Origin of the sequence: Pseudomonas sp. MWU12-2029 (assembly GCF_023242425.1) — a bacterium.
GTDB classification, from domain to species: Bacteria; Pseudomonadota; Gammaproteobacteria; order Pseudomonadales; family Pseudomonadaceae; genus Aquipseudomonas; species Aquipseudomonas kribbensis.
The window spans coordinates 288,358-343,757 of sequence record NZ_JALJDY010000001.1; the positions used below are offsets into that span (position 1 = coordinate 288,358).

Sequence of the window (55,400 nt, forward strand, 5' to 3'; positions counted from 1 at the left end):
GCCTGGCTGCTGACCCGCAGCATCACCGCGCCGATCAATCAGGCGCTGAGCGTGGCCCGGCGGATTGCCTCCGGTGATCTCAGCGGCCGCATCGACAGCGAGGGCCACGATGAAGCGGCGCAGTTGCTCACCGCGCTGGCCGAAATGCAGGGCAATCTGCGCTCGACCATTCGCGGTATCAGCGAGTCGGCCCAGCAACTGGCCTCCGCCGCCGAGGAGATGAGTTCGGTGATGGAACAGAGCACTCGCGGCCTGCAACAGCAGAATGACCAGATCGAACAGGCCGCCACGGCCGTCACCGAGATGAGCACGGCGGTGGATGAAGTCGCAGCCAACGCGGTGTCCAGCGCCGAAGCGTCCGAAGCCTCGAACGAGGACAGCAAGCACGGGCATGTGCAGGTCAGCGAGACCATCAGTTCGATTCAGGAACTGGTCAGCGCGGTGCTCGGTGCGTCCGAACAGGCCGAGGGCCTGGCGACCCAGGCCCAGGACATCAGCAAGGTGCTGGAAGTGATTCGCGGCATCGCCGGGCAGACCAACCTGCTGGCGCTCAATGCCGCCATTGAAGCGGCGCGGGCCGGTGAGGCAGGACGTGGCTTTGCAGTCGTTGCCGACGAAGTCCGTTCGCTGGCCCAGCGCACGCAGAATTCCACCGAAGAAATCGAGCTGATGATCAGCAGCATCCAGCAAGGCACCGGTGCCACCGTCGGCGCGTTGCAAAGCAGCGCCGAACAGGCCAGCCAGACCCTGCGCCGGGCCAACAGTGCCGGCCATGCGTTGGAGAAAATCACCGCGTCGATTTCGCAGATCAACCAGCGCAACCTGGTGATCGCCAGCGCTGCCGAGCAACAGGCACTGGTGGCCCGGGAAGTCGATGAAAACCTGGTGACCATCCGCGACCTGTCGACTCAGACCGCCGCTGGCGCGACCCAGACCTCTGCCGCCAGTCAGGAACTGTCGCGCCTGGCCGTCGACCTCAACGGGCTGGTGACGCGCTTCGTGCTCTGACGGGGAAATTAAATGCCCGATTAGCGGTTGCCATCGTCAGGGCGCTCGGCAACACTCTCGTCCCCATCAAGGAAGGAGTTACCCGTGAGCCCTGTCGATATTTTCCGCATGTTGTCGCTGGCTGCGATCTGGGGTGCGAGCTTCCTGTTCATGCGCATCATCGCCCCCGCGATAGGCACCGTTCCGACCGGATTTTTCCGGGTCTCGATCGCGGCGGTCGGTTTGCTGGTGATCCTTGGCCTGATGCGCATCAGCTGGGATTTCAAAGGCAAACTCAAGACCGTGATGATGCTGGGGGTGATCAACTCCGGCGTTCCGGCCACTCTGTATTCCGTCGCCGCCCAGGTGCTGCCGGCCGGGTACTCCGCAATCTTCAATGCCACCACGCCGCTGATGGGCGTATTGATCGGCGGGCTGTTCTTCAGTGAAAAACTCACGGTGGCCAAACTTGCCGGGGTTTTCCTTGGCCTGCTCGGCGTGGGCGTGCTGACCCGCGCCGGCCCGGTCGCGTTCGACCTGCCTCTGTTGATGGGTGCCGTCGCCTGCCTGCTTGCAACGACCTGCTACGGCTTCGCCGGTTTCCTCGCCCGGCGCTGGCTGGATCAGGCCGGCGGGCTCGACAGCCGTCTATCAGCGTTGGGCAGCATGCTCGGTGCGACACTGTTCCTGTTGCCGCTGTTCGGTTACAGCGTCATCACCCAGCCACCTGTGAGCTGGGGCGGCTGGAACGTCTGGCTGTCGCTGCTGGGCCTGGGTCTGGGCTGCACCGCGTTTGCCTACATCATCTACTTCCGCCTGCTAAGTTCCATCGGGCCGGTGAAGTCGATGACCGTGACGTTCATGATCCCGCCGTTTGGCGTGTTGTGGGGGGCACTGTTTCTGGATGAACCGCTGTCGATGGCCCACGTGTATGGCGGAGTGTTGATCGCAATTGCGCTGTGGCTGGTATTGAAGCCGGCGGCAGTGAAACCGGCAGAAGTCGTGACTCGCTGATCGACAGATGCACAAAGGCCCGGGAGTTTCCTCCCGGGCCTTTTTTATGTGCGGCTGTTACGCCGACTTACGGAACACGAATACCAGACCGACGATGATCAACAGCATCCCCAACACGCTCAACGCTGCCAGGCGGTTGCCGAAGATCAGGTAGTCCATCACCGCCGTCACGGCTGGCACCAGATAGAACAGACTGGTGACATTCACCAGATTGCCCCGGGCGATCAGTCGGTATAGCAGCAAGGTTGCCAGCACCGACACCACCAACCCCATCCAAAGCACCGGCACGATGAAACCTGCGCTGTGTTCGAAGTGGAACGGCTGGAACGGCACGAAGATCCCGCACAGCAACAGTCCCGCCAGATACTGCACCGGCAGCGTGCCGAGAGGATTGTCGGTGATGCGTTTCTGCATGATCGAGCCGAACGTCATGCTCGCCAATGCCAACAAACCGAACAGCATCCCCGCCAGCGACATCCCGGCCAGGCCGATGCCCTGGTAAACCACCATGATCAGACCAGCCAACCCCAGCGCCAGGCCGAAGATCCGGCTCGCCGAGCGCTGCCGCTCCATGATCACCACGGTGAGGATCGGTTGCACGCCCATGATGGTCGCCATCACTCCGGGCGTGACTTTCAGATCCAGCGCCAGCAGATAGAAGATCTGATAAGCCCCCAACAGCACCACACCAGTGGCCATCGCGTACAACATCGGCCGGCCGCCCTTGGGCAGTTTCAGCTTGAGCAACGGCACCAGCAGCACCAGCCCGCACAGGGCAATCACAAAACGGATCAGCAGAAAGGCAAATGGCGAAGCGTGGGCCAGCCCCCACTTGGAGAAGATCGCCCCGCTGCTCCACAGCAGAACGAACAGGCTCGTGGACGCCGCCGCGAGCGCGGACTTTTTCGAAAGGACAAACATGAATACCACCTGTAGTCAGGCAAATAGCCAACTCAGCCGAAGCTGAAATTCAGTAGGTTTTTTCAGGCGGGCACAGGGGTCAGCAAAAAACGCTGATCAGCCCGAAACGCCAACGCCCGGCGGTGATACGACTGCGCACACCGGCGTGCTACTGACAGGTGGGGGGTAATGGCTGATCTGCACAGGCTGCTGATTCCCGCACGGCACGACGCCAGCGTTGACCGCTGAATCGACTACCGCGTTGATGAGGGATGCAGGCATCTGGGCTGATCTTTTTCGAGGGGTTGAAAGGTGAGCCGTAGAACTCACGAGCGCCGACTATAACCAGCCTGCGACATGGATTGCAATGAGTTGGGCAAAGGGCCGCTAGCGACAGGCTGGATGCAGGCGCATAGGCTCATTAGCAATTGCAACGACCATCGATAGGGGACATGGAATGCGCGAGATCACATGCCAAGGGAACGGAATCATCTGCGGTATCAGTTGTACAAATCGCAAGCCAGGAAGCTTGCCAGCATTGTGAAAAACGCTCAAATATTGATCAACCAAGGTGGGAACATGCGCAAAGAAATAAAAAAATCCCCCAGAAAGAAAAAAGCGCACGCAATGAAGTGTGACTCTGATCCGACGGTACTGACAGCCAGTCAACGGCAGCTCTTACAGATCATTGCAACCGGTACCGCTATCGATGAACCAAGCTTGCTGGCTGGCCGCCCCTGATTCAAAAAGCAAAAAACCGCTCAAACGAGCGGTTTTTTATGCTTCTAAATCCAGCCTCAACCAAACAGCCAATACCCCAGCAACGTCAACACCACCACTGCCAGCACTGGCCGCATCACACGGTAGGCCTTTGGATTGCGGCGTTTCCACTGCTTGACCACACCGCTGAACCGGTCGCTGAAGTTCTTGGTCCAGGCGTAAGCCTGGTTGATCCCGCCAACGCGTTCGTCGTCAAGGTTCTGCGGCGCGGTAGCGCGGCCCAGCCAGGCACTGATGGAGCGGTTGATGCGGGTCATGAGGCGGTTGCTCAGCGGACGCTCGACGTCGCAGAACAGGATGACGCGGGTCTGTTCGGTTTCGTTCTTGACCCAATGCACATAGGTCTCGTCGAACATCACGTCTTCACCGTCGCGCCAGGCGTAGACCTGACCATCGACGAAGATCCGGCAATCGTCGGAGTTCGGCGTCGACAGGCCCAAGTGATAGCGCAGGGAACCGGCGAACGGATCACGGTGCGGGTTCAAGTGGCTGCCGCCCGGCAACAGCGCGAACATCGCGCCCTTGACGTTGGGGATGGCACTCACCAGTGCCACGGTTTTCGGGCACAGGGTTTCGGCCGATGGCAGCGGTTTGTCGTACCACTTGAGGTAGAAACGCTTCCAGCCCTTTTTGAAGAACGAGCCGAAACCGGCGTCGTTGTTCTTCTCGGCGGCGCGGATGTAGCCCTCGTCGAACAGGTGCATCGCTTCGTCGCGGATGGTTTCCCAGTTGTCGCGCAGCACGTCCAGTTCCGGGAACTTGCTGCGGTCCAGGTACGGTTTGGACGGCACACCGGAAAACAGGTACATCAAGGCGTTGTACGGAGCGAACAGCGCCGAATGGTTGACGAACTGGCGCAGCACCGGCAAACGCGCCTTGCCGCGCAAATGCACGTAGAGGATGCTGCTCACGAACAGCAGCAACACCAACACCTTGGCGGCCAACGAAAAGGTCATCAACGACTCCTTGAAAAAAGACAACGCCACGCAATGTCATTTACCCGACATGGCGGCCGGCCATGATAAACACTACCGGCTCCGGGAAAAACCCGCCCGACCCAAGATTCAGTGTTAAGAATTGCGCAACAAAGCACTAATTAACATAACGAGCCTGAACCTTGGCTGATCTGAATCAACGGGAGGCTTACTGCTGGTTCTCCTGATCGGTGAACAGATCGCTGAACAACATGCTCGACAGATAACGCTCACCGGAGTCCGGCAGTACCACCACGATGGTCTTGCCCTGCATTTCCGGGGTTTCCGCCAGGCGCACCGCGACAGACATCGCCGCACCGCAGGAGATCCCGCACAGAATCCCTTCTTCCTGCATCAGACGCAGCGCCATGACCTTGGATTCTTCGTCGGTCACGCGCTCGACCCGATCCACCATCGACAAATCCAGGTTCTTCGGTACAAAACCGGCGCCAATGCCCTGAATCTTGTGCGGGCTCGGCTTAATCTCCTCACCGGCCAGCGCCTGGGTGATCACCGGCGAAGATACGGGCTCCACCGCCACCGAGAGAATCGGTTTGCCCGCCGTATTCTTGATATACCGCGAGACACCGGTGATGGTTCCACCGGTACCGACGCCCGCCACCAGCACGTCGATGGCACCGTCGGTGTCGTTCCAGATTTCCGGGCCGGTGGTTTTTTCGTGGATGGCCGGGTTGGCCGGGTTATCGAACTGAGCCGGCATGAAATATTTGCCCGGGGCACCAGCAACGATCTCGGCAGCCTTTTCGATTGCGCCTTTCATGCCCTTGGCAGGCTCGGTCAGCACCAGTTCGGCACCCAGCGCCTTGAGCACCTTGCGCCGTTCGATGCTCATCGAGGCCGGCATGGTCAGCATCAGTTTGTAACCGCGAGCGGCCGCCACGAAGGCCAGGCCGATGCCGGTATTGCCCGAAGTCGGCTCGACGATGGTCATGCCCGGCTTGAGTTTGCCGCTGCTTTCGGCGTCCCAGATCATGTTCGCGCCGATCCGGCACTTCACCGAGTAACCCGGGTTGCGACCTTCGATCTTGGCCAGAATGGTCACGCCACGGGGCGCAATGCGATTGATCTGTACCAGCGGCGTATTGCCGATGGAATGGGCGTTGTCAGCAAAAATACGGCTCATGGCTGGGTCCTTGTGCAGCGTTGAATTCAGCTCTCCAAGGTAAGCCTGTTGCTCTTGCCAGTCCAGTCGGGTCGAACGTCTGCAACCGCCGGCAGTCAATCGCTTTACACCCGCTCGGGAATTGCCGCCATGAAGCGTCGCTACCGCTGGCCGTTGTGGATCCTCGCCACTGTCGTTGTACTGCTGATCGCCCTGCACATCGCCCTGCCTTACGTCGTGCGCGACTATCTGAATGACAAGCTGGCCAACATGGGCGACTACCGTGGCCAGGTCACCGATGTCGATCTGGCTCTGTGGCGCGGCGCGTACAAGATCAACGGCCTGAAGATCGTCAAGGTCGACGGCAAGGTCCCGGTGCCGTTCGTCAACGCTCCGTTGATCGACTTGTCCGTCAGTTGGCATTCACTGTGGTACGACCATGCTGTGGTGGCCCAGGTAAAGTTCTTCAAACCTGAAGTCAACTTCGTCGATGGCGGTGCCAACAAGCAGAACTCCCAGACCGGTAAGGGCACCGACTGGCGCGCGCAGTTGGGCAAGCTGCTGCCGATCACCCTCGATGAAGTGCAGATCCACGATGGTCGCATCAGCTTCCGCAACTTCAACTCCAAACCGCCCGTGAACATGAATGCCACCAACGTCGAGGCCAGTATTTACAACCTGACAAACGTGGTCGACACCAAGGGCAAACGCGATGCCCGATTCGAAGGCAAAGCCCTGCTGCTGGGCCAGGCACCGCTGGAAACCTCGGCCACATTCGACCCGCTAAGCAATTTCGAAGACTTCGAGTTCCGCTTGCGAGCCCGCGATCTCGAACTCAAGCGCATGAACGACTTCGCATCGGCATACGGCAAATTCGACTTCAACGCCGGCCACGGTGACGTGGTCATCGAAGCCCAGGCCAAAAAGGCCCAGCTCACCGGCTACATCAAGCCGTTGCTGCGCGACGTTGAAGTGTTCAACTGGCAACAGGATGTGGAAAACAAGAACAAAAGCATCTTCCGCTCAGTCTGGGAGGCACTGGTCGGCGGTACTGAAACCGTGCTGAAAAACCAGGCCAAAAACCAGTTCGCCACCAAGGTCGAACTCAGCGGCAGCGTCCATCAGCAAGATATCAGCGCATTCGAAGCGTTTTTGCAGATTTTGCGCAATGGATTCATCCAGGCTTTCAATGCCCGGTATGAGCGGCCGAAGCCGGATGCGGGCTAGGTATTTGCGCGAGCGCATCCAGATACAAGGTATCGGCGCCGAGCTGAATATCCGGATCCAGCCATTCCACGGTCCAACCCTCATCTCCGAGGTTTACTGCGCAGAACACCTCTGGATCAAGTAATGGCTTGAGGCCCGGATACCTTTGAAGATCCTGGCTCAAATCGACACGCAACTGCTGACCATCAACAAAGGTCAGCACCAGACAAAAATCCTCCAAAGGTTCTACAGACGATAAACGAGGGCGTTTCCTGGGTAGCATCGGTTCCGATCCTCTTTCAGAGATGTTCAGCAGGCTACTTCCAAACCGATGATCGCTGAATGCTGGCTTTGCGCCGAAACTGAGTCAACATGTGACGCCCCATTCAGAGACTGAATAAGCCGTCTGCGTTCACAGTCGACCGGGCCGCGCGTTATAGTCGGGCATCCGATTATTTCGCCCCCGCCCTGCCCGTTCAGGTCGGCGTTACCGTTCGAGGATTAGCAGATGAAGTTCGAAGGCACCCAGGCCTACGTCGCCACCGATGACCTGAAGCTGGCGGTCAACGCCGCCATCACCCTGGAGCGGCCGCTGCTGGTCAAGGGCGAACCGGGCACCGGCAAGACCATGCTCGCCGAGCAACTGGCCGAATCGTTCGGCGCCAAGCTGATCACCTGGCACATCAAGTCCACCACCAAGGCCCATCAGGGCCTGTACGAGTACGATGCGGTCAGCCGTCTGCGCGACTCGCAACTGGGCAATGAAAAAGTCCACGACGTGCGCAACTACCTGAAGAAGGGCAAGCTCTGGGAGGCGTTCGAGTCCGAAGAACGCGTCATCCTGCTGATCGACGAAATCGACAAGGCCGACATCGAGTTCCCCAACGACCTGCTGCAAGAACTCGACAAGATGGAGTTCTACGTTTACGAGATCGACGAGACGATCAAGGCCAAGAAGCGTCCGATCATCATCATTACCTCCAACAACGAGAAAGAGCTGCCGGACGCTTTCCTGCGTCGCTGCTTCTTCCACTACATCGCCTTCCCCGACCGCAGCACCCTGCAGAAAATCGTCGACGTGCACTACCCGGACATCAAGAAAGACCTGGTCAGCGAAGCGCTGGACGTGTTCTTCGACGTGCGCAAGGTGCCGGGCCTGAAGAAGAAGCCGTCGACCTCGGAACTGGTGGACTGGCTGAAACTGCTGATGGCCGACAACATCGGCGAAGCCGTGCTGCGCGAGCGCGATCCGACCAAGGCCATTCCGCCGCTGGCCGGGGCGCTGGTGAAGAACGAACAGGACGTGCAACTGCTGGAACGTCTGGCGTTCATGAGCCGTCGCGGCACCCGCTAAGAGGCTGACGCCATGTTGCTCAACCTGTTCAATGAAATGCGTGCAGCCAAGGTGCCGGTCTCGGTGCGCGAGCTGCTCGACCTGATCAACGCGCTGAAACAGCGCGTGACCTTCGCCGACATGGACGAGTTCTACTACTTGTCCCGGGCGATTCTGGTGAAGGACGAACGGCATTTCGACAAGTTCGACCGCGCGTTCGGCGCCTACTTCAACGGCCTGGAAAAGCTCGACGATCACTTGCAGGCGCTGATTCCCGAAGACTGGCTGCGCAAGGAATTCGAGCGTTCGCTGACCGACGAGGAACGCGCGCAAATCCAGTCCCTCGGCGGCCTGGACAAGCTGATCGAAGAGTTCAAGAAACGCCTGGAAGAACAGAAGGAACGTCACGCCGGCGGTAACAAATGGATTGGCACTGGCGGCACCAGCCCGTTCGGTTCCGGTGGCTTCAACCCGGAAGGCATCCGGGTCGGCGACGCCGGCAAGCGCCAGGGCAAAGCGGTGAAAGTCTGGGATCAGCGCGAGTACAAGAACCTCGACGACTCCGTGGAACTGGGCACCCGCAACATCAAGGTCGCCCTGCGCCGCCTGCGCAAATTCGCGCGCCAGGGCGCGGCGGAAGAACTGGATATCGACGGGACCATCGACCACACCGCCAAGGACGCCGGCCTGCTGAACATCCAGATGCGCCCGGAACGGCGCAACACGGTGAAGCTGTTGCTGCTGTTCGACATCGGCGGCTCGATGGACGCCCACGTGAAGATCTGTGAGGAACTGTTCTCGGCCTGCAAGACCGAGTTCAAGCATCTGGAGTACTTCTACTTCCACAACTTCATTTATGAATCGGTGTGGAAGAACAACATGCGCCGCACTTCCGAGCGCACCTCGACCCAGGATCTGCTGCACAAGTACGGTGCCGACTACAAAGTGATTTTCATCGGTGACGCCGCGATGGCGCCTTATGAAATCACCCAGGCCGGCGGCAGCGTCGAGCACTGGAACGAAGAGCCGGGTTATGTGTGGATGCAGCGCTTCATGGAGAAGTACAAGAAGCTCATCTGGATCAACCCATATCCGAAAGATACGTGGGGCTACACCTCGTCGACCAATATCGTGCGGGATTTGATTGAAGATCAGATGTATCCGCTGACGTTGCGCGGGCTGGAAGAAGGGATGCGGTTTCTGTCCAAGTAATCCGGGATCGTCCCCCGCTCTGCGGGGGAACGATTAACCCAAGCGTTTCAGATATTCGACATGCTCCCGGTGCGCGACGTCCTGCACCACCGGGCGCAATCTGACTTTCGCCCCTGGCAGACATTGCGCCAGTCGGGCCAGCGCCAACGGCGTCAACGCACCCAATCGCGGGTAACCGCCAATCGTCTGCCGATCATTGAGCAACACGATCGGCTGCCCGTCCGGTGGCACCTGCACCGCACCCAGCGGAATGCCCTCGGAAATCATCGGTTTGCCCTGATACTGCAATGCAGTCCCCAGCAGCCGAATGCCCATGCGATCGGCACGACTGTCCAGCGTCCAGGCACTGTTGAACGCATCGAACAGGCTCTGCCCGCTGAACTGACCGATCTGCGCGCCCAGCACCAGATCCAGCGGCGCGTCGAGGCGCAGATCCGGTCGATGCTGAGCCGGGACCTCACGCACCAAAAGGGTTTCGCCCTGATAACTCAGCGAAGCGCCCTTGGTCAGCGGCAAGCCAAAACCATCAAGACCACCGAGTTCCTCACGTACCACCGTGGCACTGCTACCCAACACTTTCGGCGCGTTGAAACCGCCGGGCGCCGCCAGATAGGCCCGCGCCCCCAGCAACGGCTGGGTGAGCTTCAAGGTCTGCCCTTTATGCAGCTTGAAACTGCGCCACGGCGCCAACGCTTCACCGTCAATCTGCGCGCCCAGATCGGCACCGGCCAGCGCCAGCAGACAATCCTCTTGCGCCTCCACCGCAAACCCGCCGAGGGTGATTTCGATCACCGGCAAATCCAGGCCATTGCCCAGCAACCAGTTGGCCCAGGCCATCGACCGCCAGTCCGCCGCGCCGCCCTGGGTCACGCCCAGATGGCGCACGCCAAACCGCCCGGCGTCCTGCAACAGGCACAGCGGAGTGCTCGCTTCAATCGTCAGTCGGCTCATGACAACGCCTCCAAGGGTGTGTCATCACCGCCGAGGCTGATGAACTCTGCGTGGCTCACCGCTTCGAAGCGCACGGTATCGCCGGGCTGCATCAAGCTGTAGCCATCGCGCTCGCGGTCGAACAGTTTTGCCGGCGTGCGACCGATCAGGTTCCAGCCACCCGGAGACACCACCGGATACGCGGCGGTCTGGCGCTCGGCGATACCGACGCTGCCGGCGGCGACTTTCTTGCGTGGTGTATTCAGACGCGGTGCCGCCAGGACTTCTTCAACCAATCCCATGAAAGCAAACCCCGGTGCAAACCCCAGAGCAAACACCTGATATTCCCTGGCGCTGTGACGACGAATCACCTCTTCCACTGACAAGCCGCTGCGCTGCGACAACAGGCTCAATTCCGGTCCGACGCTAAGGTCGTACCACACCGGCAGCACATGGCACTGGCCGCCGGTGCGCGCATTCGGCGACAGGTCGATCAAGGCTTCGGCGATCAGTTCCCGGGCCTGACCCGGATTCAATTCGGTCAGGTCGTAATGCACCATCAACGTGGTGTACGACGGCACCAGATCGATCAGGTGCGCGCCAAACACTGTGCGCAACCGCTCGCTGGCGGCGAGCATCCATGGCATGTTGGTTTCGGCGATTTCATCGAACAGGCGCAGCATCAGGCAATCCAGTGCCACCACTTCCACCCGCGGATTCATGGCGCGCTCTGCTTGTTCAAGGCCTGACGAATGCGCTGCACGGCCGCCACCGAACTGGCGTTGTCGCCGTGTACGCACAAGGTATTGGCTTGCAGGTGCAGCGCGCTGCCGTCGCTGGCGGTGAGGTTGTCGCCACGGGCGATGGTCAGCGCTTGCCCGATGATGGTTTCGGCGTCGTGATGCACCGCGCCCGGCAGTTGCCGTGAGACCAGTCGGCCAGCACTGTCGTAGGCACGGTCGGCGAAGGCTTCGAACCACAGGGTCACGCCGTATTCGTCGCCGAGCTGTTGCGCAGCGGTGTTGTCGCGGGTGGCCATCAGCATCAGCGGCAGGCTGCGGTCGTAAGCCGCGACGGCCTGGATCACTGCCCGCAACTGAGCCGGGTTGGCCATCATGTCGTTGTACATTGCGCCGTGGGGTTTGACGTAACTGACCTTTCCACCCTGGGCACGGCAAATGCCGTCGAGGGCGCCGATCTGGTAATGCAGGATGTCTTGCAGTTCCTGGGCGGTGTAGGCCATGGAACGCCGGCCAAAACCCACCAGATCCTGATAGGCCGGATGCGCGCCGATCTGCACGCCGTGGCTCAGGGCCAGGCTGACGGTCTTGCGCATGATGCTTGGGTCGCCGGCGTGGAAACCGCAGGCAATGTTGGCGCAATCGATGAAGGGCATGACTTCCGCGTCCAGACCCATGGTCCAGCTGCCGAAGCTCTCGCCGATGTCACAGTTCAATAGCAGGCGGCTCACGGTGAACACTCCTGTAGCTTTTGTCTTTTTTTATCGTAGGGCGTTGTCGCAGGTTATCAGTTACTGCGCGTCCAGTTGCTTGCCACGGGTTTCCGGCAGGCTCAACGCCGCCAGGATCACCACGCCGTAGGACACTGCCGCAAAGGCACCGATACCTACACTCAGCGGTACTTTCTGGCTGAGCGGCCCGATCAGCAGCGGGAACAATGCCGCCAGCGCCCGGCCGATGTTGTAGCAGAAGCCCTGGCCCGAGCCGCGAATCCGGGTTGGAAACAGTTCAGTCAGAAACGCCCCCATGCCACTGAAAATCCCCGACGCAAAAAAGCCCAGCGGAAAGCCCAGCCACAGCATCACGCCATTGCTGACCGGCAATTGGGTGTAGAGCAGAACGATGGTGAACGAGCCGACCGCGAACAGGATGAAGTTCTTCTTGCGCCCCAACAGGTCGGTCAAATAGGCGCTGATCACATAACCGGCGTAGGAACCGATGATCACCATCGCCAGATAACCTCCCGTGCCGAGTACGCTCAAGCCGCGCTCGTTCTTCAGAAAAGTCGGCAACCAGGAGGTGATCGCGTAGTAACCACCGAGGGCACCCGTAGTCAGCAACGAGGCGCGGAACGTCGTGAAGAGCATGCCCGGGGCGAAGATCTCGTAGAACTTCGACGGACTGTCCGGAGTTTGCTTGGCCTTGGCTTCGCGGTAGATCTCGGGGTCCTTCACCAGACGGCGGACGAAAATCACGAACACCGCCGGCACAATGCCGAGGATGAACAGTGCGCGCCATGCATCTTCCGGTGGCAATACCGAGAACAGCAGCGCATAGAGAATTGCCGTCAGCCCCCAACCGAGCGCCCAGCCGGATTGCACCATGCCCACCGCTTTACCACGATCCTTGGCGCGGATCACTTCACCGATCAGCACCGCGCCGGCGGTCCATTCGCCGCCGAAACCGAAGCCCATCAGGGTGCGGGCGATCAACAGTTGTTCGTAGTTCTGGGCAAAACCGCAGAGGAAGGTGAAGAAGGCGAACCACAGCACCGTCAGTTGCAGGGTGCGCACACGGCCGATGCGGTCGGACAGAATCCCCGCCACCCAACCGCCGATGGCCGAGGCGATCAACGTGCTGGTGTGAATCAGCCCGGCTTCTCCGGTGGTGATGCCCCACATCGCGATCAGGGTCGGCACCACGAAGCTGAGCATCTGGGTGTCCATGCCGTCCAGACCGTAGCCGATCTTGCAGCTCCAGAAGGTGCGGCGCTCCTGCTGGTTGATGTTGCGATACCAGTCGAACGGGCCGGGACGGGCCGTGGTCTTGGGGAGGTCGAGGGTGTCGGGCGCACTCATGGCATGTCTCCGCAGGCTTTTATTGGTCTTGTTCGAAGCTCCGACGACGCCTATCGTGGGAACCGGATGCGTCGATTCTTGGGTGCGTCACCCGGTCGCGTCCAACGAATAAAAACCCGCTCAAGACATAAGAAAAATTTGTTGCCATGAACCTGAAGTTTCTCGAGACCTTCGTCTGGGTCGCCCGGCTGAAGAGTTTTCGCCTGACCGCCGACAAGCTGTTCACCACCCAGGCTTCGATCTCTAGCCGGATCGCGGTGCTCGAAGGCGAGCTTGGGGTGAAGCTGTTTGTGCGGGATTCGCGCGGTGTGAGCCTGACGCCGGAAGGCCTGAAAGTGCTGGACTATGCCGAACAGATGCTCGACACGATGCAAGCGCTGAAGCAATCCATCGAGACCCGATCGAGCAAGGTCGGCCGGGTGCGCATCGGGGTGATGGACACGGTGATTCACACCTGGCTCAGCCCGTTGGTGGCGCAGATGACCGACCTGTATCCCCGGGTGGAAATCGAGCTGGTGGCGGATACCTCGCTGAACCTCTGCGATCAACTGCAAAAAGGCTTTCTCGATCTGATCCTGCAAACCGATCTGGTGCGCCATGAAAGCGTGCGCAGCCTGGAACTGGCCAGCCACCCCATCGGCTGGATCGTCGCCAGCCATTCGATCTACAACCGTGACTACCAAAGCCTCGCCGACCTGGCGCAGGAACGGATCATCACTTATTCGAAAAACTCCCGGCCGCATCAGGACATTCTGGCGCTGATGCAGGCCCAGGGCGTGCTGGCGCCACGCTTGAACTGTGTGAATTCGGTGTCGGCGATCACCCGCTTGTTGCGCGACGGCTTCGGTATCGGCGCGCTGCCGCCAGTGCTGGTGGCCGAAGAACTGGCGCGGGGCGAACTGACCCTGCTCGACATCGATCAACGGCCACCCGCTCTACAAGTGGTGGTGTCGTGGCGGGTCGGTGTGGAATGGGTCGAAGAGATTGTGACGCTGTGTCAGCAGGTGCTGGAGGGGTATGCGCGCAAGGTGGGCACGGATTACATCGTTCTGAGTTGATCGTTCCCACGGCGTGGGAACGATGCATCGAGGTTTACAGCCCGCGTACATCCCGGTCTTCGATCGGCCGGCTCTGGCGCAGGCGTTTGCCGCCCAACACTACCCAGTCGATCAGACGGAACAGGCATTCGAGGCCGAACGACAGCAGCAGCGCGCCGCTCATGCCCCAGATCATCGCCTCTGGCGTCAGCAGGATCTGGTAGCTGTAGCCATTCCAGGTTTCCTTGCGGATATCCGGATCGGCGGCCAGCACCACTTGCAGGAAGCGGATGTACCACGGCCCTTGCATCGCCTGGAATTGCTTGTCCAGCGCCAGCTGACGGTTGAGCAAGGTGCTCAGGCTGTCGGCATCGCTGCGAAACACCGGGTCCTCGCTGGCGCGATAGTGGGCGACCAGCGCCTGGATATCACCCTTGAAGAACTGCTCGGCAGTGCCCTGGAAGCCGCGCAGACCGGTCTGCGCCTCGATCAGATGCGCTTCGACCCGCTTGGCATAATCGTTGATGAACCCCGGCACCTGGACACCGATCAACAGGCCCGCCGCAAACAACACCAGCCGTAGATAACTGAGCAACATCGAGGAGAGATCCTTTATTCGGTCGTGCCCTGGCTTACGCATTCGCCGCGTCGCCACAGACTCCATTGGCCCGGTTCGTAGCGGGTCCAGGTTTCATTTTCGGTCAGAGGTTCGGTGGCAATCACCGTGACCACATCGTTGGGCGTGGTTTCGGCCTGGAAGTCGACGATCACATCGACGTCCTTGAGCCGCGCCGGGCCGAACGGTGCGCGCCGGGTGATCTGTGCCAGTTTGGTCGAGCAATAGCAGAACAGCCAGTCGCCGTCGCTGAGCAGGCAATTGAACACGCCTTTGCTGCGGTATTCGGCGCATGCGGCAACCAGATCCGGCAGCAGCACTTCTATATCGACCGGTTCCGGAAACGCTGCACGTACGCGGTTGAGCAAATCGCAGAACGCCGCTTCGCTGTCGGTATCGCCGACCGGGCGGTAGAAGCTCTTGATCGGGGTGAAATCGGCGAGCTGGCCGTTGTGCGCGAAGCACCAGTTGCGTCCCCACAGTTCGCGGACGAACGGATGGGTGTTGGACAGGCAGACCTTGCCGACGTTGGCCTGACGGATATGGCCGATCACCACTTCGCTCTTGATCGGATAACGCTGCACCAGATTGGCGACTTCCGACTCGCAGCTGGCTGCCGGGTCCTGGAACAGCCGCAGCCCGCGACCTTCATAGAAGGCGATGCCCCAGCCATCGCGGTGCGGACCGGTGCGACCGCCGCGCTGCATCAGCCCGGTGAAGCTGAACACGATATCGGTCGGCACGTTGGCGCTCATGCCCAATAGTTCACACATGTGCGGGCTCTCGTGATTACAGACGCGGCTCGACGCGCCCGCGCTGCGGATTGCTCGGCAGCGGTGGACGGCCGTAACGATCATCGCCGGCACCGCCGAACGGTTGATCGCCGTCACGCTCGTCTTCGGCACGGGCGGCCGCGCGGGCGGCCTCGGCCTGTTCCTTGCGCGCTTTCGAAGCGCGTTCGATCGGGAAGCGGATCAGCACGAAAATCAGGTACAGGCCGAACGCGATCATCGCGTACATGAGCAATTCGGAAATCGCCCGCCAGGCGTTGTTGCCGACCTTGAATGCCAGGTCCAGCGCCGTGATGGCGACGGCCGGGGCAAATTTTTCCTTCACCGGATCGATGATGGTCGGGCTGAACAGCAACACCGCCATCAGCACACGCAGCGGCTCGCGCAGCCAGCGCCACATCCAGCGGGTCATGCGCATCCATACCAACAGGCAGCCTACGGCAGCAAAGGCGTAGAGGCCCCAGGCGATCAGATAGTCGTTCTCGGTCATGGTGTCCATGGCAAGGCAGGCAAAGAGGCGCTTATAGTAACGACTTTTCGCACATCAGGCTTCCCCGCCGTCCGTGCGGTCCTCATTTGTCATGTTCGAGAGCCCTCCATGCCCGTATCCGCCAACGTCACCAGCGCCCCGATTGCCCGCAAGGATGCCGGTGCCGACCCGTATGCCTGGCTGCAGGAACGCGACACCGACGCGGTGCTCGACTACCTCAAGGCCGAAAACGACTACCAGCAGGCACAGACCGCCGATCAGGCCGGACTGCGCGAAACCCTGTTCGAGGAGATCAAGGGCCGGATCCTCGAAACCGACCTGTCCCTGCCGTCACCGTGGGGCCCGTATCTGTATTACACGCGCACCACGGCAGGGGACGAATACCCGCGCCACTATCGCTGCCCGCGTCCGGCCGACGATAGCCTGACCCTCGACGAAAGCCACGAACAACTGCTGCTCGACCCGAATGCCCTGGCCAATGGCGGCTTTTTCTCCCTTGGCGCATTCAGCATCAGCCCGGATCACCAGCGTCTGGCCTACAGCGTCGATGCCTCGGGCGACGAGATTTACACGCTGTTCGTGAAGGAACTGGCCAGCGAGCGCATCAGCGAACTGGAATTCCAGGACTGCGACGGCAGCATGACCTGGGCCAACGACAGCCTGACGCTGTTTTTCGGCGTGCTCGACGACACCCATCGTCCGCACAAACTGTTCCGCTACCGCCTCGACGGCACCGCCGCCGAAGAGGTGTTCCACGAGCCGGACGGGCGTTTCTTCCTGCATTGCTACCGCGCCAGCTCCGAGCAGCAATTGCTGTTGTCGCTGGGCAGCAAGACCACCAGCGAAGTCTGGGCGCTGGATGCCAATCAGCCGCACCAGCCGTTCACCTGCCTGGCGCCACGGGTCGAGGATCACGAATACGACGTCGACCACGGCAAGCTCGACGGCGAATGGACCTGGTTCATCCGCACCAACCGCGACGGCATCAACTTCGCCCTGTATCAGGCGCCGGACACCGGCATCGCGCCGAGCGAAGCCGACTGGCAGAACCTGATTCCCCACAGCGATTCGGTGATGCTCGATGGCGTGACCCTCAACGCCGAAGCCCTGACCCTGAGCCTGCGCGAAGGCGGTTTGCCGATCATCGAAGTTCGCCCACACGGTCTGGCGCCTTATCGTGTGCAATTGCCGGACGCGGCCTACAGCCTCTATGTGCAAAACAGTCTGGAATTCGAAAGCGACCGCATTCGCCTGCGTTACGAGGCTTTGAATCGCCCGGCTCAGGTTCGGCAACTGATCCTCGCCACCGGCGAACAGACCGTCCTCAAGGAAACCCCGGTGCTCGGCCCGTTCGACGCCGACGCCTACGTCAGCCAGCGCCTGTGGGCCACGGCTCCGGACGGCACGCTGGTGCCGATCAGTCTGGTGATGAAACGCGAATTGCTCGGCAAACCGGTGCCGCTGTACCTTTACGGTTACGGCGCCTACGGTTCGAGCCTCGACCCGTGGTTCTCCCACGCCCGCCTGAGCCTGCTGGATCGCGGCATGGCGTTCGCCATCGCCCACGTGCGCGGCGGCGGTGAACTGGGCGAAGCCTGGTATCGCGCCGGCAAGCAGGAACACAAGCAAAACACCTTCAGCGACTTCATCGCCTGCGCCGAATTCCTGATCCTCAATGGCATCACCACCGCGCCACAACTGGCGATCAGCGGCGGCAGTGCCGGTGGCCTGCTGATCGGCGCGGTGCTTAACCAGCGCCCGGATCTGTTCGGCGTGGCGATTGCCGAAGTGCCGTTCGTCGATGTACTCAACACCATGCTCGACCCGGAGCTGCCGCTGACCGTCACCGAATACGACGAATGGGGCAACCCCGAAGAGCCTGACGTCTACGAACGAATCAAGGCCTACGCGCCGTACGAAAACGTCACTGCCCAGGCCTATCCCGCGACGCTGGTGATCGCCGGCTACAACGACAGCCGCGTACAGTACTGGGAAGCGGCGAAGTGGGTGGCGAAACTGCGCGCGACCAAGACCGACGACAACCCGCTGCTGCTCAAGACCGAACTAGGCGCCGGTCATGGCGGCATGAGCGGGCGTTATCAGGGATTACGTGACGTAGCGCTCGAATATGCATTTGTTTTCAAGGTTCTGGGCATCGCCTGAGGAACTCCGCCGGTCACTTGGGTCTTAATTCCGGGCACCGGAAGCCGATAATCAAGTCGGCTCCCGGTGGCGAGCCTGTAACCCGACACAACAAAAAGACCGCGATGACATGTCAGAACCGACCTTACTGAACAACGAAATCCGTGACTGGCTGATGGACTGCGGCCTGTTCGATCAATTGCAACTGGCGGACTTCGCCGCTGCCTCGGGCTACTTCAGCATCAGCACCGTGGCCGAAGGCGAGGCGATCTTTCGCGAAGGCGATGCCGGCAGTTTCATGTGCATCATCCACACCGGCCAGGTGGCCGTGCAGAAAACCGGCGCTGACGGCCAGGTCATCACCATGGCCACTCTGCGCAGCGGCCGGGCGTTCGGCGAAATGGCGGTGCTCGATGGCGAACGCCGCTCGGCGACCTGTGTAGCGGCAAGCAACTGTCAGCTGCTCAACCTCGGCAAGGACTCGCTGGAAAAAATGCTCAACGACGCGCCGAAGATCGCCGCCAAGATCATCCGCGCCCTCGCCGTTTCCCTCTCCAAACGCCTGCGCATGGCCGACGGCCAACTGGCGGCGCAACAGATCTAGCCGCCGGGGGATTTGGGTTTTCCGTCGGGCTGCTCTATACCCGGCACTGGCTGATCCTTGGATGGCGGGCTGGGCATCTCGATCGGCACCAGCGGTGGCCCGCCACTGCCGGAGCCGGCCTTGGGAATCGATACCGGACTGATCTGCGGATACGGCGTCGGCGTTGCGGTGCCGGGCGAACCCGGTTGCGGGGTCGGGCTGGCGGGAATCGTCTGTTGGGCCTGCACTGCAGTAATCGAGAGCGCGGCCAGGGCAATGACCGTTAGAATGGTGCGCTTCATCAAGGGCTCCGTTGCCTGAAGTCTGCTCTCAGGCTACTCCCAACGGGCCCGCTTGCCTTCCCCCCTGTAGAGATTTCCATGAAACGTTTCGTTCTGCTCGACACCACGCCGATCCCTGACAACGGCGGCGCCCTGTGCCTGTTCGAGTATGGCGAGGACTTTGTCATCAAGATCCAGGGCGGCGATGGCGGGCAATTGATGAACACCCGCATGCACGGCTCCGAAGACGCATTGGCCGAGATCCCGTGCCGCAAGGTCGCCGGCCGGCCGGACTCGCGGGTGCTGATCGGCGGGTTGGGCATGGGCTTCACCCTCGCCTCCGCGCTCAAGCATCTGGGCAAGAACGCCGAAGTGGTGGTCGCCGAGCTGGTGCCTGGCGTCGTTGAATGGAATCGCGGCCCGCTCGGTGAAAAGTCCGGACGTCCGCTGCTCGACCCTCGCACCGTGATCCGTCAGGAAGACGTGGCCAGGGTGCTGCAAAGCGAGCCGAACGGTTTCGACGCGATCATGCTCGACGTCGACAACGGCCCCGAAGGCCTGACCCAGAGGGCCAACAGCTGGCTGTATTCCGCCGCCGGCCTCGCCGCTTGTGCCAGGGCGATGCGACCCAAAGGCGTACTGGCGGTATGGTCCGCCAGCGCCGACCGGCAGTTTTCCGACAAATTGAAGAAGGCCGGTTTCAAGGCCGAGGAAGTGCAGGTCTTCGCCCACGGCAACAAGGGCACCCGCCACACGATCTGGATTGCCGAGAAGCTCAAGGGCTGAGCTAAACTTGCGTCATAACCGTCATTAGTCTTTCTACAAAGGTGAACCCATGAGTTCGTCCACCCCGACCAACACTTCGAAGCTGGATCGCATCCTCGCCGACAACCAGCGCGACAAGGAAATGGGCTACCGCGACAAGGCCCTGAAGATGTATCCGCACGTGTGCGGCCGCTGCGCCCGTGAGTTCTCCGGCAAGCGTCTGAGCGAGCTGACCGTGCATCACCGCGACCACAACCACGACAACAACCCGCAGGACGGTTCCAACTGGGAACTGCTGTGCCTGTACTGCCACGACAACGAACACTCGCGCTACACCGACCAGCAGTATTTCGGCGAAGGCTCACTGAGCACGCCGAAAATCGCCAAGGCTACGCACAACCCGTTTGCGGCGCTGGCCGGCCTCATGAAAAAAGAAGACTGAAGATCTTCAGCGTCTGACCCGGCCCTTTCGCGAGCAGGCTCGCGAAGGCGGCCTGGCAGACACCGCCAATCTCAAACTGAACACCCCTCCCCCAATCCCCGTATAATCGCCCTCTTTTTCCCGAAGGCACCCCGCTCGTGGCAGACAAACGGTACAGCTGCATTGGTTTGTATAACCCCAAATCACCGGAAAACGTCGGTTCGGTGATGCGCGCCGCAGGCTGCTATGGCGTGTCGACCGTGTTCTACACCGGCAAGCGCTATGAGCGCGCCGCCGATTTCGTCACCGACACCAAGCGCGTGCACTACGACATCCCGCTGATCGGCATCGACGACCTGAAAAAAATCCTGCCGCTCAACTGCGTCCCGGTCGCCGTGGAACTGGTCGACGGCGCCCGCCCGCTGCCGGAATACACCCACCCGGATCGCGCCCTGTACATCTTCGGCCCCGAAGACGGCTCGCTGGATCAAGAGATCCGCGACTGGTGCGAAGACGTCGTGTACATCCCGACCACCGGTTGCATGAACCTCGCCGCCACGGTCAACGTCGTGCTCTACGACCGCATGGCCAAAGGCTTGAACACCCGTTCCGGGCCGAAATTCCGCTGAAACGCCGCACATCCGATGGAACGAGCTGACCGCCCCGGCAGTCAGCTTGTTTATCCATCACTCATTGCCTGGAGAAAGATCATGACCGAGCTCAAACGCGTCGAGCGTATCGAATCCACCCCGTTCCAGACACGTTCCGAACAGAACGTCGAAGGCTGGGAGCGCATCGGCTCGCTGGCCGGCGGCGTGATCATGGTCGGCAAGGGCCTGCGCCGTGGCGGAGTGTTCGGTCTGATCCAGGTGGCAATTGGCGGCGTGGCCATGGCCCGTGGCATCACCGGCCACAGCTCGGTGAAAAGCCTGCTGGAGAAAAGCCGTCAGGACATGAACAACGTGCGCACGAAAATCGAGCGCGCCGGTGAAGAGTTGAGCAAACTCAAAGCCAATGCCGAAGCGGCGACCAAGACCGCCACCGTGACCGGCAATGATTCGGTGAAGTCACCCAAAGCCGGGGTCTGATCGCTACTGAAGCAACCCGGAATCAAGCACCTTGGACGACTCGCCGATGACACTCTCGGCGAGTTGCACAAACGCCTTGGTATCGACCGTCCCCAAATGCATCGCCCCGCGCAGCACATCATCCAGCGAGCGCTTGTTGCGGGTCTTCAGACGGATCTCGCGATCCAGCTCCTGTAACAGCAGAACCGCTTTGGACACCTGCGCCGGGCTGATCTGCTCGCCGCGCAACGTCGACACCTTCTGGCTGTCCTTCGCCAGTTTCACCTGATACGCCTGATATCGTTCGTCGCTCATGCCACCAGCACGGCGCACCAGTTCGACGGCGTAATACTCGGCGAAACCTTCCTTGATCCAGTCATTGCGCTGCTCGTCGTTGATCCGTCCGAACACCTGCGCCAGCTCGCGGACCAAAGGGCTGCTACCGCTCTCGCTGACCAGCGGCAACCGCGTGTTGAGGTAGATTGATTCCCGCGCCGCCAGGCTGCCGCGCCACATCGGGTCGTTGGCACCGACAATCAGCAACTTGGTCGGGTGGCGGGGAAACACCGCTTGCACCTGCGGCCAGACGAACGTCAGCAGCGTCAGCACGTCCATCCGGCGCATGCCCTGCCCTTGCGGCGACGCCACGGTGACTTCGGTTTCACCCAGCCGCGTGCGGCGGCTGCCGAGGTGCCCGGCGAGCATCCAGCCCGTGGGCCGGTCGAACAGACGGGACGGATTGTCGATGCGGAATTTGTTCTTGCCGATGCGCGGCCAGGCGGTTTCAACGCTTTTCCAGCCGTCGGGCAGTTCGAATTGCAGGCGTGAGACCAGCTCGATGCCGTCCTGCTGATCGAGCTTCGCCGGCGGCACCAGTTCATCGCCGCGCATCAGCGCCCAGGTCGGCGTCATGCGGGTGTCGAAGCTGCCGTTCTTGCGGCCATGGCTGATGCGTACGCGGTAGGTCAGGCTGGCCTTGTCCGCCGCCGGGCGCCACACGCCGCGAGCCTGCTGACCCGGCGTCAGTTGCCATTGGCCGTCGGCCTTGAAGTCGCTGTAGTGGCTGCCGTCGCCGAGGTCGAAATCCAGACTGCGCACGGCCTCGCCCTTGGCCAGGGTCAGGCGCACCTCGGCCTGATCGCTTTGCGGCAACAGGCGCACGTGGTAATCCAGATCGACCTTCTTTGCCGCCCACACCGGCGCGCTCAGCATCAGCAGTCCGACGATCAGCGTCCGGCACAATCCCACAGCCATACACACTCCTTGTTGAAACTCGATCCTCGAGGCCTGGATCCTCGAGGGGCTTAGCCGGCGCGGAAAATCAGGTGATCTTCCCAATCGTCTTCCGGCACGCTGCCTTCGGCGAGCATGCGCCCGGACTGGGAAATCCGCTCGTGGTGCACGGCGTCGCGATCACCGCAGACCAGGTGATGCCACAACGGCAGATCCTTGCCTTCGCTGACCAGTCGATAACCGCAGGTCGGCGGCAGCCATTTGAATTCTTCGGCCTGGCCCGGGGTGAGCTGGATGCAATCCGGAACAAACTTGATGCGGTTCGGGTAATCGCTGCACTGGCAGGTTTTCAGGTCCAGCAGTTTGCAGGCGATACGCGTGTAATAGACGCTGTTGTCTTCTTCATCCTCGAGCTTCTGCAGGCAGCACAGGCCACATCCGTCGCACAGCGATTCCCATTCCTCGTGATCCAATTGATCGAGGGTTTTGCGTTTCCAGAACGGTTCGACTTTGGCGGCCATGGCTCAAGCATCAACATCAGGTGGTGAAAAGGCCGCCAGTCTAGTGCCCAGGGCCCCGTGGGCCAAGCGCTGGCGACTGCCGGTTGTGCAGGGCTTGTCAGTTTTTGCGCGGCCAAGTAGCTTTGCCGTTCTCAAGAAGCCCTGGCTGGATGCCATTAACGCTCGACCGCGTTGCATTCCGGTGAACTGCACGGCTTCGGATTCAACCCCCATCGTTCAGCCCAACTGATCCCGCCGGGTTTTGCTTCAAACCTATCCTCAAACGTAGCAAGGAATCTCTCGATGAGTGCCAACCCTCGCGTTGCCGAATACGCCATTCACCCGCAGTTCACCGATCGCTGGTCGCCCCGCGCCTTTACCGGCGAAGCGATTTCCGAGGAAACCCTGCTGAGCTTCTTCGAAGCCGCACGCTGGGCGCCATCGGCGTACAACTCGCAGCCGTGGCGTTTTCTCTACGCCCGTCGCGACACGCCGAACTGGGAGCGTTACCTGGGCCTGCTCAACGAATTCAACCGCAGCTGGGCGCAGCACGCTTCGGCACTGGTGATCGTGATTTCGAAAACCACCTTCACCGCACCGGGCGCGACCGAAGAAACACCGGCGCTGTGGCACACCTTCGACACCGGTTCCGCGTGGGGCCATCTGGCGCTGCAAGCGAGCCTGAGCGGCTGGCACACCCACGGCATGGCCGGCTTCGATCAGGAGCTGACCCGCAAGGAGCTGAACATTCCGCAAGGTTATGCGCTGCACGCCGCCGTTGCGGTGGGCAAGCTGGGTGACAAGGCAACCCTGGCGGATTACCTGCAAGCGCGGGAAACGCCGAGCCCGCGTCGTCCGCTGAGCGAGCTGGCGGCTGAAGGCGACTTCACCCTGTAAGCCACACCAGTGATCGTTCCCACGCTCTGCGTGGGAACGATCTCGAAGGACTCAGTAACCGCGTGCGAAATCCACTTCCCCACGCAACGCTTCGCCCGCCTGATACGCCCGCAAGTTATCCAGAAACAACTGCACCATCATCGGCGGCGAGGTCGGTGCCGAGCTGTGCCCGGTCAACAGCAAACCCCAAGCGGTCCAGAACGGATGACGCTGCGGCAACGGTTCCTGACGGCAGACGTCGATCACCGCGCCGGCCAGATGGCCTTCCTTCAGCGCTTCCACCAGATCCGCATCGACCACCGCCACACCGCGCCCGGCGTTGATGAACAACCCGGTCGGCTTGAATTGCTTGAACAGCGCCGCGTCGTAAATGTCGTGAGTGTGCTCGGTGTTGGGCAGCAGATTGACCACGTAATCCACTTCACCCACCAGCCGTGGCAGGTCAGCCATCGAACCGACTTCGACAAACGGCGCCTGCTCCCGGGCGCTGCTGGCGATGCCGTACAACTCGACGCCGAATGGCCGCAGGAACTGCGCCACGCTCTGGCCGATATCACCGGTGCCTACGATCAGCACCTTGCGCCCGACCAGGCTCTGGCCGGTGCGATTGTCCCACTTGCGCTCGACCTGGCTCACCAGCCGCGCCAGCACTTCGCGCTCGTGACCGAGCATGTAGGTCAGCACGTACTCGGCCATCACCTGACCGAAAATGCCGACCGCCCGGGTCAGGCGGTAATCCCGGCGCAAGCCGTCGGCCAGCAGCGGCGTGATGCCGGCCCAGGTCGATTGCAGCCATTGTGGCTGGTGGCCCTGACGCAGCAGGGTCGCCAGCAGATCCGGCTGCCCCAGCCACACCGGGCAATCGACGGCCTGGCGAGCCAGTTCGGCGGAGTCACCGCTGGTCAGCACTTCAAGCTCCGGGGCCGCCTGACGCAGCAGCCGGGCGTATATCGCGTGGTCGTGTTCAGCAATCAGAACGCGCATCTTCAAACCTTTCGCAAACCGTGCAGACGGCCGCCCACTTCGTGGCAGTCGTCGCCGTAAAAACAGTTCCAGGGATTACAAGAGGCCCGGGACCGGGCCTCGCAGGTCAGACCGGATCGTTGCGTCGCAGCAACTCTTCCGGCAAGTGCTCGATGTACTCTTCCTCGGCCGGCGGCATCTGCAGGTGGTAGCCCTGCTTGTCGAGGTTCTCCAGGACGACGGCGATGTCTTCGCTGGCCAGCTTGCGCTCGGGGGTCAGCACCAGATCGAAGGAATGCTTGGCCTTGCCGAACGCCGCCATCAGGCCTTCCGGCACACGCTCCAGCGCATCACTCTTGAGCACGTAAAGGTACATGCCGCTTTTCTTCGAACTTTGGTAAATGGAGCAAATACGTTTCAAGGCTGTTCTCCGGCAGTGGCCAGGCTGTCGAGCAGCTTCTGGCCCATCAATTCGCGGCGCCAGCCACGCAGCGAATCAGGCAATTGGTAAGGCCCCTCGGGGAAGCCGCTTTTGACCAGGGCTTCGAGGGTTTTCTTGCGCAGCATCAGTTCCGGCGCGATGCCCAGGCGTTCAGCCTCGGCCTGGCCCAGGGCGCGCAGTTGCTTGATCAGCGCGGCAGCTTCGATCGGCAACGGCTCCGGCACGGCTGGCGGCCACTGATCAGGCCCCACACTGCCAGAGCGCTTGATCAGATCAAGCAGAAACTCGCCGTCCTGACGCACGGTACGCGGATGCATGTCTTCGATCTTGCCCAGCGCACTGAGGTTGTCCGGTTGCGTGCGGGCCAGCGGCCACAACGAATGCTCACGGACGATACGGTTGCGCGGCAGGTCGCGGGCGCGGGCCTCGCGCTCACGCCAGGCGCACAGCTCGCGTAGAACGGCGAGTTGCGCGCGGGACAGTTTCCACGCCAGCTTCGCCTCGCGATACACCTCGTACGGATCGGTCTCGCGACGCAGGTTGGCGACCAGTTCGGCGCCGTCCTCCAGCACCCAGGCGTATTTGTCGTCGGACAGTTTCGGACGCAGTTGTACGAAAACTTCCGCCAGATGCACGGCATCTTCGGCGGCATAGCTGATTTGCGTGTCGGACAACGGACGCTGCAACCAGTCGGAACGGGTTTCGCCCTTCGGCAGTTCGATGCCGAGCACTTCCTGCACCAGACGCGAATAACCCATCGAGAACCCGAGGTTCAGGTAGGCCGCGGCCAGTTGCGTGTCGAACAGCGGCGCCGGCAGGCTGCCGGTCAGGCGCAGCAGGACTTCGAGGTCTTCGCTGCAGGCGTGCAGGACTTTGAGCACCGCCGGGTTTTCCAGCAACGCCGCCAGCGGTTGCCAGGCGTCAATGGTCAGCGGGTCGATCAGATAGGCGCGTTTGCCGTCGCCGACCTGCAACAGACCGGCAATCGGGTAGAAGGTGTCGACCCGCATGAATTCGGTGTCGAGGGCAACGAAAGGCAGCTGCTGCCACTCGGCGCAAAACTGCGCGAGGCTATCGTTGTCGCGAATCCAGTGAATATCGATGGCCACACGGCTCTCCCTTCAAGAATGGCGCGCAGTATATATCGCCACCGGCGCTTTCCGCGCCTGTGCAGGGCAAGAGCGTTGATGAAATCTCCTGCCTGCCAGCAAGAATAGTCTTACAGAACAATTCCGACGGATCAGTCCTTGGCCAATACGCCGTCGATGACCGCACCCCGGCAACCGGCAAACAGATCCAGATCGTGCTGATAGACCTTGCTCTGCACTTCCAGCAGACCGAGCATCGAATGGAACAGGTTGTCCTGGCTCAACGGTTTGTCGCGGCTCAACTGCAGGCAATGGGTGTCGACCGAGTAGGACTTCTGATAGCTGTCGGAGAACCACGCCAGCATCGCCACATGTTTCTGTTGTTCCGGCGCCAGCATGTACGGCGTGCCGTGCAGGAACAGGTTGTACTCGCCCAGGGACTCGCCGTGATCGGAGAGGTACAGCATGGCGGTATCGACTTTTTCCTGATTGCTGCGCAAGACATCGATCAGGCTCGACAGCACATGGTCGGTGTACACCAGCGTGTTGTCGTAACCGTTGACGATGCTTTCGCGGCTGCAATTGTTCAGCGCGTTGCTTTCACACACCGGCGTGAAGTGCTCGTATTCCTTGGGATAACGCTTGAAGTATTCCGGGCCGTGGCTGCCCATCTGGTGCAGCACCAGCACGGTGTCCTTGTCCAGGTGATCGATGAAACTCTGCAGGCCTTGCAGGAGGATTTCGTCGCGGCATTCGCTGTTGGCGCAAAGCGCCGGGTCTTTCAGGTTGCTGACGTCCTGCAGGGTGACGCGATCGCAGGTGCCCTTGCAGCCCGACTGGTTGTCGCGCCAGATCACATCGATGCCGGCGCGCTTGAGCACGTCCAGCAGCCCTTCCTGATTCTTCGCCTTGCTGGCGTCGTAATCCTGGCGACTCATGTTGGAAAACATGCACGGCACCGAGACCGCAGTTTCCGTACCGCAGGAATGCACGTCGGTGAACGCGATCAGGCCGGCCTCCTTGTCCAGTTTCGGCGTGGTGTCGCGGTTGTAGCCGAGGATGCCGAAGTTCTCCGCCCGGGCACTTTCACCCACCACCAGCACGGTCAGCGACTTGCGCGGACGGTTTTGCAGTGCAGGGTTACGCTGGGCGTCTTCGCCGATCTTGATGAACGGTTGCCGGGCGGAAACCACCTGCTCACGCAGATAGCCGGCCGATGCGCCGATGTAGTTGCTCGGCACCAGCATCAGGCGCAATTCGTGGTGGTTGCGAAACAGCGAAGACAAGCCCTGATAGTTGACCAATGCGACGCCACCAATAACAGCGACCGATGCTGCACATACCACAACTTTGCTTAATAATTCTCGGTGCCAGCGACGATATTCAACGGGCAACTTCCACAACAACCACGACGGCAATACGCCCAGAAACAATAGATAGGCGAACAACTTCAACGACAGCAGATCACGAACTTCCGTGGCATTGGTTTCAGCGAAGTTGCGAAACATGCCGGCGTCAATCATCACGCCATACTGACTCATGAAGTAAGCCACACCGGCACTGATCAGAAACAGCGCAGTCAGCACCGGTTTCAATACCGGACGAAACGCCAGAAAGGTCAGCACGATGTTGTAGGCCGCGAAGATCATCACCCCGAACGCTATGCCCATGGCGATGCCGTCGGCAGCGGTAATCTCGAGGAGATGTTGCCAAAGTACGAAATTGAATCCGATCAAAAGAAAGGCGCTGGCAAACAACGTCACCCATTCCGGGCGCACGGCTTTTAACTTCAACATATGAGGGGGGCTATTTCCTGAAAAGAAGCGCCGTGGCCAATTGTGAAAACTTCATTGACCCGGGCAATGAAAACTCTACGTAGCCCCCCATCAATTTTTTGTGAAAAAGAAGCCAACGATTAGTTGGCTCATGAAATAACCATGAAATCCGGACATTCGTCAGGTGTGATTCAGTAAAAATTACAGCTCGCTTCGGCAGAGGGCACGGGAGGCGAATCGACTTTTTAAATACCCCTCGGGATTTTCTGATTTGCCCGCCCCCGCACCACACCCGCCTAATCGACAGCCTCTGATTCAAAGGTCTGAAGATGGAAAACGTTCGCGCCACTGCCCGCCCCGCCGTCTGGCTGATGCTCGGCATCGTCCTTGTCGCCCTTAACCTGCGCTCGTCCATGGCCGCCGTCGGGCCTTTGCTGTCGGCGATTCGCGGCGATATCCCACTGAGCTTCAGCCTGGCATCGCTGCTGACCATGCTGCCGGTGATGGCCATGGGGCTGGCGATGTTTTTCGGGATCGGCATCAGCCAGCGTCTGGGCGAGCGGCGCACGGTGCTGCTGTCGTTGTTGATCATTGGTGTGGCGACCCTGTCGCGGCTGTTTCTCGACTCGGCCGCGCAACTGATTGTCAGCGCCGTGCTCGCCGGAATCGGCATCGCGCTGATTCAGGCGTTGATGCCGGCACTGATCAAATCGCGGTTTCCCGACAATGTGGCGCTATGCATGGGGCTGTATGTCACGTCGATCATGGGCGGCGCCGCGCTGGCCGCTTCGTTCGCGCCTCGGGTGATGCTCGGTACCGGCAGTTGGCGTGCAGGGTTGGCGATCTGGGCGGTACTGGCGCTGATCGCCTTGTTGTTCTGGTGGTCACAACGCGATGACGCACCGCCCATCGCAGCCAGTGCAGCGAGAAAAGAGGCCTTCTTCACCCATTCCCGCGCTTGGTTGCTCGCCATCTTCTTCGGTCTGGGGACGGCTTCCTACACCTGTGTACTCGCGTGGCTGGCGCCGTACTACGTGGAAAACGGCTGGAGCGAACAGAACGCCGGTCTGCTGTTGGGTTTTCTGACGGCCATGGAGGTGATTTCCGGTCTGGTGGTTCCCGCTATCGCCAACCGCAGCCGTGACCGGCGCCTGGTGCTGGGCGCCCTGTTGGTGTTGATCATTGGCGGATTCTGCGGCTTGATCCTCAGCCCGCAACATCTGAGCCTGTTGTGGCCGTGCCTGCTGGGTCTGGGAATTGGCGGGCTGTTCCCGATGAGCCTGATCGTCTCCCTTGATCACCTCGACAACCCGCAGCGCGCCGGTGGGCTGACCGCGTTCGTGCAAGGCATCGGCTATCTGATTGCCGGCCTGTCGCCGCTGCTGGCCGGGGTGATCCGTGATCGACTGGGCAGCTTCGAATGGGCCTGGTGGTCGCTGACGGCTGTGATGGTGGTCATGTTGCTGATCGTGCTGCGTTTCGACCCTCGACAATACCCCCGGCACTTTCGCTGATCGGGCGTTGTGCACGGTGCTTCACCCCTCTGGCTAAAGGCTTCTGGCCATCTTTTACCTGATCGTTTTGACACGTCGTATTACTAAAACTTTCTGTCCCACAACTGTCCGTGAAAAATCCTACAGGGCTTTCTCCTGGCACCATCGTTCCGTTACGATCATGCGCACACGTTTGCGCGGATTCGGCGCAAGGAGCACAGCGAGACAGAACGGATGCTGAACAGTAACTTGCTTAGAAAGCTCGATATGCAGGATCTCATGGTGTTTGTCGCCGTGTATGAGCAAAGCAGCGTCACCGATGTGTCGGAGGCGCTGTTTGTCAGTCAGTCCACCGTCAGTTACTGCCTGAAGAAACTGCGTACCAGTTTTGAAGACGAATTGTTCGTCAACACCCGCACGGGCATGCGCCCGACCTACAAGGCCAGCAGCATGTATGGCCATGTGCAGAAAATCCTCGAAAGCATCAACCTGTGCCACGCCGGCGCCCCGACCTTCGACCCGATGGCGCAACCGGTGACCTTCAACATCTGCGCCCCGGAATACTTCGAGCAACTGATCCTGCCGCGCATGCTCAAGCGTTTCGACTTCGACGATCTGCCGGTGATGGTCAACATGCACAAGTTCGAAACCGACGTGCCGGCGCAAGAGTTGCGCGATGGCAGCCTCGACCTGGTGATCTGTTTCGGCCCGCACTTTCATCGCAGCCATACCGACCTGAAATCGCGGATGTTGCTGGAAGATGATCTGGTGTGTGTCTTCGACAAACGTGCGACGCCGCTGGAGCCGCGCCTCAGCCTGCAAGCCTTCACCGAACGCCGGCATGTGTTCCCGACGCCTTGGACCTCGACCACCAACATGGTCGATGGCTGGCTGGCGCGGCAGGCGCAGAAGCGCCAGATCGTCGCCCGCTCCAACAGCTACAGCGCGGCGTTGAAGATGATCACCGGCACCGATTTCATCCTCACCCTGCCCCGGCGGATCCAGCGCTTGCTGACCAACGACGCGGTGTTCAATCACTGCGAGGCCCCCAATGGCCTGCCGGGGTTCACCCTCGACATGCAGTGGAGCCACAACGTCGACCAGGACAGCGCCAACCTCTGGCTGCGCGAGCAGGTGATCAAGACCTGCGCGGAGCTGGAGGCGGCCTGAGTCTTACACGCCGATGGCGACTTTGCTGTAGGACTCGCGGTCGATGTCGAGCAGTTCCACGCTCAACTGCACTTCGACACCGGCCGGCCACTCGCATAGGTCCTGCAGCACCGCCAACAGGTTTTGCGAGAGTTGCTTCTTGATCTCCGGGGAACGACCACTGAGCAGCGCCAGCCTCACCGCCACAAAGGCCCGCTCGCTCATGGCGGTGCCGACCTTGAAGGTTTCGACCTTGACTGCACGGCTCTTGATATCGAATTCCGCCGCAAACTGACCGGAACCCACCAGGGTGTTGTTGAGCCGGATCAACGCCACGTCGGCGTTCAGTTGCGGCAGGTTGGCGGTGTATTCCAAGTGCAGGTGTGGCATCGCAAGACTCCAGTCGGTCGGCAGAAAGGCCGTACATATAACACAGCTGCGCCCTACTCTCCTGCGGCTTTTTCCGACACAGGAACGGGAAGCTCCCGACGCAGTGCCAGGGTTTCCCAGATCGCCACCAGCACCACGACTGCCGTGGTCAACGCGCCCAGCGCCAAGGCCGAAAACCAGTGATTCAGCGCCGGCGGCAACAGCAGCATGAGCATCACCAGCCCGAATACATGGGACAAGGGTGGAAACGGTCGGTCAGCCATGACCCACTTGAACAGCGCATTACCGAGCAGGAACAGCCATGGCCCGGCGATGATCACGACAATGCCGGAATCGCTGGCATGATCCGGATGCACCAGCACCAGTTCATCGGCCACCGCGCTGACGATGACCCCGGCGACGATCAGCACATGCAGGTAGGTGTAGGCGATTCGCGCCTGGCGCCCGGGGTCGGCGGAATGAGCGATACGGTGGTGCGCGCGCTCCGCACCGCTGTCGAAGTACACCCACCACATGGCGATGCTGCCCAGCACTGCCACCAGAAACGCCAGCAGTCCATCGCGGCCCGGAACCAGCTCGGCAAAGGTCGCACCGGTCACCAGCAACGACTCACCCAGAGCGATGATCACGAACAGCGCGCAACGCTCGGCCATGTGATTGCCTTCGACGTTCCAGTCGCTCAGTGACGAACGCCCCAGCCCCGGCACCCAGAAATACAGCGACGGCGAAATCAGTTCGATCAGCAGCGCCAGCGCCCAGCAAAGCAGTCGCTGCTCGCCTTCGACCAACGCCCCGCCGATCCAGAACACCCCGGACAACGTCAGCCACGCGAGGATGCGCTGGAAGTTGCGCGTCATGTTCAACGACTCGCCGCGTACCGCCCAGATCGCGAACAGCGTGCGCCCGACCTGCATGAACACGAACGCCGCCGCGAACATCAGGCCGCGTTCGGTGAATGCCTTGGGAATCGAAGACGAAAGCAGCAAACCGGCGATCATCAGGCCGAACAGCCCGAGACGCACCGGCAGTTTTTCCGGGTCGAGCCAGTTGGTGATCCAGGACGTGAAGATCCACACCCACCACACCGCGACCATCATCAGCGTCACCTGCACCGCATCGATAACCGACAAGTGCGCGAGCAAAGTGTGGGACAGCTGAGTCACGGCAAACACGAACACCAGATCGAAGAACAGCTCGACCATGCCGACCTTGCCGCTGTCGAGACTGCCGCGCCCACGCAGCAAACCACGGGAAATGCTCATGGGGTCCAGGCTCCACCGAGTTCAGGTGTACTCAGCAAAGCAGCCGGACAACGGCTCGGCAAGTCAGAGCGGCGAGTGAGGCCGCTCACTCATGAATTGCTCCAGCCGCGAACGCAGCCAGCGCTCGGCCGGGTCGCTGTCGACATGGCTGAGCCAGACCATCGACAGGTCGAGCGTCGGGGTCTTGAACGGAAACGGTTCCTTGAACAACAGGCCCGAGGCGGCCATGGCTTCGGCGGTGTAGTCCGGCAGGCTGGCGATCAGATCGGTGCCGGCCAGCAGCGCCGGCAACGAACTGTACTGCGGCACCGACAACACCACCTGACGGGTGCGACCGAGGTCCGCCAGCCACTCATCGGCGTAGCCACTGACATTGGCCGTGTGGGAAACCAGCACATGGGGCCGTGCGCAATATTCGTCGAGGGTCAACGGGGTGGCGGACTTGTCGGCACGCAGGATGCTCGGCTGGATATGCCGCAGCAGCTTGCGCTTGGCATTGGCCGGCAGGCCACGGGTCTGGCTGATGCCGACAGTGATGTCGCCAGCGGCCAGCAGATCGGGAATCCGCCAGTAATCGACATGCTGCACCACGAACACCACGTTCGGTGCTTCCTGGCGCAAGGCGCGCAACAGCGGCGGCAGCAGACCGAACTCGACGTCGTCCGACAGGCCGATGCGAAAGGTCATGGTGCTGACGGCGGGATCGAAATCACGGGTCAGGCTCAGCGCCACCGATAACGAGTCCAGCGCGGGTTTCAGATGGCGATAGATATCTTCGGCGCGGGCCGTCGGTTCCATACGATGGCCGACGCGAATGAACAGCGGATCGTTGAGCATGGTGCGCAGACGATTGAGTGCCGAGCTGATGGTCGGCTGACCGAGAAACAGTTTCTCGGCGGCCCGGGTCACGTTGCGTTCGAGCATCAAGGTCTCGAACACCACCATCAGGTTGATGTCGGCCTTGCGAAGTTCATTGCGGTTCATCCATTGCCCCCCTGTCCCCGGATTGCGGGCAGTGTAGAAAGCCCCGCCGATATCGTCTATGCGCCCATGGATCAGTTGACGGTCAGCGTCTTCAGCCCCATCGCCAGTTGCCTGGCATCATTGCTCACCCCCGACTGGCGGGGACTGATCGCGTCGGCAAACTGCAGTTGCACGCGCAACAGGCCATCCTCCCTGATGCGTTGGCGAATGGCCGGAGTCAGATTCAACTCAAGGATATTGCCATCGGGCTTTTCGAGGCTGATGGCCGGCGCCTCGATACCATTGAGCTTGATCACGACATCCTGACGGGCGTGCCCCGGCGGCAGGAACGCCATCGTCTCCAGGCGCAGGCTGCGAGCCGAATCCGCGACACGCATCACAAGCTCCGCGTCAGTACCGCTGGACCAGATACCGAACGGTTCCGGATCCGACCAGCCACCTGCGAGAAACACCTGGCCGGCATCCCCGTAACTGAACCGCATCTCTTGTCCGCTGGCGAGTTCAGGCACCCTCTCCTGCGGCGTTTTTTCCACGGAAACCTGCAAGCAATCGCGACATTGTTTCCAGCCCGGCGCCAGCACGAGGAAGCCATCGATGCGGGTAAAAAGATCGGTTGTGGTATGGATGTTCGAGAACGCCCGCAGCAGTGCCCGATCACCGAGCAGGTACAACGTGTCAGGATCGTATTGCCCGCTGGCCATCATTTCGGAAGCTCGCCGGCCGGCCTCCTCCAGAGGCGCCTGCGCCATTCGGCCAAGATAAACCGCATCCGTCGCCATTCCGTGCACGGCGGCAAATGCTGCCACGTTCATCCATTGCGACGAATGATTCTGCGGCGTCAGCCAGCGAATCTTTTGATAGTGCGTCGCCGCGCTCTGCCAGAAGGGATCGACCATCGGAGTCGCCCACCGAGACGACGGCTCCATCATCAAATGCTTGCGGATGGGCGCCCAGCCGCGGTGGGTATCCGCGACCTGGACCAGCAGCGCCATTGCCAGCAGGCAGATCGCCGTGCGCGGCTCGTTGGCCCGTATCACCAGAAAAACGATGACCAGAATGACGGCGTAGTAGACCGGCCAGACCATGCGCCCCGAGCCGCGGAAAATATTGGCGACGGCGATGATTTTTTCCGGAAGTGGATACGTGAAATTCAGCGGCCCGAACGCGATGTTGTTGGACACGGCAAACACCATCAGCCCCGCCAGGGCGAGAAGCAGAACAGGGTATCGACGCAGCTTTTCTCCGAGGCCGGTGCGCCCTTGCAGCCAGCCGACAAAACCACAGAGCGCCAGCAAGAGGAGCCCGAACCCCAGAAACCCGAAGCCTTCAGTATCGCCGACGCCGCCGGGCAGATCCCTCAGCACATAGGACCAGGCGTTGGCGCTGAACAGCGTCAGCAGATTGGCCCGGTACAAGCCAAAACCATCGGACGCCGCATCGGCGCCACTGACGGAAAAATACCCGGCCTGCCAGCAACACACGCTGACCAGGGCAAACAGCACGACCAGCTCGACTGCTGCGTTGCGCACCGTCAGTTTGTTTTTGAAGCAACGAGCTGCCAGATCCGCCACCCAGATGAGCGCAACCATTGCCAGCAAGTAGGCGTGAATCAATGCGGTACATCCCAGCAAGGCCCCCCAGGCCAGACGTCGGCGCTCGTCTCCCGGTCGCAGCGCCAGGTACAGCGCTGCCAGAATTACGAAGTGCCCGGCCAGTGACAGATGCACCGGTATGCGCATGATCATCGGCGGCGCAAACAGAAACAGCGCAGCGCCCAATGCGCGCAAGGTCACGTGTGGTGTGATCAGACCCAGCAGCTTCCAGGCGAACCACGATTGCAGCATGAAACAGCCGAGAAACCACAGACCGAAATACTGGAACGTCTCGGGCAATAACCCGGCGAAAGGCTTGAACAGCAATGCCAGCAGCGGATTGGAGTCGGAGAAGATCAGGCCGTTGCCCAACTCCAGGCCGTAATTCGGATTCAGGCCCAGCGGAAAGGTCCAGGGTGACTGACGGAAGAACACCCACCCCAGATAATGCGTTGCAGGATCCCCCTGCCCCAGCCAGGCAATGTTCTGCGGGTTGAGTGCGCGCGGGCCGACCACGATGAAAAAGGCCAGGACGCCGATCATCAACGGCAACAGAGTGACAGCCAGGCGCCTTGCCGAATCCTTCATCGATACGTCCAGAAGTTATGCAATACAAAAGTGAATGCCGGAATGGTCAGCGCGACCGCGACGATTCCCAGCAGATAGTGCAGGCCGGCCATCTGCGCGGCCCAGGCCACGAACATCGCCAACACGAAGCCTCCCACCGATACCATCAGAAAACGCAGCAAGGTCTTGCCGTGCAACCTCGCGGAAAAACTCCAGGTGGTGTTGATCACGTAGGAAACCACCGTCGCCACGACAAATGCCACACCGTTGGCCAACGGCGGTTGAGGGCTCACGAAATTGATGAACAACACGGCCACCAGTGCATGCAGGGCCGTGACGAACAAACCCGTTACGGCAAAGCGCAAGCCGCGCTGGATGAGTTCTGAGCGCTGTGTCGCCATCAGGGTTTGCGCGCCAGCACGAATACACTGAGACCGGCCAGACGGTTCATGCCCATCAACGGCAATTCGAGACGGCACAGGGTTTTCAACAGCGTATTGACCAGCGGGTGGTGTTTTTTCAACTGCGAACGTGGCGCCGAACCGCGAGAAGCGCCGGGTATCAGGCGTGACGCGACGGCAATCGGGAACACTGCTCCGAAGTAGTAGGCGCCCTTCTCGACCGTTAATCCGGCGTTCTTTGTCAGAGACTCGAACTGTCCCAGGGTGTAGCGGCGTTTGTGTTCGAGGAAGTCATCGTGCCCGCTCCACATGAACTGGAACGCCGGTACGGTCATCAGAAAGCGGCTGCCGGAGGGCACTTTGTCGACATAGGACTTGAGCAGGCCGAGGTCATCATCGACGTGCTCCAGCACATCCATCAGCAACACCAGATCGGCGTCCACGGTGTCGATCGAACGGCAGTAATGAACCGGCTTGCCGGCGGTGGTGGCGCTGGAGTCGGCCGGATAGCTGATGTCCACGCACCACGCTTCTCGCGCGCCAGTGTGAGTCAACAGATGATGGGAAAAGAACCCCGAACCGGCGCCGACGTCGAGAATGCGCTTGATCGGCGCCTCCCCCAGCAATCGGCGGGTCGCTGCCGCCTTGGAGCAGTAATACCAATGCTCGCCGATGCTGTCGCCGAGGATGTCGGTTTCCTTGAGATCCATGCTTCAGTCCTTCGGGTCATAAATGCGGCGCACCAGGAAAACCGGCCGGCGCTTCGCTTCGATATAAGTGCGGCCCAGATACTCGCCAAGCACACCGATGCCGATCAACTGCAAGCCGCCAAGGAAGGTCACGGCGACCATCAGCGACGCATAACCGGGCAGGTCGATGCCATACATCAGCGTGCGGACCACAATGAACATGGCAAAGGCGAACGATATCAGGGACACCATCGCTCCCAGATACGTCCAGATCCGCAACGGCTCGGTGCTGAAACTGGTGATGCCTTCGAGCGCAAAATTCCACAGCCGCCAGCCATTGAACCGGCTCGTTCCGACCGCCCGTTCCGGGCGCTCGTACTCGATCTGGGTGGTGCGAAATCCGACCCACGCAAACAGGCCTTTCATGAACCGCCGGGACTCCGGCAGCGTCAGCAGCGCGTCCACCACGCAACGATCCATCAAACGGAAATCGCCGACATTCTCGGGCAGTGACTGATCGGCGATCCGGTTGTGCAGACGATAGAACCAGGTGGCGGAAGTCTGCTTGGCCCAGGAGTCGTTGCGGCGGCTGATGCGATGCCCCAGCACCACTTCATAACCTTCACGCCAGCGCTCGATCATTTGCAGAATGACCTCGGGCGGATCCTGCAGATCGACATCGATCGGCACCACGATCTGCCCGGTTGCGGTCTGCAAACCGGCAGAGAGCGCCGCTTCCTTGCCGAAATTGCGACTCAGATCGACGATGCGAATCTGCGAATCGCTCTGCTGGCAGAGCAGCAGACGCTCCAGTGTCGAATCGGTACTGCCGTCGTTGACGAACACCAACTCAAGGCTGATCAGGGTTTCACGTTCGAACACCTGACGAATGCGCAGCAGAAAGCCGTCGAGGCTGCCCTCTTCGTTGAATACGGGAATCACCAGCGACAGTGTCACCGGCCCCGCGTGTGGCGTTCCATGCGGATGGGTCAATGGACTGCTCTTTTTTATAGTGTTTGTCGGTCGTCGAACGAAATCCGACGCCATGAGCCGCACCGTATTAAGCAGCACCACTGAAGGTCATGCAAGGGAGACGCAAGGACGTACTTGCCAATCCGAAGGCCGATCCCGACGCTCTGCCCCGCGCCTCGCTGAAACATTACCCAACGATTGGAAACAAATCCCCGATAGCCAAATAACTGCTCTCCGCTAGGCTTGCGACGATGCGCCAAACAGGTTGTCGCAATATCCCATCGCATGGAGCGAACTGAATGTATTTCGAGATTTACAGGCAATCCAGGGGCACCCCGAGTACCGGCAAGGGCCAATGGCGCTGGCGGCTACGGGCGGGAAACCACGAGACGGTTGCCAGTGGCGAGTCGTATGTGAACAAGGCGGACTGCCTGCATGTGATCGAACTGATCAAGGGCGTGCAGGGGGATACGCCGGTCAAGGAGATTTGAGGGCTGGCTGACAACCCTGCAGGAACTAAAAAGCCCCGCTGAATTTCATCAACGGGGCTTTTCCGAGCTGACGCGAACACCTGTCTTCAGAATTTCTCGGGGATGTGCCGGAAGGGATAATCCGACTCCTTGTAGCCCCCAGGTTTCTGCCGCTTGGGTAACTCAACCTTCTCGCGCGAAACACTCTTGTACGGAATGCGGCTGAGAAGATCGGAGATGATGTTCAGGCGCGCTCGCCGCTTGTCGTTCGAATCGGCCACCAGCCAGGGTGCATATTCGGTATCGGTTGCCTTGATCATGTCGTCACGCGCCCGCGAATAGTCATACCAGCGGCTGTACGACTTGAGATCCATGGGCGAGAGCTTCCAGATTTTTCGACCGTCCTTGAGACGCTCTTCCAGCCGGCGGGTCTGCTCTTCCTGACTGACGTTCAACCAGTATTTGAGCAGAATCACCCCGGAATCGACGATGGCATGCTCCACCAGCGGAACCGTCCTGAGAAATTTTTCGGCCTGATTCTCGCTACAGAACCCCATCACCCGCTCGACACCGGCGCGGTTGTACCAACTGCGATCAAAGATCACCACCTCACCCGCCGCCGGCAGATAAGGCAGGTAACGCTGCATGTACATCTGGCTCTTCTCGCGCTCGCTCGGAGCCGGCAACGCCACCACCCGGAACACCCGCGGGCTGACCCGATCAGTAAGCGCCTTGATCGTCCCGCCCTTCCCCGCCCCGTCACGCCCCTCGAAAATCACACAGACCTTGATACCCTCGGCCCTCACCCACTCCTGCAGCTTGACGAGTTCAACATGCAGTCGACGCAACTCCGCCAGATAGTCTTTGCTCGACAACTTCGGGCGATCTGCGGGGGCGTCTTTGGGCGACTCTTTCTTCTTTCCCTTTGCCATGACCGAACCTCATGCAATGAAGGGGGTGACCGCCGGATGGCTGGCGGCCTATGAGCTGGAATGCAGGAGTTTAGTCAATTAACGCGAGTGAAACTCGCCTCCCTCCAATACTGCTCCAACAATCCGTTGTTTCACGTTAGCAGGGGAGTGCCTACCAGCAAAGCACTTGACATTCTGTTTTGCGAGCTCTCACAAAGACACTTTCAGTAAATACGTCATTTATCAAGGAAAACGGCTAATACATCTAGACTGAGTACTTTTCGGTGGGTAAAGATTTTTTGAGGATGTGATGAAGACCGTTTTCCAAAGAGCAAACAGCACCCTGAGTAAAGAGCAACTAGATTACGCCCCCATGCTCAACTGCATTTCTTCCCATAAAAAAAGCCCCGCAGTTCAAGCTACGAGGCTTTTCAAATATTGACGGAGATGCGGAGATTTCCCCCTCCAAATGCATGAGTAAAAAATCCGTACCCTTTCACCCTATGGCTTTCTAAAGAAAACATCGGCCCCCGCATTGATCGATGCCCATTCATCTCCGGCATCGACCTGCTTGGTCATCTGCCACAATGTCTTTAACTCACCCGGTGCAGTGGGCTCCAATTGGCCAACCCAGGCTGTGATCGCTTGAAAGTCACGCCAGTGGACGACCCAAGATACGAGATCCCCATCCACATAACCTGTCAGATCACCAATGGTTTTTCCACCAGTAGAGCTATCGGCACTTTCATACTCTCCGCTAAGGACTCCATTCACTTGTTTGATTCTGGCCTCTGATTTTATCTGATTGATCCAGATACCACTAAAATCTATTGTTTTCCCAGTACCAGCCGAAGCGCGCCTGAGTGCTTTTTCTTGGCTCATCTTTTAAAACTCCTTTTCCTATTGAGGCGATGGAAATCACACGCACGATTAACGTCCTGGAAAGCCACATGTACTGCAATGCCGACTCATCCAACAAAAGATAAAAACCACACACAGCGTGATTGCTTTGCTGCTTCTATCCAATAAAGCTCCGTGCCTTTGTATAAGTCCCGATTATTTAAACCTTGCGTCAGACACAACACGAGGGAAGTCAACATAATTGTTGGCCTCGCCACGGAGTTTAGCAGCGTTTTTTTGGTCTGCTGTTTTGGCCGATTGTATTGATCCTAGGCGCAGGCTAGGAGCTTAGGAAAAGTAAAGCCATCAAAGCCTCTACCTGATGCTCCGACTCCTAATCACGACAAAAGAGAAAAGATTTATTCCACACGGGCAAAACAACCCTTATCGTTCCAGCACAGCACCATACTTTCTCAGCGCATACGAAAAAGCCCCGTAGCTTCTCAGCTACGGGGCTTTTTCTGTGTATGGCGGAGAGATAGGGATTCGAACCCTAGGTACCGGTGAAGGTACAACGGATTTCGAATCCGTCCCATTCGGCCACTCTGGCATCTCTCCAACGGCGCGCATCATAACAACACTTTCGCTGAATGGGAAACCCCTAAACGAAATTTTTTCCGTGCTATCAGATGCTTGCGTCGATTAAAGCGGCACGCCCAGACGGTTGGCGACTTCTTCGTAGGCTTCGATGACGTCACCGAGGCCCTGACGGAAGCGGTCCTTGTCCATCTTCTTCTTGGTGTCCTTGTCCCACAGACGGCAGCCGTCCGGGCTGAACTCGTCGCCCAGGACGATGGAGCCGTCGCTGAACACGCCGAATTCAAGCTTGAAGTCCACCAGCAGCAGGCCAGCGTCGTCGAACAGTTTGCTCAGGACTTCGTTGACCTTGAGCGACAGTTCTTTCATGCGCGCCAGTTGCTCGGCGGTGCCCCAGCCGAATGCCACGACGTGGGATTCGTTGATGAACGGGTCGCCCTTGGCGTCGTCCTTCAGGAACAGTTCGAAGGTGTACGGGTTGAGCTTCATGCCCTCTTCGACGCCCAGACGCTTGACCAGGCTGCCGGCGGCGTAGTTACGCACGACGCACTCGACCGGGATCATGTCGAGTTTTTTCACCAGCACTTCGTTGTCGGCCAGCAGCTTGTCGAACTGGGTCGGAATGCCGGCCGCTTCGAGTTTCTGCATGATGAAGGCGTTGAACTTGTTGTTCACCATGCCTTTGCGGTCGAGCTGCTCGATGCGCTTGCCGTCGAACGCCGAGGTGTCGTTGCGAAACAGCAGGATCAAGCGGTCAGCGTCGTCGGTCTTGTAAACCGATTTGGCTTTGCCGCGGTAGAGTTCTTCACGTTTTTCCATGATGGGCTCCGCTTGCTAAGTAGATGGGCTAGGCGATGTGGCGCCAGTCGAGCCCTGAATCTTGATCGGCCAGTTGCAGCCAGTCCGGGTCGCACCCGAGGGTGTCGACAAAACATTGCCGGGCCAGCTGCGGCAGGTTGTTCTTGCTGCTCAGATGGGCCAGGACCAGGTGTTGCAGGCCTTGCCAGCCCAACTCGGCCACCAGGAATGCCGCCTGATGGTTGTTCAAATGTCCCAGCTCGCCGCCCACCCGCTGCTTGAGAAAGTACGGGTAATGACCACGGGCCAGCATGTCTCGGCAATGATTGGACTCGATCATCAACGCATCGAGGTCCCGATAACCGTCCAGCACCTGCTCGCAGTATGAACCCAGATCGGTCAGCAGGCCGAAGCGCCGCTGTTCCTGATCACTGAAGACATACTGGGTCGGTTCCTGTGCATCGTGGGCCACGGCAATGACCCGGATGTCCAGAGCACCGATCTGCAGTTGCTCGCCGCCGGCCACGAAGCCTGCGGGTTCAATCGGTTTGCGCATCCCGCGCAGTGTGCCGCGACTGAGGTAGACCGGCAGATTGTAGCGCCGAGACAGCAAACCCACGCCATGCACGTGGTCGGCATGTTCGTGGGTCACGAGTATCGCGCTCAGTTGCGCCGGGTTCACACCCAGGCGCAACAGGCGTTTTTCGGTTTCCCGCAGGGAAAAACCACAATCCACCAGCACATACGTATCAGCACTGGCGATCAGCGTGCCGTTCCCTTGGCTACCGCTGCCGAGAACGGCAAAACGCATTGGATCAGCCCAGGTTGTCCTGAATCACGCTCAACACTTTGCGGGCCACATCGGCCGGGGCAACGGTGTTGATGTTTTTCTCGACGGTGACCTGAACGCTGTCGCCAACCTTGCTCAGGCGAACCTGATAACGCTCGGCACGGGCTTCAACTTCTTCCTTGGTCGGCGCGCTGCCGAACAGGCTGCTGAAGAAACCAGGCTTCTCGTCTTTCTTCTCGGCCTTTTCGGCCAGGTTGATGTAGTACAGGCCCAGGCTGCGGTTGATGTCTTCAACGCGCCACTGACCTTGCTCCAGCGCACGACCGACGCTCGACCAGGCACGGTCCAGATCGGAACCGACGTTCAATACCGGGTTGCCGCTGCCGTCTTCGCTGAGGCTGACGCGGCTCGGGGTATCGAAATCACGCGATGCCAGCATCGACACCGAACCGCCCTTCTCGGAAGTACGGCTCATGCTCGCGAGCATGTCGTCGACCAGGGCAGCGTCCAGGCCAGTGTTGACCGAACGGTTGGTGAAATCGACATTGGCGGTGCTGCCGGCAGGACGCTCGGCGCTGACTACATAGATTTCACTGGTATTGCGCTGTACGCCCGGCTCGATGCGCACACGCACGCGGGTTTCGCTGTCGGCACCGACGCCGGCGGCGCTCAGGCGCTTGGCCATGGCGGCGGACAGTTCGTCGGAATGCTGCCAGGTGGTGGTGAATTCGCCGGTTTGCGGACGCTGCTCATCCAGACGGAAACCGTTGTCCTGGAAAAACTGCACAGCCACTGGCCAGACTTCGGCCGGTGGATGCTGGCCCATGACCCAACGCGAATCACCGCTCTTCTGCAGCGAGTAGTCGCTGGCGTCGGCAATTGCCGACAGCGGCTGAGGACGCGGAACCACGTATTCGCCGGTGGCGGTATCGTCGGCGACGTTGCGCGGGATCGGCAGCAGCGGATCCAGACGCTTGGAGGTGCTGACACCTTCTGGCAGTTGCATCGGTGCAGTCTGTTTCGCTTCCAGGTAGTCGCTACCACGGTCACGGAAATAACCTTCCGGGCCCCAGATCCATCCGCAGCCACTGGTGCTGGAGATAATCAAGGCAAGTGCGGAAAGTCCGGCCATTCGCTTCATGCGTTGTACTTCCTCAATTAAACCAGGACGCTGCACTGGCGCAGGGCCGAGCGCAACGTTTCATGACAAGGAGCGCTCAGCCAGGTCAGCGGCAGGCGAATGCCTTCGTGCATCAGGCCCATTTCGACCAAAGCCCACTTCACCGGAATCGGGTTGGCTTCGATGAACAGGTCCTTGTGCAGCGGCATCAGTTTTTCGTTGATGGCCCGTGCGGTCTCGGCGTCGCCCTTGAGCGCGGCCTCGCACAGGTCGGCCATTTCGCGCGGGGCGACGTTGGCGGTGACGGAGATGTTGCCTTTGCCACCCAGCAGGATCAGCTCGACAGCGGTCGGATCATCGCCGGACAGCACGATGAAATCCTTGCTCACGCCGTCGAGGATTGCCTTGGCGCGTTTCAGGTCGCCAGTGGCTTCCTTGATACCGATGATGTTCGGCACGGTGGACAGGCGGATCACGGTCTCGGCCTGCATGTCGCAGGAGGTGCGGCCGGGAACGTTATAGAGGATCTGCGGGATGTCGACCGCTTCGGCGATGTGCTTGAAGTGCTGGTACAGGCCTTCCTGGGTCGGCTTGTTGTAGTACGGGACCACCAGCAGGCAGGCATCGGCGCCGGCTTCCTTGGCGTTGCGGGTCAGCTCGACGGCTTCGCGGGTCGAGTTGGCGCCGGTACCGGCGATCACCGGAATGCGGCCTGCCACCTGTTTGACCACGGCTTTGATGACGGCAATGTGTTCTTCTACATCAAGGGTTGCCGACTCGCCGGTAGTACCGACCGCGACAATGGCATGGGTGCCGTTCTTGAGATGGAAGTCCACGAGTTTGCTGAGGCTGTCCCAGTCAAGACGCCCTTGTGCATCCATGGGTGTGACCAGTGCCACCATACTGCCCGCAATCATGAAACCGCTCCTGCCGGAAAAAGAGAGCGGTAATGGTACTGGCGCCAAGATGCTTGCACAAGCGAAGTACTGCGCCGCCATTCCCCTTGGCGCCGCTTTTCGCTACCCTTCAGACTTTGATCGGTACTGATCAGCTTGTGCGCCGGGTTCCTGCCCCCCGTTTCGGCCTTCCAGACCCCGTTCCAGCGTCGCCGTCTTACGCGTCCTTATTATTGGAGCCGTGGCGACAGGCGAATCGGGTCTTGCGGACAGGTATGTCCCGGCACTCAACGCCCTCACCCTACCGACCGCTCATCGCTTTAGGAATGCTGCATGTCCACCCCCACAGTTCGCGAACAATTCCTTGTCATCAGTGCCCTCGGCGCCAATCCCATGGAGCTGACCAACGTCCTGTGCCGCGCCAGCCATGAAAACCGCTGCGCGGTCGTCACCTCGCGCCTGACCCGCCACGGCGAGTGCAGCGCCCTGGTGCTTGAGGTTTCCGGCAGCTGGGACGCCCTGGCCCGCCTGGAAGGCAGCCTGCCAACATTGGCCAAACGCCACTCGTTCACGGTCAATGTGGTGCGCAGCGCCGCCCTGGAAAACCGTCCGCAAGCCCTGCCGTATGTGGCTTACGTGTCGTCGGCCTATCGCCCGGACATCATCAACGAGCTGTGCCAGTTCTTCATGGACCACAACGTCGAGCTGGAAAACCTGACCTGCGATACCTATCAGGCACCACAGACCGGCGGCACCATGCTCAACGCCACGTTCACCGTGACCCTGCCGGCCGGCACCCAGATCAGCTGGCTGCGCGACCAGTTCCTGGACTTCGCCGATGCCATGAACCTCGACGCACTGATCGAACCGTGGCGCCCACAGAACCCAATGTAAGGAAACTTTCATGGCCGTAGCTATCGATCAACCGGTTGCCGACTTCGAAGCACCCGCCACCAGCGGGCAGACCGTCAGCCTCTCGGCCCTCAAGGGCAAGCAAGTGGTGATCTACTTCTATCCGAAGGACAGCACGCCGGGCTGCACCACTGAAGGTCAGGGTTTTCGTGATCAGTACGCCGCGTTCAAGGCTGCCAACACGGAAATCTTCGGTATCTCCCGCGACAGCCTGAAGTCCCACGAGAACTTCAAGTGCAAGCAGGAGTTTCCGTTCGAACTGATCAGCGACAAGGACGAAGCCGTCTGCCAGCTGTTCGACGTGATCAAGCTGAAAAAGCTCTATGGCAAGGAATACCTGGGCGTGGATCGCAGCACGTTCCTGATCGACAAGAATGGCGTTCTGCGTCAGGAATGGCGCGGCGTGAAAGTGCCGGGTCACGTCGATGCAGTGCTGGCCGCTGCTCAGGCGCTGAACAAGGCCTGATCCTTTCGGCGCCCTGGCGGGCGCCGAATTGCTTTCAAAGCAATGGCGCCACCACCGGTTCCTTGCGCGGCCACGCATCGAGCACAGCCTTGAACAGCGTCGCCAGCGGAATCGCGAAGAACACACCCCAGAAGCCCCACAACCCACCGAACAACAGCACCGCGCAGATGATCGCCACCGGGTGCAGATTGACCGCTTCGGAAAACAGCAACGGCACCAGCACGTTGCCGTCCAGCGTCTGGATGATCCCGTAGACCGCCATCAGATAAATGAACTGATCGCTCCAGCCCCACTGGAACAGTGCAATCAGCATCACCGGCACAGTCACCACCACTGCCCCGACATACGGCACCACCACCGACACGCCCACCAGCAACGCCAGCAGCGCGGCGTAGTTCAGCCCGAGGGCGACGAAGGCGATGTAGGTTACTCCGCCACAGATCACGATCTCGATGACCTTGCCGCGAATGTAGTTGGCGATCTGCCGGTTCATTTCCTCGGCAACCCGGGTGATCAGCGCTCGCTCACGCGGCAGATAACCGCGCACCCATTCACCGATCATCACTCGATCCTTGAGGAAGAAGAACACCAGGATCGGTACCAGGACCAGGTAGATCATGATGTTCACCAGCAGCGGCAGACTCGACAACGAGAACGTCAGCGCCCACTGCCCGAATTTACCGATCTCGCCGCGCGCCGCTTCGATGGCTTGCAGCACCTGCTCGTCGGACACCAGATGCGGATAGCGCTCCGGCAGCAGCAACAGCAGCGATTGCCACTTGGCGAGCATGCCCGGCAGCTCGTTGAACAGCGTGATCAATTGATGCCAGAGCAGCGGCAGCACCACGACGATGAACAACAGCAGCACGCCCATGAACAGCGCAAATACCAGCCCCACCGCCGCGCCCCCGGGCATGCGCAGGCGTTCAAGCGTGACCACCAGCCCCTGCATCAGATACGCAAGCACCATCCCGGCCAGCACAGGCGCGAGCATTCCGCCAAGGGTAAGCACGGCGGTAAAGGCGAGAAACAACAACACCGCCAGCACCACCGCCTCTTCATCGGAAAAGTAGCGCTGAATCCAGTCGCGTAACACTTTGAACATCAATAATCCTTAGGTCTTTTACGCTGTCGATTTCAGGCTTTTTTCAACCAATACCGGTAGACGCCCGCCTCGTCTTCTTCACGCAGCAGCGTATGACCGGCCAACCGGGCAAAGGTGCGAAAGTCGCGCTGCGAGCCGGCATCCGTGGCGATCACCTTGAGCACTGCGCCACTGGGCAGCTTGTTCAGTTCCATCTTGGCCTTGAGCAACGGCAACGGGCAATTCAGGCCGCTGGCGTCCAGTTCACAGTCGTGGGCTACAGCGTCGGTCATGCGTTACTCCGGTTCAGAGGGTCAGGCTGCCTAGAATATCTGGTCGCAGGCCCGGTGTCCGGCTACAGTAAGGTCTTTGTCGACTAAGGCTTTGTGCATGACATTTTTGCGCCCTACCCTGCTGACGCTCGCTTGCCTGCTCGCCTCACCGGGCTTCGCCGACGACCTGCCGTCACTCGGTGACGCCAGCTCTGCCATCGTCTCGCCACAACAGGAATACCAACTGGGCCGCGCCTGGTTGGCGCTGCTACGCAGCCAGGTTTCACAGCTCAACGATCCGCAACTCAAGGACTATGTCGAGTCCAGCGTCTATAAGCTGGTGGAAACCAGCCAGGTCAATGACCGACGCCTGGAATTCATTCTGATCAACAGCCCGCAGCTCAACGCCTTCGCGGCGCCGGGCGGGATTGTCGGGGTCAACGGCGGCCTGTTCCTCAATGCCCAGACCGAAGGTGAATATGCCTCGGTACTGGCTCACGAACTGGCTCACTTGTCCCAACGCCACTTCGCCCGAGGCGTCGAAGCGTCGCAGCGGATGCAGGTGCCGATGATGGCCGCGCTGCTGGCCGGGATCGTGATTGCAGCCGCCGGTGGCGGCGAGGCCGGGATCGCGACCATCGCGGGCACCCAGGCTGCGGCGATCCAGTCGCAACGGACCTTCTCGCGCCAGAACGAACAAGAGGCGGACCGCATCGGTATCCTCAACCTGGAGAAGGCCGGTTACGACCCGCGCTCGATGCCGACCATGTTCGAACGCCTGATGCGCCAATATCGCTACGACGCCAAGCCTCCCGAATTCCTGCTGACTCACCCGGTGACCGAATCGCGTATCGCCGACACCCGCAACCGTGCAGAACAGGCCAAACCCGGCGGCATTGAAGACAGCATGCGCTATCAACTGATCCGCGCGCGGGTGCAGTTGATCTACGAAGAAACCCCGGGAATGGGTGCCAAGCGCTTCCGGGCACAACTGGACGAGAACCCGAAAAACGATGTGGCCCGTTACGGCCTGGCGATCGCCCAGATCAAGGGTGGCCAGTTGAATGAAGCGCGGGAAAACCTGAAGCAACTGCTGGAAAAATCCCCGAACGAGATCATCTACAACCTCGCCCAGGTCGATCTGGATATCACCAACAATCGTCTGGCGGATGCGCAGTCGCGCGTCGACCGCATGCTGACTCAATACCCAGGAAACTACCCGCTGAATCAGGTACGCGTCGATCTGTTGCTGAAACAGAACCGCACCGCCGATGCGGAAAAGGCCTTGGAAGGCTTGCTGAAGTCTCGGCCAGACGATCCGGACGTCTGGTATCAGGTGGCGGAAACCCGCGGCTTGTCCGGCAACATCATTGGCCTGCATCAAGCCCGTGCCGAGTATTTCGCGCTGGTCGGCGATTATCGCCAGGCCATCCAGCAACTGGATTTCGCCAAGCGCAAGGCTGGCAGCAACTTCCCGCTGTCGTCGCGGATCGATGCTCGTCAGCGCGAACTGATGGAGCAGGAACGCATGATCAAGGACATGATGGGATAAGCCCGCCCCAGGAAAAACTCCGGGCACAAAAAAACCGCCTCTTTCGAGGCGGTTTCTTTTTACTCAACCGCTACTGGATCATTCAGCCAGCTTGAATGTAATGAAGCTGGCACGGCCCTGACGCAGAACCCGCATCGACACGGAGCGATTCTTCGGCAGCGCCTTGGCGATCTCGGAGAACTCCTTGGCCGAGCTGATGGCCTGGTTGTTCAAGTGAGTAATGATATCGCCTGGCTGCAGGCCGATCAGGGCGGCTGGACCGTCCTGCACGTCCTTGATCACCACACCACCCTTGAGGTCGTAGGTTTTCTTCTGTTCGGCAGACAGTTCAGCGACCGAAACACCGAGGCGATTGCTGTTAGTCTCGGCGCCAGATTTCGGCAGGGCATCCAGCTCCTTGTCTTCATCCGGAATCGCGCCGACGGTCAGCTCGATATTCTTGCGCTTGCCTTCACGAATCACTTCCAGATTGGCCTTGGCACCAGCTTTCAGCGCACCAACCAGATGAGGAAGATCTGCGGACATGACGATCGGTTGACCATTCATGCTCAGAATCACGTCACCCACTTGCAGACCACCCTTGGCAGCCGGACCGTCATCCTGGATCTGAGCCACCAGTGCACCGGCCGGTTTTTCCAGACCGAACGACTCGGCCAGATCCTTGTTCACTTCCTGGATGACCACGCCCAGCCAGCCGCGGCTGACCTTGCCACCGCTTTTCAGCTGGTTGGATACATCCATGGCAACGTCGATCGGGATGGCGAAGGAGACGCCCATGAAGCCCCCGGAACGGGTGTAGATCTGCGAGTTGATCCCTACCACTTCACCGTTCAGGTTGAACAGCGGACCACCGGAGTTACCCGGGTTGATCGGCACGTCGGTCTGAATGAATGGCACGTAGTTTTCGTTTGGCAGGCTGCGGCCAACGGCGCTGACGATGCCCTGGGTCACCGTGTGATCGAAGCCGAACGGCGAACCGATCGCGACCACCCACTGCCCGGCTTTCAGGTCCTGTGATTTGCCGAGTTTGAGCACTGGCAGATCCTTGCCTTCGATTTTCAGAAGGGCCACGTCGGAGCGCGGGTCAGTGCCGATCAGCTTGGCTTTCATTTCACTGCGATCCGCCAGGCGAACGAGAATTTCGTCAGCATCGGCAATCACGTGGTTGTTGGTCAGGATGTAGCCATCAGGCGAAATGATGAAGCCCGACCCCAGCGACTGTGCTTCACGCTGGCGATCACCACGCGGCGAACGCTGTTGCGGTGGCATGCCCCGTTCGAAGAACTCGCGCAGCATCGGTGGCAGGCCTTCCAGATCAGGCATCTGCTGGTTCACTTTGCGATCCGGCAGCTTTTGCGTGGTACTGATGTTCACCACCGCAGGCGAGGCCTGTTCGACCAGCTGGGTGAAATCCGGCAGGTTGACCGGACTGGCCGCATCAGCCGCCTGGACTGCAGGAACAGCCTGACCGAGCACCAGCACGGTGGCGACGATGGAGAGATAAGACTTCAAGCTTGGTATCGACATACAGCTCCCGTTACGACGAGCAGGGTTAAGCGATATGGAGCAAGGAACACCGGGAACTACAGGCCGGCATTTTTGTTCCGGGAACAACAAAACAAGGCCAGAGCCGTGAGGCTCTGACCTATAAAAAATTTTTGGATTATTTGCAAATGAAAATGCTCAGCAAACATTTCATGTCTCGAACACGAAGTGGAAACTGCTGAAATCAGCTCACTGCTTGCTGGTTGCAGCGCCATCGTTGCGTATCGACAAGGCAATCCGCTCGGCAGTACCGATTGGAATTTCGCCGACCACCGTCACCATCATCTCGCCCTGAGGCGTAGTCAAACGGCGGGATACGGCAACCGTTGGCCCCAGCTGAGTCCGTGTATCCGTGACGACGGCACCGTTCAGTGGTTCCAGGAACACCGAGAAACGCGCCAGACCATCGTCATACAGCAGGCTGTTGACCTGGGTCTTGGTGTCAGGATCTTTGTGTGAGGAACTGCTGGTGAGTTCAAAGCCGGGCGGCAACCAGTCGGATCGCCAGACCTGTGCGGTCTTGACGGCAGAAGCCTTGTCACTGTCGAGGTTGACAGGCTTGCAGTCGGAGGCTGCCTGAAGATCCTTGTCGGATGGAACCTCGGCAGTATCCAGTCGAGTGAACTGGAAGCGCTCGAGCAATTGGCCCTTGTCGTTGAGCAGCAACGACTTGAGCGGCAATCCCGTTTCCTTGTCCAGGTGCAGTTCAAATCCGTAGCGATACTGATCCCGTGGCGTCAGCGATACGATTACCGCATCACGCCCGGCCACACGCGACTTGCCGATCACGGCAAGCTCATACCAATTCTTCAGCTTCTGTGGATCGAGTGGACGAGCGGCAGAGTTTGGAGAATCTCCCAGCCCCGCAATCAGGGTGCCGCTGACGCATTGAGTATGCCCATCAATGCGCACGACTTCCTGTGCCGAACCGTCGAGCTGGAGCAAGCGCTCGCGAACCTGCCCGTTCTGGACGCGATGCCAGATGCTGTGGGTAGAAAAACTACCGTTACGCTCGTAAACGAATGTGCCGTGGAAGCTTTGCTGCTGCTCGGCCTGGCCCAGGCGCGTCAGCCAATCCTGGGCCTCATCGGCGTGGGCTGGAACAATGAACCAGCCACTGAGCAGAAGCGAAAGTAGAGGTATGGCGCGCATGATCCTCCTTAACGGTTTTCCAGACTGGCTGCTCGTGCGTAAGGCAGTGCGCTTTCAGTACCTTTCAGCGCAGCTTGCTGAGCATGTTGACGCAGGTAACCCGGCAAACGCTGATCGTGCCAGCCTGGCTGGCCTTGCAGCACACCATTGGCCATAGGACCCGTGGCTTCAGAACTCTCATTGTAGCCTGCCAGTACCGCCGGCCCCTTGACCTGCGGAGTCGCCAGCGCTGGCTGATTGGACTGCTGCGCCAGTTCGACACCTGCAATTTCGTCATGGTTATACAGACGAACGCCTGCCAGAACGGCAACGGTCACCGAGGCTGCAACGGCCAGACGACCCAGGCTGCGCCATGGACCGCGGGACACTTTGGCTGGAGTGGCTTCATCTTCCAGCGCAGCAGACACTGCCGCAGCGAGATCCAGGCGTGGGAGCAGCAGATCCTTGTGCATGGCTGCCCGAGCGATCTGGTAACGAGCCCAGGTTTCGCGGGTTTCAACATCGTCCAGTGCATTGAGCACTCGACGCAATTCCAGTTCGTCCGCTTCGTTATCCATCACTGCGGACAGCGATTCCTGCAGGGCTTCCCGACTCATGGCGTTCCTCTCTTGGCTGTCGCCGCTGTCTTTAGTTTTCCTGCAACAACGGCTGCAGGGCTTTATCGATGGCCTCCCGGGCGCGGAAAATCCGGGAGCGCACGGTACCAACCGGACATTGCATGACGCTCGCGATGTCCTCGTAACTCAGACCGTCGAATTCGCGCAAAGTTAATGCCGTGCGCAAATCTTCTGGCAGTTGCTGAATGGTTCGATGGACGGTGCCTTCGATCTCATCCCGCAGCAATGCGCGTTCAGGAGATTCGAGATCCTTCAGGCCATGATCGCCGTCATAGAACTCTGCATCTTCGGAACTGACATCGCTATCCGGCGGCCGGCGGCCGCGTGAAACAAGATAGTTTTTCGCCGTGTTGATGGCGATGCGGTAAAGCCACGTATAAAACGCACTGTCTCCGCGAAAATTTCCTAATGCCCGGTAAGCCTTGATAAAGGCTTCTTGAGCAACATCCTGGGCTTCATGGGTGTCGTGCACGAAACGCACGATCAACCCGAGAATTTTGTGTTGATACTTCAACACGAGCAGATCGAAAGCTCGCTTGTCACCGCGCTGAACGCGTTCGACCAGCTGCTGATCCTCTTCCTGGGTTAGCATGAACACTCCTCGATAAACTCGGAGGAAGCTTGCATGGCTAAACGACCGGACTTGCAAACATAGACTCGGGCTTTTCGCAAAAGTTCTCCCCCTCCAAGCAAGTTTCCTGCGGGCTCTGATTTGGCACGCACGAAAAACGCAGCGCGGGATAAACCGGCTGCGCGAATAATCTTTTCATCGGCTCGCCGGCTAGAACCCAACCGCAGGTTCCGCATTGAAGCCGACACTGTCCCTTGTTTCGGGCAACTGTCTATTGATCTTGGGCCTCTGGCAAAAGTTCCAAATATTTATAGACGGGCCACGCCGACATTGGGCAACCGTGAGCGGAAAAAGCATGTTTCATCTGCGATACAGTCGCTTTTTCCCAAAACCGGCGGAAAAAACTTCCGACAAAGCGTCGGCATTTCATCGTCACAGTAGTTTCACAATGCCATATCCACCCGGCTATTGTGCCGCCCCACCCCTCTATATACTAGTGGGCTGTGTGGCTGTCTCGACTCGCCCATCCGCCTGTCTTGCGCCAACCCCGACCCGGGTCGCATTGAGCGGAATCCTGAAATGAGCCAACAGTTTCAACACGATGTTCTGGTGATTGGCAGCGGCGCTGCCGGTTTGAGTCTCGCGCTGACCCTGCCCGGTCACTTGCGCATCGCCGTACTGAGCAAGGGCGATCTTGCCAACGGTTCGACTTATTGGGCCCAGGGTGGCGTGGCGGCCGTGCTGGACGACACAGACACCGTCGAATCCCACGTCGATGACACCCTCAATGCCGGCGGCGGCCTGTGCCATGAAGATGCGGTACGTTTCACCGTCGAGCACAGCAAAGAGGCTATCCAGTGGCTGATCGACCAAGGCGTGCCGTTCACCCGTGATGAACAGTCCGGGACTGAAGACGGCGGATTCGAATTCCATCTCACCCGCGAAGGCGGCCACAGCCATCGACGCATCATCCACGCCGCCGATGCCACCGGTGCCGCGATCTTCACAACCTTGCTCGCCCAGGCAAAAGAACGCCCGAACATCGAGTTGCTGGAACAGCGCGTCGCGGTGGACCTGATCACCGAACGCCGCCTGGGCCTGGACGGCGACCGCTGCCTCGGCGCCTACGTGCTCAATCGCAAGACCGGCGAAGTCGACACCTATGGCGCCCGATTCGTGATTCTGGCTTCCGGCGGCGCCGCCAAGGTCTACCTCTATACCAGCAACCCTGACGGCGCCTGCGGCGACGGTATCGCCATGGCCTGGCGTTCGGGTTGCCGGGTAGCGAACCTGGAATTCAATCAGTTCCACCCCACCTGCCTCTATCACCCGCAGGCCAAGAGCTTCCTGGTGACCGAAGCCCTGCGCGGTGAAGGCGCACATTTGAAGCTGCCCAACGGCGAACGCTTCATGCAGCGTTTCGACCCGCGTGCCGAACTGGCACCACGGGACATCGTCGCCCGGGCCATCGACCATGAGATGAAGCGTCTGGGTGTCGACTGCGTCTATCTCGACATCAGCCACAAGCCCGAAGCCTTCATCAAATCGCACTTTCCGACCGTCTACGAGCGCTGCCTCGGATTCGGCATCGATATCACCAAGCAGCCGATCCCGGTCGTCCCGGCGGCGCACTACACCTGCGGTGGCGTCATGGTCGACCAACAGGGTCGCACCGACGTACCCGGGCTGTACGCCATCGGCGAAACCAGCTTCACCGGCCTGCACGGCGCCAACCGCATGGCCAGCAACTCGCTGCTGGAATGCTTTGTTTATGCCCGTTCGGCAGCGGCTGACATTCTCGAGCAACTGTCCGACATCGCCATTCCCCGCGCCCTGCCCGCCTGGGATGCGAGCCAGGTGACCGACTCCGACGAAGACGTGATCATCGCGCACAACTGGGACGAGCTGCGGCGCTTCATGTGGGACTACGTTGGCATCGTGCGCACCAACAAGCGCCTGCAGCGTGCCCAACACCGCGTGCGCCTGCTGCTGGACGAAATCGACGAGTTCTACAGCAACTATAAGGTCAGTCGCGACCTGATCGAGTTGCGCAACCTGGCACAAGTAGCGGAACTGATGATCCGCTCGGCCATGGAGCGCAAGGAGAGCCGAGGCCTGCATTACACCCTCGACTACCCGGATCTGCTGCCCGAGGCCCTCGACACTATTCTGGTGCCGCCCACCTACGCCGGCTGAACTTGAGCCGCACACGCAGGCGTCGGTGCAGATCCGCCGCCTGCGCATCCCGGGGCACGCAAATCGACCTGACCCGACGCTCGCCGCGCAACCGAAAGCGCAGCACCACGATCAATGGCAGCGCCAGGCTGTCCGGGCGCAACTGCACCGGTTGCCAGCCATCGGCCTGACTCCACAATTGCCAGCCATCGGCGTCACGACGCAATCCGCAGAATGCCTTGGGATGACTCAGCAGAATCTGGCGGGGCAACACCCACGCGGCATGGATCAGGCAGGCGACACCACCGAGCAGACTGACCCAGAAAGGGATGACAAGCAGAAACAAAGCGCACAGGGCGAACGCCTGGGCCAGGAGATACGCCGCCAGCAACTGCCGTGAGGCCTGCCAGCGGCATTCGAACGTGTTACTTGGGCTGGACACGATCCAGAATCATGCGAACCATGCGTTGCAGCTCCGGATCTTCGGACTCGCTGCGTTCCATGAACCAGCCGAACATGTCCTGATCCTCGCATTCCAGCAGGCGGACATACAGCGCACGGTCCACCTCGTTCAGATTCGAGTAGACCTCTTTCACGAACGGCACCAGCAACACGTCAAGCTCGAGCATGCCGCGGCGGCTGTGCCAAAAGAGGCGATTCAGTTCAACTTGTTCGACCATGGAGCGCTCCTCAAATAGGCCGCAAGTATACAGGCCCGAGACGGGTCGAACAGTCGGCTTTGGTCGGGCACCACCGATCCTTTAT

At 60.1% G+C, this 55,400-nt stretch carries 59 protein-coding genes, 1 tRNA gene and 1 pseudogene (1 of these 61 running past the window's edge); 21 read left to right on the plus strand and 40 right to left on the minus strand.

Annotated elements, in window-relative coordinates; all coding sequences use genetic code 11:
* Window positions 1-1,008 carry the 3' portion of a methyl-accepting chemotaxis protein gene (locus M5B44_RS01335; protein ID WP_412546957.1) on the plus strand. It extends 549 nt beyond the left edge of the window, so 1,008 of the gene's 1,557 nt are visible here — the last part of the coding sequence; the start codon falls outside the window, past its left edge; the stop codon is at window positions 1,006-1,008.
* Window positions 1,009-1,092: 84 nt separating this feature from the next.
* The gene (locus M5B44_RS01340) at window positions 1,093-2,001 is read left to right on the plus strand and encodes a DMT family transporter (RefSeq protein WP_248738016.1); all 909 of its coding nucleotides are present in this window, start codon (window positions 1,093-1,095) and stop codon (window positions 1,999-2,001) included.
* Between the two features lie 57 nt (window positions 2,002-2,058).
* Here M5B44_RS01340 and M5B44_RS01345 read toward each other — a convergent pair whose 3' ends face one another.
* Window positions 2,059-2,922 (minus strand): DMT family transporter, encoded by an 864-nt coding sequence (locus M5B44_RS01345; RefSeq protein ID WP_114881821.1) that lies wholly within the window; start codon window positions 2,920-2,922, stop codon window positions 2,059-2,061.
* 558 nt (window positions 2,923-3,480) lie between these two features.
* Between M5B44_RS01345 and M5B44_RS01350 the strand changes: the two genes are divergently transcribed.
* Complete coding sequence (locus M5B44_RS01350) at window positions 3,481-3,642, plus strand: hypothetical protein (protein WP_248738017.1); 162 nt, start codon at window positions 3,481-3,483, stop codon at window positions 3,640-3,642.
* Window positions 3,643-3,698: 56 nt separating this feature from the next.
* On the opposite strand, the gene M5B44_RS01355 is transcribed toward M5B44_RS01350, so the two are convergent.
* Window positions 3,699-4,637 (minus strand): aspartyl/asparaginyl beta-hydroxylase domain-containing protein, encoded by a 939-nt coding sequence (locus tag M5B44_RS01355; protein ID WP_085710304.1) that lies wholly within the window; start codon window positions 4,635-4,637, stop codon window positions 3,699-3,701.
* Between the two features lie 187 nt (window positions 4,638-4,824).
* Window positions 4,825-5,799: a cysteine synthase A gene (gene cysK, locus M5B44_RS01360; RefSeq protein WP_248738018.1), complete on the minus strand. Its 975-nt coding sequence runs from the start codon at window positions 5,797-5,799 to the stop codon at window positions 4,825-4,827.
* Window positions 5,800-5,928: 129 nt separating this feature from the next.
* Between cysK and M5B44_RS01365 the strand changes: the two genes are divergently transcribed.
* The gene (locus tag M5B44_RS01365) at window positions 5,929-7,005 is read left to right on the plus strand and encodes a DUF748 domain-containing protein (RefSeq protein WP_114881818.1); all 1,077 of its coding nucleotides are present in this window, start codon (window positions 5,929-5,931) and stop codon (window positions 7,003-7,005) included.
* 4 nt (window positions 7,006-7,009) lie between these two features.
* Here M5B44_RS01365 and M5B44_RS01370 read toward each other — a convergent pair.
* Window positions 7,010-7,267: pseudogene (locus tag M5B44_RS01370) on the minus strand (DUF2442 domain-containing protein); the annotation flags it as partial.
* 225 nt (window positions 7,268-7,492) lie between these two features.
* Here M5B44_RS01370 and M5B44_RS01375 point away from each other — a divergent pair.
* Window positions 7,493-8,338 carry an AAA family ATPase gene (locus M5B44_RS01375; RefSeq protein ID WP_076566454.1) on the plus strand — a complete coding sequence of 282 codons (846 nt, stop codon included), beginning with the start codon at window positions 7,493-7,495 and terminating at the stop codon, window positions 8,336-8,338.
* 12 nt (window positions 8,339-8,350) lie between these two features.
* A complete protein-coding gene (locus M5B44_RS01380) occupies window positions 8,351-9,529 on the plus strand; it encodes a vWA domain-containing protein (protein ID WP_007956512.1) in 1,179 nt (392 codons plus the stop codon).
* Window positions 9,530-9,562: 33 nt separating this feature from the next.
* On the opposite strand, the gene M5B44_RS01385 is transcribed toward M5B44_RS01380, so the two are convergent.
* Genes M5B44_RS01385 through M5B44_RS01400 form a run of 4 tightly spaced genes read right to left on the minus strand, consistent with a single transcriptional unit; the run spans window position 9,563 to window position 13,277 of the window.
* Window positions 9,563-10,480 carry a biotin-dependent carboxyltransferase family protein gene (locus M5B44_RS01385; protein ID WP_248738019.1) on the minus strand — a complete coding sequence of 306 codons (918 nt, stop codon included), beginning with the start codon at window positions 10,478-10,480 and terminating at the stop codon, window positions 9,563-9,565.
* Window positions 10,477-11,181, minus strand: coding sequence for a 5-oxoprolinase subunit B family protein (locus M5B44_RS01390; protein ID WP_248738020.1), 705 nt, complete (start codon window positions 11,179-11,181; stop codon window positions 10,477-10,479). The genes M5B44_RS01385 and M5B44_RS01390 overlap by 4 nt, the downstream gene beginning before the upstream one ends.
* The gene (locus M5B44_RS01395) at window positions 11,178-11,930 is read right to left on the minus strand and encodes a 5-oxoprolinase subunit PxpA (RefSeq protein WP_248738021.1); all 753 of its coding nucleotides are present in this window, start codon (window positions 11,928-11,930) and stop codon (window positions 11,178-11,180) included. Before M5B44_RS01395 ends, M5B44_RS01390 begins: the two co-directional genes overlap by 4 nt.
* Window positions 11,931-11,990: 60 nt before the next feature.
* Window positions 11,991-13,277 (minus strand): MFS transporter, encoded by a 1,287-nt coding sequence (locus tag M5B44_RS01400; RefSeq protein ID WP_248738022.1) that lies wholly within the window; start codon window positions 13,275-13,277, stop codon window positions 11,991-11,993.
* 146 nt (window positions 13,278-13,423) lie between these two features.
* Here M5B44_RS01400 and M5B44_RS01405 point away from each other — a divergent pair, with 146 nt between their 5' ends.
* A complete protein-coding gene (locus M5B44_RS01405) occupies window positions 13,424-14,335 on the plus strand; it encodes a LysR family transcriptional regulator (RefSeq protein WP_248738023.1) in 912 nt (303 codons plus the stop codon).
* Between the two features lie 34 nt (window positions 14,336-14,369).
* Here M5B44_RS01405 and M5B44_RS01410 read toward each other — a convergent pair whose 3' ends face one another.
* The 3 genes from M5B44_RS01410 to M5B44_RS01420 are packed head-to-tail and all read right to left on the minus strand — an operon-like array spanning window position 14,370 to window position 16,220.
* Window positions 14,370-14,912 carry a DUF2937 family protein gene (locus tag M5B44_RS01410; protein WP_007956487.1) on the minus strand — a complete coding sequence of 181 codons (543 nt, stop codon included), beginning with the start codon at window positions 14,910-14,912 and terminating at the stop codon, window positions 14,370-14,372.
* A 14-nt stretch (window positions 14,913-14,926) separates the two neighbouring features.
* Complete coding sequence (locus M5B44_RS01415; RefSeq protein ID WP_003222625.1) at window positions 14,927-15,703, minus strand: class II glutamine amidotransferase; 777 nt, start codon at window positions 15,701-15,703, stop codon at window positions 14,927-14,929.
* Window positions 15,704-15,719: 16 nt separating this feature from the next.
* Window positions 15,720-16,220, minus strand: a complete 501-nt coding sequence (locus tag M5B44_RS01420; protein WP_085710282.1) for an MFS transporter — start codon at window positions 16,218-16,220, stop codon at window positions 15,720-15,722.
* Between the two features lie 99 nt (window positions 16,221-16,319).
* Between M5B44_RS01420 and M5B44_RS01425 the strand changes: the two genes are divergently transcribed.
* Together M5B44_RS01425 and M5B44_RS01430 are read left to right on the plus strand one after the other, a co-directional pair.
* A complete protein-coding gene (locus M5B44_RS01425) occupies window positions 16,320-18,374 on the plus strand; it encodes a S9 family peptidase (protein WP_248738024.1) in 2,055 nt (684 codons plus the stop codon).
* Between the two features lie 109 nt (window positions 18,375-18,483).
* Window positions 18,484-18,957, plus strand: a complete 474-nt coding sequence (locus M5B44_RS01430) for a cyclic nucleotide-binding domain-containing protein (protein ID WP_085710279.1) — start codon at window positions 18,484-18,486, stop codon at window positions 18,955-18,957.
* On the opposite strand, the gene M5B44_RS01435 is transcribed toward M5B44_RS01430, so the two are convergent.
* On the minus strand, window positions 18,954-19,238 hold the full coding sequence (locus tag M5B44_RS01435) for a hypothetical protein (protein WP_248738025.1): 285 nt from the start codon (window positions 19,236-19,238) through the stop codon (window positions 18,954-18,956). The two genes, M5B44_RS01430 and M5B44_RS01435, sit on opposite strands and share 4 nt — an antisense overlap.
* A 78-nt stretch (window positions 19,239-19,316) precedes the next feature.
* Here M5B44_RS01435 and M5B44_RS01440 point away from each other — a divergent pair, with 78 nt between their 5' ends.
* The 4 genes from M5B44_RS01440 to M5B44_RS01455 all read left to right on the plus strand — a co-directional run bounded on the left by M5B44_RS01440 (window position 19,317) and on the right by M5B44_RS01455 (window position 21,491).
* A complete protein-coding gene (locus M5B44_RS01440; protein ID WP_248738026.1) occupies window positions 19,317-20,003 on the plus strand; it encodes a hypothetical protein in 687 nt (228 codons plus the stop codon).
* Window positions 20,004-20,052: 49 nt separating this feature from the next.
* Window positions 20,053-20,424: a YajD family HNH nuclease gene (locus tag M5B44_RS01445; RefSeq protein WP_007944009.1), complete on the plus strand. Its 372-nt coding sequence runs from the start codon at window positions 20,053-20,055 to the stop codon at window positions 20,422-20,424.
* Window positions 20,425-20,561: 137 nt separating this feature from the next.
* Window positions 20,562-21,032 carry an RNA methyltransferase gene (locus M5B44_RS01450; RefSeq protein WP_007958066.1) on the plus strand — a complete coding sequence of 157 codons (471 nt, stop codon included), beginning with the start codon at window positions 20,562-20,564 and terminating at the stop codon, window positions 21,030-21,032.
* Window positions 21,033-21,113: 81 nt separating this feature from the next.
* A complete protein-coding gene (locus M5B44_RS01455; protein ID WP_096819384.1) occupies window positions 21,114-21,491 on the plus strand; it encodes a DUF2892 domain-containing protein in 378 nt (125 codons plus the stop codon).
* 3 nt (window positions 21,492-21,494) lie between these two features.
* On the opposite strand, the gene M5B44_RS01460 is transcribed toward M5B44_RS01455, so the two are convergent.
* Complete coding sequence (locus M5B44_RS01460; protein WP_248738027.1) at window positions 21,495-22,724, minus strand: hypothetical protein; 1,230 nt, start codon at window positions 22,722-22,724, stop codon at window positions 21,495-21,497.
* Between the two features lie 50 nt (window positions 22,725-22,774).
* Entirely contained in the window at window positions 22,775-23,224 is a 450-nt protein-coding gene (locus tag M5B44_RS01465) for a YcgN family cysteine cluster protein (RefSeq protein WP_003222605.1), read from the minus strand.
* Between the two features lie 282 nt (window positions 23,225-23,506).
* On the opposite strand from M5B44_RS01465, the gene M5B44_RS01470 reads away from it, so the two are divergent.
* Window positions 23,507-24,100: a nitroreductase family protein gene (locus M5B44_RS01470; RefSeq protein WP_007958056.1), complete on the plus strand. Its 594-nt coding sequence runs from the start codon at window positions 23,507-23,509 to the stop codon at window positions 24,098-24,100.
* Between the two features lie 51 nt (window positions 24,101-24,151).
* Here M5B44_RS01470 and M5B44_RS01475 read toward each other — a convergent pair whose 3' ends face one another.
* From M5B44_RS01475 to M5B44_RS01490, 4 genes are all read right to left on the minus strand, one after another.
* Window positions 24,152-25,084, minus strand: a complete 933-nt coding sequence (locus M5B44_RS01475) for a D-2-hydroxyacid dehydrogenase (RefSeq protein ID WP_085710268.1) — start codon at window positions 25,082-25,084, stop codon at window positions 24,152-24,154.
* Window positions 25,085-25,190: 106 nt separating this feature from the next.
* Window positions 25,191-25,484 (minus strand): YcgL domain-containing protein, encoded by a 294-nt coding sequence (locus M5B44_RS01480; protein WP_085703814.1) that lies wholly within the window; start codon window positions 25,482-25,484, stop codon window positions 25,191-25,193.
* Window positions 25,481-26,614: a ribonuclease D gene (gene rnd / locus M5B44_RS01485; protein WP_085710266.1), complete on the minus strand. Its 1,134-nt coding sequence runs from the start codon at window positions 26,612-26,614 to the stop codon at window positions 25,481-25,483. The genes M5B44_RS01480 and rnd overlap by 4 nt, the downstream gene beginning before the upstream one ends.
* Before the next feature lie 131 nt (window positions 26,615-26,745).
* Window positions 26,746-28,389 carry a phosphoethanolamine transferase gene (locus M5B44_RS01490; RefSeq protein ID WP_248738028.1) on the minus strand — a complete coding sequence of 548 codons (1,644 nt, stop codon included), beginning with the start codon at window positions 28,387-28,389 and terminating at the stop codon, window positions 26,746-26,748.
* 308 nt (window positions 28,390-28,697) lie between these two features.
* Between M5B44_RS01490 and M5B44_RS01495 the strand changes: the two genes are divergently transcribed.
* Both M5B44_RS01495 and M5B44_RS01500 read left to right on the plus strand, forming a co-directional pair.
* A complete protein-coding gene (locus M5B44_RS01495) occupies window positions 28,698-29,882 on the plus strand; it encodes a cyanate transporter (protein ID WP_248738029.1) in 1,185 nt (394 codons plus the stop codon).
* A gap of 213 nt (window positions 29,883-30,095) precedes the next feature.
* Window positions 30,096-31,031, plus strand: coding sequence for a LysR family transcriptional regulator (locus M5B44_RS01500; protein ID WP_085710261.1), 936 nt, complete (start codon window positions 30,096-30,098; stop codon window positions 31,029-31,031).
* 3 nt (window positions 31,032-31,034) lie between these two features.
* Here M5B44_RS01500 and M5B44_RS01505 read toward each other — a convergent pair whose 3' ends face one another.
* The 7 genes from M5B44_RS01505 to M5B44_RS01535 form a co-directional block, all read right to left on the minus strand.
* Window positions 31,035-31,400: a 5-carboxymethyl-2-hydroxymuconate Delta-isomerase gene (locus tag M5B44_RS01505; RefSeq protein WP_134825796.1), complete on the minus strand. Its 366-nt coding sequence runs from the start codon at window positions 31,398-31,400 to the stop codon at window positions 31,035-31,037.
* A gap of 53 nt (window positions 31,401-31,453) precedes the next feature.
* Complete coding sequence (locus M5B44_RS01510) at window positions 31,454-32,662, minus strand: low temperature requirement protein A (RefSeq protein WP_248738030.1); 1,209 nt, start codon at window positions 32,660-32,662, stop codon at window positions 31,454-31,456.
* Window positions 32,663-32,725: 63 nt separating this feature from the next.
* Window positions 32,726-33,646 (minus strand): LysR family transcriptional regulator, encoded by a 921-nt coding sequence (locus M5B44_RS01515; protein WP_248738031.1) that lies wholly within the window; start codon window positions 33,644-33,646, stop codon window positions 32,726-32,728.
* A 71-nt stretch (window positions 33,647-33,717) separates the two neighbouring features.
* On the minus strand, window positions 33,718-35,826 hold the full coding sequence (locus tag M5B44_RS01520; protein ID WP_248738032.1) for a DUF6311 domain-containing protein: 2,109 nt from the start codon (window positions 35,824-35,826) through the stop codon (window positions 33,718-33,720).
* Complete coding sequence (locus M5B44_RS01525) at window positions 35,823-36,206, minus strand: GtrA family protein (RefSeq protein WP_248738033.1); 384 nt, start codon at window positions 36,204-36,206, stop codon at window positions 35,823-35,825. Before M5B44_RS01525 ends, M5B44_RS01520 begins: the two co-directional genes overlap by 4 nt.
* Window positions 36,206-36,916, minus strand: coding sequence for a class I SAM-dependent methyltransferase (locus M5B44_RS01530; RefSeq protein WP_248738034.1), 711 nt, complete (start codon window positions 36,914-36,916; stop codon window positions 36,206-36,208). Before M5B44_RS01530 ends, M5B44_RS01525 begins: the two co-directional genes overlap by 1 nt.
* Window positions 36,917-36,919: 3 nt before the next feature.
* The gene (locus tag M5B44_RS01535) at window positions 36,920-37,888 is read right to left on the minus strand and encodes a glycosyltransferase family 2 protein (RefSeq protein ID WP_248738035.1); all 969 of its coding nucleotides are present in this window, start codon (window positions 37,886-37,888) and stop codon (window positions 36,920-36,922) included.
* A gap of 278 nt (window positions 37,889-38,166) precedes the next feature.
* Between M5B44_RS01535 and M5B44_RS01540 the strand changes: the two genes are divergently transcribed.
* Window positions 38,167-38,358, plus strand: coding sequence for a YegP family protein (locus M5B44_RS01540; RefSeq protein ID WP_085730015.1), 192 nt, complete (start codon window positions 38,167-38,169; stop codon window positions 38,356-38,358).
* A gap of 86 nt (window positions 38,359-38,444) precedes the next feature.
* On the opposite strand, the gene ppk2 is transcribed toward M5B44_RS01540, so the two are convergent.
* From ppk2 to dapA, 7 genes are all read right to left on the minus strand, one after another.
* Window positions 38,445-39,269 carry a polyphosphate kinase 2 gene (ppk2, locus tag M5B44_RS01545; RefSeq protein ID WP_248738036.1) on the minus strand — a complete coding sequence of 275 codons (825 nt, stop codon included), beginning with the start codon at window positions 39,267-39,269 and terminating at the stop codon, window positions 38,445-38,447.
* Between the two features lie 480 nt (window positions 39,270-39,749).
* A complete protein-coding gene (locus M5B44_RS01550) occupies window positions 39,750-40,130 on the minus strand; it encodes an avidin/streptavidin family protein (protein WP_248738037.1) in 381 nt (126 codons plus the stop codon).
* 486 nt (window positions 40,131-40,616) lie between these two features.
* Window positions 40,617-40,706, minus strand: a tRNA-Ser gene (locus M5B44_RS01555).
* An 84-nt stretch (window positions 40,707-40,790) separates the two neighbouring features.
* Window positions 40,791-41,504: a phosphoribosylaminoimidazolesuccinocarboxamide synthase gene (gene purC / locus M5B44_RS01560; RefSeq protein ID WP_007958019.1), complete on the minus strand. Its 714-nt coding sequence runs from the start codon at window positions 41,502-41,504 to the stop codon at window positions 40,791-40,793.
* Window positions 41,505-41,532: 28 nt separating this feature from the next.
* Window positions 41,533-42,294 (minus strand): MBL fold metallo-hydrolase, encoded by a 762-nt coding sequence (locus tag M5B44_RS01565; protein ID WP_085710246.1) that lies wholly within the window; start codon window positions 42,292-42,294, stop codon window positions 41,533-41,535.
* A gap of 4 nt (window positions 42,295-42,298) precedes the next feature.
* Complete coding sequence (gene bamC / locus M5B44_RS01570) at window positions 42,299-43,414, minus strand: outer membrane protein assembly factor BamC (protein ID WP_134825790.1); 1,116 nt, start codon at window positions 43,412-43,414, stop codon at window positions 42,299-42,301.
* Window positions 43,415-43,431: 17 nt separating this feature from the next.
* Window positions 43,432-44,310, minus strand: coding sequence for a 4-hydroxy-tetrahydrodipicolinate synthase (gene dapA / locus M5B44_RS01575; RefSeq protein WP_085710243.1), 879 nt, complete (start codon window positions 44,308-44,310; stop codon window positions 43,432-43,434).
* A gap of 312 nt (window positions 44,311-44,622) precedes the next feature.
* On the opposite strand from dapA, the gene M5B44_RS01580 reads away from it, so the two are divergent.
* Both M5B44_RS01580 and M5B44_RS01585 read left to right on the plus strand, forming a co-directional pair.
* A complete protein-coding gene (locus tag M5B44_RS01580) occupies window positions 44,623-45,183 on the plus strand; it encodes a glycine cleavage system protein R (protein WP_085710242.1) in 561 nt (186 codons plus the stop codon).
* A 10-nt stretch (window positions 45,184-45,193) separates the two neighbouring features.
* Window positions 45,194-45,667: a peroxiredoxin gene (locus M5B44_RS01585; RefSeq protein ID WP_096819409.1), complete on the plus strand. Its 474-nt coding sequence runs from the start codon at window positions 45,194-45,196 to the stop codon at window positions 45,665-45,667.
* Window positions 45,668-45,701: 34 nt separating this feature from the next.
* Here the strand turns inward: M5B44_RS01585 and M5B44_RS01590 are convergent, their stop codons facing one another.
* Window positions 45,702-46,772 carry an AI-2E family transporter gene (locus M5B44_RS01590; RefSeq protein ID WP_085710240.1) on the minus strand — a complete coding sequence of 357 codons (1,071 nt, stop codon included), beginning with the start codon at window positions 46,770-46,772 and terminating at the stop codon, window positions 45,702-45,704.
* 32 nt (window positions 46,773-46,804) lie between these two features.
* A complete protein-coding gene (locus M5B44_RS01595; RefSeq protein ID WP_007963279.1) occupies window positions 46,805-47,044 on the minus strand; it encodes a sulfurtransferase TusA family protein in 240 nt (79 codons plus the stop codon).
* 97 nt (window positions 47,045-47,141) lie between these two features.
* On the opposite strand from M5B44_RS01595, the gene M5B44_RS01600 reads away from it, so the two are divergent.
* On the plus strand, window positions 47,142-48,575 hold the full coding sequence (locus tag M5B44_RS01600) for a M48 family metalloprotease (RefSeq protein ID WP_114881795.1): 1,434 nt from the start codon (window positions 47,142-47,144) through the stop codon (window positions 48,573-48,575).
* A 78-nt stretch (window positions 48,576-48,653) separates the two neighbouring features.
* Here M5B44_RS01600 and M5B44_RS01605 read toward each other — a convergent pair whose 3' ends face one another.
* The 4 genes from M5B44_RS01605 to rpoE all read right to left on the minus strand — a co-directional run bounded on the left by M5B44_RS01605 (window position 48,654) and on the right by rpoE (window position 52,481).
* The gene (locus M5B44_RS01605; protein ID WP_248738038.1) at window positions 48,654-50,102 is read right to left on the minus strand and encodes a DegQ family serine endoprotease; all 1,449 of its coding nucleotides are present in this window, start codon (window positions 50,100-50,102) and stop codon (window positions 48,654-48,656) included.
* Between the two features lie 207 nt (window positions 50,103-50,309).
* The gene (locus M5B44_RS01610; protein WP_085710237.1) at window positions 50,310-51,272 is read right to left on the minus strand and encodes a MucB/RseB C-terminal domain-containing protein; all 963 of its coding nucleotides are present in this window, start codon (window positions 51,270-51,272) and stop codon (window positions 50,310-50,312) included.
* 8 nt (window positions 51,273-51,280) lie between these two features.
* Window positions 51,281-51,868 (minus strand): sigma-E factor negative regulatory protein, encoded by a 588-nt coding sequence (locus tag M5B44_RS01615; RefSeq protein ID WP_114881793.1) that lies wholly within the window; start codon window positions 51,866-51,868, stop codon window positions 51,281-51,283.
* A gap of 31 nt (window positions 51,869-51,899) precedes the next feature.
* Window positions 51,900-52,481 (minus strand): RNA polymerase sigma factor RpoE, encoded by a 582-nt coding sequence (gene rpoE / locus M5B44_RS01620; RefSeq protein ID WP_003172477.1) that lies wholly within the window; start codon window positions 52,479-52,481, stop codon window positions 51,900-51,902.
* A gap of 558 nt (window positions 52,482-53,039) precedes the next feature.
* Between rpoE and nadB the strand changes: the two genes are divergently transcribed.
* Window positions 53,040-54,656, plus strand: coding sequence for an L-aspartate oxidase (gene nadB / locus M5B44_RS01625; RefSeq protein ID WP_085710235.1), 1,617 nt, complete (start codon window positions 53,040-53,042; stop codon window positions 54,654-54,656).
* On the opposite strand, the gene M5B44_RS01630 is transcribed toward nadB, so the two are convergent.
* Window positions 54,625-55,077 (minus strand): protein YgfX, encoded by a 453-nt coding sequence (locus M5B44_RS01630; protein WP_248738039.1) that lies wholly within the window; start codon window positions 55,075-55,077, stop codon window positions 54,625-54,627. The two genes, nadB and M5B44_RS01630, sit on opposite strands and share 32 nt — an antisense overlap.
* Window positions 55,061-55,315 carry a succinate dehydrogenase assembly factor 2 gene (locus M5B44_RS01635; RefSeq protein ID WP_065257636.1) on the minus strand — a complete coding sequence of 85 codons (255 nt, stop codon included), beginning with the start codon at window positions 55,313-55,315 and terminating at the stop codon, window positions 55,061-55,063. Before M5B44_RS01635 ends, M5B44_RS01630 begins: the two co-directional genes overlap by 17 nt.
* Window positions 55,316-55,400 lie beyond the last annotated feature (85 nt).

Coding starts and splice junctions, on each gene's coding strand:
- M5B44_RS01345 (WP_114881821.1), bottom strand. CDS start 2,922: ATGTTTGTCCTTTCGAAAAAGTCCGCGCTCGCGGCGGCGTCCACGAGC.
- M5B44_RS01350 (WP_248738017.1), top strand. CDS start 3,481: ATGCGCAAAGAAATAAAAAAATCCCCCAGAAAGAAAAAAGCGCACGCA.
- M5B44_RS01355 (WP_085710304.1), bottom strand. CDS start 4,637: ATGACCTTTTCGTTGGCCGCCAAGGTGTTGGTGTTGCTGCTGTTCGTG.
- cysK (WP_248738018.1), bottom strand. CDS start 5,799: ATGAGCCGTATTTTTGCTGACAACGCCCATTCCATCGGCAATACGCCG.
- M5B44_RS01365 (WP_114881818.1), top strand. CDS start 5,929: ATGAAGCGTCGCTACCGCTGGCCGTTGTGGATCCTCGCCACTGTCGTT.
- M5B44_RS01375 (WP_076566454.1), top strand. CDS start 7,493: ATGAAGTTCGAAGGCACCCAGGCCTACGTCGCCACCGATGACCTGAAG.
- M5B44_RS01380 (WP_007956512.1), top strand. CDS start 8,351: ATGTTGCTCAACCTGTTCAATGAAATGCGTGCAGCCAAGGTGCCGGTC.
- M5B44_RS01385 (WP_248738019.1), bottom strand. CDS start 10,480: ATGAGCCGACTGACGATTGAAGCGAGCACTCCGCTGTGCCTGTTGCAG.
- M5B44_RS01390 (WP_248738020.1), bottom strand. CDS start 11,181: ATGAATCCGCGGGTGGAAGTGGTGGCACTGGATTGCCTGATGCTGCGC.
- M5B44_RS01400 (WP_248738022.1), bottom strand. CDS start 13,277: ATGAGTGCGCCCGACACCCTCGACCTCCCCAAGACCACGGCCCGTCCC.
- M5B44_RS01405 (WP_248738023.1), top strand. CDS start 13,424: ATGAACCTGAAGTTTCTCGAGACCTTCGTCTGGGTCGCCCGGCTGAAG.
- M5B44_RS01410 (WP_007956487.1), bottom strand. CDS start 14,912: ATGTTGCTCAGTTATCTACGGCTGGTGTTGTTTGCGGCGGGCCTGTTG.
- M5B44_RS01415 (WP_003222625.1), bottom strand. CDS start 15,703: ATGTGTGAACTATTGGGCATGAGCGCCAACGTGCCGACCGATATCGTG.
- M5B44_RS01420 (WP_085710282.1), bottom strand. CDS start 16,220: ATGGACACCATGACCGAGAACGACTATCTGATCGCCTGGGGCCTCTAC.
- M5B44_RS01425 (WP_248738024.1), top strand. CDS start 16,320: ATGCCCGTATCCGCCAACGTCACCAGCGCCCCGATTGCCCGCAAGGAT.
- M5B44_RS01430 (WP_085710279.1), top strand. CDS start 18,484: ATGTCAGAACCGACCTTACTGAACAACGAAATCCGTGACTGGCTGATG.
- M5B44_RS01435 (WP_248738025.1), bottom strand. CDS start 19,238: ATGAAGCGCACCATTCTAACGGTCATTGCCCTGGCCGCGCTCTCGATT.
- M5B44_RS01440 (WP_248738026.1), top strand. CDS start 19,317: ATGAAACGTTTCGTTCTGCTCGACACCACGCCGATCCCTGACAACGGC.
- M5B44_RS01445 (WP_007944009.1), top strand. CDS start 20,053: ATGAGTTCGTCCACCCCGACCAACACTTCGAAGCTGGATCGCATCCTC.
- M5B44_RS01455 (WP_096819384.1), top strand. CDS start 21,114: ATGACCGAGCTCAAACGCGTCGAGCGTATCGAATCCACCCCGTTCCAG.
- M5B44_RS01460 (WP_248738027.1), bottom strand. CDS start 22,724: ATGGCTGTGGGATTGTGCCGGACGCTGATCGTCGGACTGCTGATGCTG.
- M5B44_RS01465 (WP_003222605.1), bottom strand. CDS start 23,224: ATGGCCGCCAAAGTCGAACCGTTCTGGAAACGCAAAACCCTCGATCAA.
- M5B44_RS01470 (WP_007958056.1), top strand. CDS start 23,507: ATGAGTGCCAACCCTCGCGTTGCCGAATACGCCATTCACCCGCAGTTC.
- M5B44_RS01475 (WP_085710268.1), bottom strand. CDS start 25,084: ATGCGCGTTCTGATTGCTGAACACGACCACGCGATATACGCCCGGCTG.
- M5B44_RS01490 (WP_248738028.1), bottom strand. CDS start 28,389: ATGTTGAAGTTAAAAGCCGTGCGCCCGGAATGGGTGACGTTGTTTGCC.
- M5B44_RS01495 (WP_248738029.1), top strand. CDS start 28,698: ATGGAAAACGTTCGCGCCACTGCCCGCCCCGCCGTCTGGCTGATGCTC.
- M5B44_RS01500 (WP_085710261.1), top strand. CDS start 30,096: ATGCTGAACAGTAACTTGCTTAGAAAGCTCGATATGCAGGATCTCATG.
- M5B44_RS01505 (WP_134825796.1), bottom strand. CDS start 31,400: ATGCCACACCTGCACTTGGAATACACCGCCAACCTGCCGCAACTGAAC.
- M5B44_RS01510 (WP_248738030.1), bottom strand. CDS start 32,662: ATGAGCATTTCCCGTGGTTTGCTGCGTGGGCGCGGCAGTCTCGACAGC.
- M5B44_RS01515 (WP_248738031.1), bottom strand. CDS start 33,646: ATGAACCGCAATGAACTTCGCAAGGCCGACATCAACCTGATGGTGGTG.
- M5B44_RS01520 (WP_248738032.1), bottom strand. CDS start 35,826: ATGAAGGATTCGGCAAGGCGCCTGGCTGTCACTCTGTTGCCGTTGATG.
- M5B44_RS01525 (WP_248738033.1), bottom strand. CDS start 36,206: ATGGCGACACAGCGCTCAGAACTCATCCAGCGCGGCTTGCGCTTTGCC.
- M5B44_RS01530 (WP_248738034.1), bottom strand. CDS start 36,916: ATGGATCTCAAGGAAACCGACATCCTCGGCGACAGCATCGGCGAGCAT.
- M5B44_RS01540 (WP_085730015.1), top strand. CDS start 38,167: ATGTATTTCGAGATTTACAGGCAATCCAGGGGCACCCCGAGTACCGGC.
- ppk2 (WP_248738036.1), bottom strand. CDS start 39,269: ATGGCAAAGGGAAAGAAGAAAGAGTCGCCCAAAGACGCCCCCGCAGAT.
- M5B44_RS01550 (WP_248738037.1), bottom strand. CDS start 40,130: ATGAGCCAAGAAAAAGCACTCAGGCGCGCTTCGGCTGGTACTGGGAAA.
- purC (WP_007958019.1), bottom strand. CDS start 41,504: ATGGAAAAACGTGAAGAACTCTACCGCGGCAAAGCCAAATCGGTTTAC.
- M5B44_RS01565 (WP_085710246.1), bottom strand. CDS start 42,294: ATGCGTTTTGCCGTTCTCGGCAGCGGTAGCCAAGGGAACGGCACGCTG.
- bamC (WP_134825790.1), bottom strand. CDS start 43,414: ATGAAGCGAATGGCCGGACTTTCCGCACTTGCCTTGATTATCTCCAGC.
- dapA (WP_085710243.1), bottom strand. CDS start 44,310: ATGATTGCGGGCAGTATGGTGGCACTGGTCACACCCATGGATGCACAA.
- M5B44_RS01580 (WP_085710242.1), top strand. CDS start 44,623: ATGTCCACCCCCACAGTTCGCGAACAATTCCTTGTCATCAGTGCCCTC.
- M5B44_RS01585 (WP_096819409.1), top strand. CDS start 45,194: ATGGCCGTAGCTATCGATCAACCGGTTGCCGACTTCGAAGCACCCGCC.
- M5B44_RS01590 (WP_085710240.1), bottom strand. CDS start 46,772: ATGTTCAAAGTGTTACGCGACTGGATTCAGCGCTACTTTTCCGATGAA.
- M5B44_RS01595 (WP_007963279.1), bottom strand. CDS start 47,044: ATGACCGACGCTGTAGCCCACGACTGTGAACTGGACGCCAGCGGCCTG.
- M5B44_RS01600 (WP_114881795.1), top strand. CDS start 47,142: ATGACATTTTTGCGCCCTACCCTGCTGACGCTCGCTTGCCTGCTCGCC.
- M5B44_RS01605 (WP_248738038.1), bottom strand. CDS start 50,102: ATGTCGATACCAAGCTTGAAGTCTTATCTCTCCATCGTCGCCACCGTG.
- M5B44_RS01610 (WP_085710237.1), bottom strand. CDS start 51,272: ATGCGCGCCATACCTCTACTTTCGCTTCTGCTCAGTGGCTGGTTCATT.
- M5B44_RS01615 (WP_114881793.1), bottom strand. CDS start 51,868: ATGAGTCGGGAAGCCCTGCAGGAATCGCTGTCCGCAGTGATGGATAAC.
- rpoE (WP_003172477.1), bottom strand. CDS start 52,481: ATGCTAACCCAGGAAGAGGATCAGCAGCTGGTCGAACGCGTTCAGCGC.
- nadB (WP_085710235.1), top strand. CDS start 53,040: ATGAGCCAACAGTTTCAACACGATGTTCTGGTGATTGGCAGCGGCGCT.
- M5B44_RS01635 (WP_065257636.1), bottom strand. CDS start 55,315: ATGGTCGAACAAGTTGAACTGAATCGCCTCTTTTGGCACAGCCGCCGC.